Origin of the sequence: Pseudomonas sp. Sample_22 (assembly GCF_004307635.1) — a bacterium.
Taxonomy (GTDB): domain Bacteria; phylum Pseudomonadota; class Gammaproteobacteria; order Pseudomonadales; family Pseudomonadaceae; genus Aquipseudomonas.
This window is the reverse complement of sequence record NZ_RCNY01000056.1, coordinates 172749-213757: the sequence shown is the minus strand read 5'-3', so window position 1 is coordinate 213757 and position 41009 is coordinate 172749. Positions and strand designations below refer to the sequence as shown.

Annotated in this window: 33 protein-coding genes and 1 pseudogene; 14 read left to right on the top strand and 20 right to left on the bottom strand. The window is 52.3% G+C overall.

All coding sequences use genetic code 11. The annotated features are described in order from the left end of the window. The 4 genes and pseudogenes from D8U73_RS29515 to D8U73_RS14885 form a co-directional block, all read left to right on the top strand. Positions 1-1238 (top strand): annotated as a pseudogene (locus D8U73_RS29515) (hypothetical protein); the annotation flags it as partial. 298 nt (positions 1239-1536) lie between these two features. Then, complete coding sequence (locus tag D8U73_RS14895; RefSeq protein ID WP_130904920.1) at positions 1537-1905, top strand: DUF3302 domain-containing protein; 369 nt, start codon at positions 1537-1539, stop codon at positions 1903-1905. A 1-nt stretch (position 1906) separates the two neighbouring features. Next, the gene (locus tag D8U73_RS14890; RefSeq protein WP_130904919.1) at positions 1907-2866 is read left to right on the top strand and encodes an HlyD family secretion protein; all 960 of its coding nucleotides are present in this window, start codon (positions 1907-1909) and stop codon (positions 2864-2866) included. A gap of 480 nt (positions 2867-3346) precedes the next feature. Continuing rightward, a complete protein-coding gene (locus tag D8U73_RS14885) occupies positions 3347-3973 on the top strand; it encodes a response regulator transcription factor (protein ID WP_130904918.1) in 627 nt (208 codons plus the stop codon). Between the two features lie 142 nt (positions 3974-4115). On the opposite strand, the gene D8U73_RS14880 is transcribed toward D8U73_RS14885, so the two are convergent. Further along, on the bottom strand, positions 4116-5702 hold the full coding sequence (locus D8U73_RS14880) for a choline dehydrogenase (RefSeq protein ID WP_130904931.1): 1587 nt from the start codon (positions 5700-5702) through the stop codon (positions 4116-4118). 61 nt (positions 5703-5763) lie between these two features. Between D8U73_RS14880 and D8U73_RS14875 the strand changes: the two genes are divergently transcribed. Next, entirely contained in the window at positions 5764-6825 is a 1062-nt protein-coding gene (locus D8U73_RS14875; RefSeq protein WP_241667750.1) for an AraC family transcriptional regulator, read from the top strand. A 114-nt stretch (positions 6826-6939) separates the two neighbouring features. Here D8U73_RS14875 and D8U73_RS14870 read toward each other — a convergent pair whose 3' ends face one another. After that, positions 6940-8973 (bottom strand): alkyl sulfatase dimerization domain-containing protein, encoded by a 2034-nt coding sequence (locus D8U73_RS14870; RefSeq protein ID WP_130904917.1) that lies wholly within the window; start codon positions 8971-8973, stop codon positions 6940-6942. A 155-nt stretch (positions 8974-9128) separates the two neighbouring features. Here D8U73_RS14870 and D8U73_RS14865 point away from each other — a divergent pair, with 155 nt between their 5' ends. The 3 genes from D8U73_RS14865 to D8U73_RS14855 all read left to right on the top strand — a co-directional run bounded on the left by D8U73_RS14865 (position 9129) and on the right by D8U73_RS14855 (position 11097). Next, a complete protein-coding gene (locus tag D8U73_RS14865) occupies positions 9129-10103 on the top strand; it encodes a LysR family transcriptional regulator (protein WP_130904916.1) in 975 nt (324 codons plus the stop codon). 305 nt (positions 10104-10408) lie between these two features. Then, positions 10409-10813: a hypothetical protein gene (locus D8U73_RS14860; protein WP_130904915.1), complete on the top strand. Its 405-nt coding sequence runs from the start codon at positions 10409-10411 to the stop codon at positions 10811-10813. After that, a complete protein-coding gene (locus D8U73_RS14855) occupies positions 10813-11097 on the top strand; it encodes a hypothetical protein (protein ID WP_130904914.1) in 285 nt (94 codons plus the stop codon). The genes D8U73_RS14860 and D8U73_RS14855 overlap by 1 nt, the downstream gene beginning before the upstream one ends. Positions 11098-11532: 435 nt before the next feature. On the opposite strand, the gene D8U73_RS14850 is transcribed toward D8U73_RS14855, so the two are convergent. The 6 genes from D8U73_RS14850 to D8U73_RS14825 form a co-directional block, all read right to left on the bottom strand. Further along, positions 11533-11991, bottom strand: coding sequence for a glycine zipper 2TM domain-containing protein (locus D8U73_RS14850; protein ID WP_130904913.1), 459 nt, complete (start codon positions 11989-11991; stop codon positions 11533-11535). Positions 11992-12208: 217 nt separating this feature from the next. Continuing rightward, complete coding sequence (locus D8U73_RS14845) at positions 12209-13477, bottom strand: outer membrane protein transport protein (RefSeq protein ID WP_130904912.1); 1269 nt, start codon at positions 13475-13477, stop codon at positions 12209-12211. 43 nt (positions 13478-13520) lie between these two features. Then, complete coding sequence (locus D8U73_RS14840; protein ID WP_241667751.1) at positions 13521-14303, bottom strand: transporter; 783 nt, start codon at positions 14301-14303, stop codon at positions 13521-13523. A gap of 138 nt (positions 14304-14441) precedes the next feature. After that, positions 14442-15443, bottom strand: coding sequence for an HAD family hydrolase (locus tag D8U73_RS14835; RefSeq protein WP_130904910.1), 1002 nt, complete (start codon positions 15441-15443; stop codon positions 14442-14444). 119 nt (positions 15444-15562) lie between these two features. Then, positions 15563-16237, bottom strand: a complete 675-nt coding sequence (locus tag D8U73_RS14830; RefSeq protein ID WP_130904909.1) for a DUF3313 domain-containing protein — start codon at positions 16235-16237, stop codon at positions 15563-15565. 99 nt (positions 16238-16336) lie between these two features. After that, a complete protein-coding gene (locus D8U73_RS14825; RefSeq protein ID WP_130904908.1) occupies positions 16337-17995 on the bottom strand; it encodes an arylsulfatase in 1659 nt (552 codons plus the stop codon). 809 nt (positions 17996-18804) lie between these two features. Here D8U73_RS14825 and D8U73_RS14820 point away from each other — a divergent pair. Continuing rightward, positions 18805-19725 (top strand): M23 family metallopeptidase, encoded by a 921-nt coding sequence (locus D8U73_RS14820; protein WP_130904907.1) that lies wholly within the window; start codon positions 18805-18807, stop codon positions 19723-19725. Continuing rightward, positions 19722-20072: a polymer-forming cytoskeletal protein gene (locus tag D8U73_RS14815; RefSeq protein WP_177434311.1), complete on the top strand. Its 351-nt coding sequence runs from the start codon at positions 19722-19724 to the stop codon at positions 20070-20072. Before D8U73_RS14820 ends, D8U73_RS14815 begins: the two co-directional genes overlap by 4 nt. Before the next feature lie 347 nt (positions 20073-20419). Here D8U73_RS14815 and D8U73_RS14810 read toward each other — a convergent pair whose 3' ends face one another. Then, on the bottom strand, positions 20420-20674 hold the full coding sequence (locus D8U73_RS14810) for a hypothetical protein (protein ID WP_130904905.1): 255 nt from the start codon (positions 20672-20674) through the stop codon (positions 20420-20422). A gap of 57 nt (positions 20675-20731) precedes the next feature. Continuing rightward, positions 20732-20965, bottom strand: coding sequence for a hypothetical protein (locus D8U73_RS14805; RefSeq protein WP_130904904.1), 234 nt, complete (start codon positions 20963-20965; stop codon positions 20732-20734). A 213-nt stretch (positions 20966-21178) separates the two neighbouring features. Between D8U73_RS14805 and D8U73_RS14800 the strand changes: the two genes are divergently transcribed. After that, the gene (locus D8U73_RS14800; protein ID WP_130904903.1) at positions 21179-21394 is read left to right on the top strand and encodes a hypothetical protein; all 216 of its coding nucleotides are present in this window, start codon (positions 21179-21181) and stop codon (positions 21392-21394) included. Positions 21395-21589: 195 nt separating this feature from the next. Further along, complete coding sequence (locus tag D8U73_RS14795) at positions 21590-22216, top strand: DUF1120 domain-containing protein (RefSeq protein ID WP_177434308.1); 627 nt, start codon at positions 21590-21592, stop codon at positions 22214-22216. Between the two features lie 864 nt (positions 22217-23080). Here D8U73_RS14795 and D8U73_RS14790 read toward each other — a convergent pair. Together D8U73_RS14790 and D8U73_RS14785 are read right to left on the bottom strand one after the other, a co-directional pair. Next, complete coding sequence (locus tag D8U73_RS14790; protein ID WP_130904901.1) at positions 23081-23800, bottom strand: hypothetical protein; 720 nt, start codon at positions 23798-23800, stop codon at positions 23081-23083. A gap of 934 nt (positions 23801-24734) precedes the next feature. Continuing rightward, on the bottom strand, positions 24735-25223 hold the full coding sequence (locus D8U73_RS14785) for a sn-glycerol-3-phosphate transporter (protein WP_130904900.1): 489 nt from the start codon (positions 25221-25223) through the stop codon (positions 24735-24737). Positions 25224-26955: 1732 nt separating this feature from the next. Here D8U73_RS14785 and D8U73_RS14780 point away from each other — a divergent pair. After that, positions 26956-27654: a DUF1120 domain-containing protein gene (locus tag D8U73_RS14780; RefSeq protein WP_177434307.1), complete on the top strand. Its 699-nt coding sequence runs from the start codon at positions 26956-26958 to the stop codon at positions 27652-27654. Positions 27655-28534: 880 nt separating this feature from the next. Here the strand turns inward: D8U73_RS14780 and hdeA are convergent. Continuing rightward, positions 28535-28843, bottom strand: a complete 309-nt coding sequence (gene hdeA / locus D8U73_RS14775) for an acid-activated periplasmic chaperone HdeA (RefSeq protein ID WP_130904898.1) — start codon at positions 28841-28843, stop codon at positions 28535-28537. Between the two features lie 845 nt (positions 28844-29688). Here hdeA and D8U73_RS14770 point away from each other — a divergent pair. Then, positions 29689-30513 carry a lipopolysaccharide biosynthesis protein gene (locus tag D8U73_RS14770; protein ID WP_241668525.1) on the top strand — a complete coding sequence of 275 codons (825 nt, stop codon included), beginning with the start codon at positions 29689-29691 and terminating at the stop codon, positions 30511-30513. 612 nt (positions 30514-31125) lie between these two features. On the opposite strand, the gene D8U73_RS14765 is transcribed toward D8U73_RS14770, so the two are convergent. The 7 genes from D8U73_RS14765 to D8U73_RS14735 form a co-directional block, all read right to left on the bottom strand. Continuing rightward, on the bottom strand, positions 31126-31530 hold the full coding sequence (locus tag D8U73_RS14765; RefSeq protein ID WP_130904897.1) for a hypothetical protein: 405 nt from the start codon (positions 31528-31530) through the stop codon (positions 31126-31128). 251 nt (positions 31531-31781) lie between these two features. Further along, the gene (locus D8U73_RS14760) at positions 31782-32201 is read right to left on the bottom strand and encodes a hypothetical protein (protein WP_130904896.1); all 420 of its coding nucleotides are present in this window, start codon (positions 32199-32201) and stop codon (positions 31782-31784) included. A gap of 102 nt (positions 32202-32303) precedes the next feature. After that, positions 32304-34250, bottom strand: a complete 1947-nt coding sequence (locus tag D8U73_RS14755) for an LTA synthase family protein (RefSeq protein WP_130904895.1) — start codon at positions 34248-34250, stop codon at positions 32304-32306. A 516-nt stretch (positions 34251-34766) separates the two neighbouring features. Beyond that, positions 34767-35336, bottom strand: a complete 570-nt coding sequence (locus D8U73_RS14750; protein WP_130904894.1) for a hypothetical protein — start codon at positions 35334-35336, stop codon at positions 34767-34769. A gap of 66 nt (positions 35337-35402) precedes the next feature. Further along, entirely contained in the window at positions 35403-38120 is a 2718-nt protein-coding gene (locus D8U73_RS14745) for a fimbria/pilus outer membrane usher protein (protein ID WP_177435528.1), read from the bottom strand. A gap of 357 nt (positions 38121-38477) precedes the next feature. Further along, positions 38478-39200 carry a fimbria/pilus chaperone family protein gene (locus D8U73_RS14740; RefSeq protein ID WP_177434293.1) on the bottom strand — a complete coding sequence of 241 codons (723 nt, stop codon included), beginning with the start codon at positions 39198-39200 and terminating at the stop codon, positions 38478-38480. A 1327-nt stretch (positions 39201-40527) separates the two neighbouring features. Next, positions 40528-41009: hypothetical protein (locus D8U73_RS14735; protein ID WP_177434291.1), on the bottom strand; the 482-nt coding region annotated here is incomplete at its 5' end.

Genomic DNA, 41009 nt, shown 5'->3' with positions numbered 1-41009 from the left:
TGGTGAACCAGGATCAGAAGATCGCCGGCAACGACATCAAGCTGGGTATCCCGACTAAGATCCCGAGCGGCTCGGGTAACAAGGTTAAGCCGACAAGCCCTTTGCCTCAGGAGACACCACCGGTCGTAACAAAGACTCCTGTAGTAACGCCCAAGACCTATCCAAAAGGCATTGCGTGGGAAATTGATATGTCTCCCCCAAAACCACCCAAAACCTATCCAAAAGGTATTGCGTGGGAGATTGATATGAGCCCGCCTAAGCTGGAGGTCGTGGGGACGAAGATGAAACTTAACCCTCAACCAGTGAAGCCAACTGTAAAACCAGTAGTGAAGCCTGTGAAACCTGTGACACCGATAGATCTGGACGTCGTGGATTCGACGATCAAGCCGCCGGCTGTGCCAGCGAAGCCTGGTCCAAGCAGAGGTCGTAACTTTGACTCGGTAGAATTTAACGAAGTTAAAAAGGCGATGAGTGCCGTCAACGTCAACGATAAAGCGGGATTGGCTAAACTCCAGAAAAATCCAATCAAGATTAATCTAGACAATAAAGGTTATCTGGATGCCAATGGCAAGCCAAGGGCGCCAATCGTCATTAGCAAACCGAGCGATATGGAAAAATTGCATGGCCAGGTGATTTACACCGGTGCACGGAATAAAGGGCTCGAACTGCCGAAAGGCGTGGGTGAGTCGACAAAACTTTATCTGGACGTTAAAAAAGAAAACGGCAAATACTCTGTGAAATATCAATCGAAGCCGCCGTCGGGTCCGGTAGCCAACAACGACGCTCCGACTTTTAAAGCTTCACCAGCACCGAAATCCACGTATAAGACACCGGTGTTCGGATCTAACGCAAGTGGCAGCGCCGCCAAGCCGGGGACAGTAACAGCTAAGAATAACATTCAGGCTAAGCCTGCGAAAACCACTCCAAAGCGGACAGCGAAAGTGGCACCGTTGGCGGACAATAGTGGTTCTACACAGGCACCGCAGCCGTCTAAGGCGACGAATCCGAAGCGGACCGCTAAGGTAGCGCCGATGCCGGACAATAGCGTTGCGTCGCCGCATGATTCGGCTTCTATTGCAAAGAATGGCGGGATGAAAAATCACCCATCCAAGGGGGTATTTGATGATTTTGACGGAAAGTCAACAACCGGGGGCGTTCCCAAAAACTTTGTAGAAGCGGCACGTCAAGATACGGGGGAGCTCAATGGATTGACTTCCCAGAAAGCAACTATGTTATAAAACGTGAGGTAGCAGCTGGTCCGGTGTTTATACTAAACAAAAAATCTGCTGACTCTCCAGCAGAATCAGTGACAACACATACGGATCTATCTACAGCATCAAAAACAGACACATCCTAGATTCATTAGTGATGTGACAGCTTATTGATAAGCACCATTGCACGCGACAACTAGCGCGGTGAGTCTGTGGGGAGCTCACAGATTCGCCGCGTTTTAATTGGAATTTTAGTGCGCCATGTGCTTGCCTAATGCACAAGTGCGTACCGCACGGCTTTTCGTAACTTGCACTAGGATTTGTTATGCTCGACTATATTGCTTTAGGGTTGTTATGTTTTGTTGGCATAGTGTTGTTTTATGGGATAATCGTATTGCACGACATCCCCTACGACATTGCCAAACATCGTAATCACCCTCATCAAGATGCCATTCATGCTACCGGCTGGGTTAGCCTCTTCACCTTGCATGTGCTTTGGCCGTTTTTATGGATTTGGGCCACTCTCTACAGAGAGGATCGTGGGTGGGGTTTCAGTAATAATGCCTCCTTACAAAACCATGTTTTGAATTTAGAGCTTCAAGTCAACGCTCTCCATCAACGGCTTGCTCAACTTGAGGAGGTTTCACAACTGGAGACCACTCCAGCCGCTGTCAATTCGACCATGAGTGATTAACATGGATCTGCTGCTCGTTCTTATTTATTCGGCCTTTTGCGTGGCCGTGTTCAAGATTTTTCGCATTCCGCTGACCAAATGGACAGTACCCACCGCCGTTTTAGGCGGTATCGTCCTCATCGGTAGTTTGATTTTCACCATGAACTATAACCACCCTTATTCGGAAGTGACGCGCTCGTATTATGTCTCCATTCCGATCGTGCCCGTGGTTACGGGTCAAGTCATCGAAGTCCCCGTCCAGACCAACCGACCGCTAAAAAAAGGCGATGTGCTGTTTCGCCTTGACCCTGTGCCGTTCGCAAATCGACTCAAATCAATCAAGGCTCAATTAGTTTCGGCGCAAAGCGATCTTTATCGCATTAAAGCAATGACCAAACACGGCTTTAGCAATGAGCACGAATTGGATACGGCTACAGCGCGCGTTGAAGATTTGAGCGCACAGCTTGATACGGCGCAATATGAACTGGACCATACGATTATTCGCGCCCCGGCCAATGGGTTTGTTACCCAAATGTCACTGCGTCCCGGAATGATCGCCACGCGTGTTCCATTACGACCGTTGATGGTATTTATACCGGATGAAGATTATTTCCTCACGGCCTGGATGCGCCAAAATAGCCTGTTACGCTTGACCGTAGGCAGCGATGCGGAAGTCGCCTTTGATGGTCTACCAGGTAAGGTCTTTCAAGGTAAGGTCAAAAATGTGCTGACCGTCATTGGCGAAGGTCAAGTCCAAGCATCAAGTACCTTGGTTAGTTCTCCCGGGGCTACCCCACCGGGTCGCGTCCCGGTGGTTATCGAAATTACCGACCCTGCGTTCACCTCCTATCGCAAACAAATGCCAGGGGGCGCTTACGGTCAGGCCGCTTTATACAGCGAGCATTTCCATCATGTCGCAGTGATGCGTAAGATTCTTCTGAGAATGGCCTCTTGGATGAATTATCTTTTTCCTTTCCATTGATCTTGGCAGTAGCCTGCTTGGCAGCATAATTGTAGGGGGCCAAAGCCGGCCTTGGTTTTGGTGACGTGCACAGGCAGGGGTGAGCTCACTACGCATAATCGGCGTACGCTGCGCAAACGCCCTGTAGGAATGTGGTGCCGTAATACCCCCTTTGGTTAGAAACTAGGGTTGGTGAACATAAGGTCGCTAGCGTCACTTAGGTATTTGGATAGCAATAGGTGAAGGATTTCCCTACAGGCAGGCTCTTCGTAAAAAGGCCTAATTAAAACACGTCAACGACTCAGCTGTCGGGCGTATCGGCAGCCCCGTGCTCGTTATCTGAGTCAGATCACTTTTTCGTGTAGTTTTGGCACCCCATTTCGAAGAGTCTAAATAAGCGCCGGACCCGGTGCGGTGGAGCCATGTGTTTATGACCAATGCGAATTGGCCGGCGAGCACGGGTGCACCACACGGAGTGAATTCACGCAAAGGGAGTGTGATTTGGCCAGAATATTGATTGCAGACGATCATGCCGTGGTTCGAATGGCGGTACGCCTGTTACTTGAAAAGGGTGGACATGAAGTAGTGGCAGAAGCGTCGTGCGGACTGGAGACGGTTAGGCTCGCACGCCAATTGACACCGGACCTGGTGATCCTAGACATAGACCTGCCAAGGCTAGACGGCTTTGGTGTATTGCAGCGGCTACGTTCCGAATCCGATCGCATGAAGGTCATCGTATTTTCGTGCCTGGATTTGGGGCGATACGCCATTCGGTGCTCCAGAGCCGGCGCACACGCATTTGTGTCCAAGGACGGTGATTTACCCGAGTTGTTGAGCGCCGTTCAGATTGTTCTCGCTGGATATACCCTTTTTCCAACCACAGATTTTTCTTCGGTTGATACCTCTTCACGCTTGGCCTCCGAAGAGATGTTAATGAAGTCTCTGTCTGACCGAGAGTTGACGGTACTACGTCAATTGGCCAGTGGGCGGCGCGTCAAGGACATCGCCCAGGAGCTGATGCTCAGCGAAAAGACCGCCAGCACGTACAAAGCTCGGCTCATTATCAAATTGCAAGTCGCTAACTTTCTCGAGTTGGTTGACTTTGCTCGGCGTAATCGGGTGATTTGATTTTTGCTCACCCGATCACTGTGGCAACCTAGTAATTTTTTTGCTTGCAAATAGCGCCTTGCTGCAAACATTGCGGCACGGCGCTCCTCCCTTGCGTCGTGAGATAGCTTACGAGTGTCAGACAGGCGATCTACGGTAAGCTTCAAGCCACCTCCAGGACCCATTCGGCGGCTCGCTCAGCAATCATGATTGAAGCCGCATTGGTGTTGCCACCGATGAGCGTGGGCATGATAGAGGCATCCACAACCCTTAGCCCGTGAAGGCCATGAACACGCAATTGATGGTCCACCACTGCGTCCTCGCCTTGGCCCATGCGACAGGTGCCCACGGGGTGATAGATGGAATCGGTCCGCCGTCGGAGCAGATTGATTAATTGCTCGTCGCTGCCGGGATCAATGCGGTGCATATTCTGCAGACCAAAGCGGGCCAAGGCCGGCTGCTCAATGATTTCTCGCGCCATGCGATACCCCTTGAGCAATGTTTGCACATCGTCTTCGTGCCCCAAAAAGTTGGGATCAATACGGGGCGCAGCGCTCGGATCGGCCGATAACAGACCCACGCTACCGACACTCTTCGGCCGTAACACACAAACGTGGCAGCTAAAGCCATGCCCCCAATGCAGCTTACGGTTATGGTCGTCGAGCATGCTGACAACGGAATGCATCTGGATGTCAGGGCGGGCCAAAGCCGCGTCGGTTTTCAGGAAAGCGCCACCTTCAGCAAAATTGCTCGCCAGTGGACCACGCTGGTGCATCCAATACTGGGCCGCAGCCGCAGCTATTTTGACGCCACCTGCAACGGAATACCCGATCAGTGAGTTGTCAGTGGCTTTGTAGCAGAGCACCAGGTCCGGATGGTCTTGCAAATTCTGGCCGACACCGGGCAATTCGTGCAGCACCGGAATACCTTGTGGCTTAAGCTCGGCATGCGCACCAATGCCCGAGAGCATCAATAATTGCGGACTACCAAACGCACCGGCACTGAGCAACACCTCTTTGCGTGCCTTCAGGATATTGGTGCGATCTTTATAGCGGATCTGCACTCCGGTGGCCTGTTTGCCTTCCAGCACAATGCGCTCTGCGTGGGTACCGGTGAGCACGGTAAGGTTGTGACGTGAGTCGCGCACCGGTGCTAAGAAGGCGCTGGCCGTACTCCAACGTCGACCATCGCGGATGGTCACATCGTACGCGCCAATCCCTTCTTGGTTGAGTCCGTTGAAGTCGCTGTTGTAGCGATGGCCTGCCTGTTGTCCTGCTTCAATAAAGGCCTGTGTGGCCGGATGCACGTCGTTCTGGCCGACATGCAGCTCACCGTCCGCACCGTGAAAATTGCAGGCTCCGCGGTGATTCGCCTCACTTTTGCGAAAGTAGGGCAACACGTTAGCAAAGGACCAACCGGCATTGCCCAGCGCGCCCCAGTCGTCATAGTCACTGTGATGACCACGGATGTACACCATGCCGTTGATCGAACTACTACCGCCCAACACTTTGCCCCGTGGTTGATAGCCGATACGCCCGCCCAAACCGCGTTGTGGGACGGTGTCATACGCCCAGTTAACATGACGAGTGGGAAGAATGACCGCCACACCGGCGGGCATGTGGACCAAGGGTGAGCGGTCTTGGGGGCCCACTTCCAGCAGGCAAACGGAAATGCTGGGGTCAGCACTAAGACGGTTGGCCAGCACGCACCCGGCCGAACCGGCGCCAACGATGATGTAGTCAAATTCCATAAAATGGCTTCCAAGGAGTGGGTTGTCGCCCTGGATTTTTCGCGATGCCCATGACATAAGCTTGACCTTTGCCGACAGAAAATTGATCTTGGCCGACATGGACGCTTTTATTCGAACGACCTCCTTCTGCGGCTTTCATGAACTTGTGACCAAGCTGGGTGGTAACCCCGCGCAGATGCTGCAGCGCTTTCACATCCAATCCCAATTCCTTCAGGAAGCGGACGCCACAGTGCCCCTACGCTCATTGGTCGAACTATTGGAGTACGCGGCTCGTGAATTGAACTGCTCCGACTTCGGCCTGCGCATGGCGGAATATCAGAATTTACAAGTGCTTGGGCCGATTGCCGTGATGGCTCGCAATTCGGCGAGCGTAGAACATGCGTTAAGAGATATTGTGCGCTTTATTGGTTACCACAGTTCGGGCATTGAACTCGACCTGGATTTGAGTCTCGCTCAGTCTCCACGCCTTATCATTGGCCTTCGGTTGCCCAGTCTATTGCCACAACGGCAAATGCTGGAGTTGGCCATGGGGGTGGCATACAAGGCGATGAAACTGCTATGTGGCACCCACTTTAGGGCTCAGGCAGTCTTATTGTGCGCGGTCAGCGGACTGCCAACGGCGCACTACCGCCGCTATTTCAAGACCGAAGTGTGTACGGGACAAAGCTGCAATGCGCTGGTGATGACCCAGCAGCAGTTGAATCAGGGGATCGAAGCGCAGGACCCAAACGTACACCGAACACTGGTGCAATATTTTGAACACGTCCATGGCCACAGCACCGTTGATTTGATTGGTCGAGTGCACCGTGTGGTGTCGCGTCTGCTACCGACCCAACAGTGTCGCTTGCCCATTATTGCCCAGCACCTGGGTATTCACGAGCGCGCCCTGCAACGCCAACTTGCCGAGCGTCAGCAACGATTTGACCAGATACTCGATAAGATCCGGCGTGAGCGCGCCGATTACTATTTAAAGGAGCAGAGTATCCCGATCTCGCAAATTGCCGGAATGCTCGGCTATAGCGAGCAAAGCGTGTTCAATCGCGCTTCCCGCCGCTGGTTTGCGGCGACGCCTGGCGAACGGAGGCGTCAATTATTGGCATTGCCGCTTCTGTCCAATGACTGATCGAAAGGGACCTCAAGCGAGTGAGCCCCAGCGACGTCCTTGTGCGCTGGCGGCGCGGTTTCCCAGTGCGCCGCGACTCAGCCTGCAGCAGGCGGAATACGCGGCGTGCCTAGCTTATTGCTTAGTGCCAGGTACCAGTTCAAACGCCGGCGTAAACGGCGTGATGGCATCCATTATTTTCAGATGTTGCCGATCGCCTTCCACTTGCGCCTTGCCGTCTGCGACAAGCTGCTGAAAGCTGGACTTGTTGGCCATTAAGGCTTCGAGCGCCGATCGATCGACAGTAATGCTCAGGTCTGGATTTTTAGCTTGCTGCCCTTTGATGCTGGTTAAGGTCGAATTGCTCAACTCAACGACAAACTGCTCACCGTTGTCGGGCGTTTTAAGATTCAAAACAAAGTGTTTGTCTGCGACTTTACTGCCGTCCAAGCGGATACCTAGGTCTTCAAGCCACAACTCCGTGCTCATGGCGCGGATAATGTCAGGACCGGTGGAGTTTGGCGGTACCCCCTCAGGCATGCCGTGGCGTAATTCATAGGCCGCCGCAAGGAAGCTGTTGCGCACTCCGGCGCTTTCCTTCTGATAACCGACTTGTTCGTAGACGTCCGCCAACAAATCTTTGGCCTGGCTATTTTTCGGTTCGGCGTACACCAATTTATTCAAAATCTCATAGGCTTCGCGGTATTTACCCTGATCGAACAAGCTTTGGCCCTTGACCAGAATCTTTTGGGCGCCGCCCATCATCTCGACATACAGCGGCGCTGAATCCTTGGGGGACAGCGGCATCAGCGTCGCCGGATTGGCATCCCAGTAACCCAAGTAGCGATTGATCACAGCGCGACTGTTGTGTTCTTCCGAACCGTGGTAGCTATGGGTTGCCCAGTTGTTTTTCAAACTTTCCGGCAACTTGTAGACGTTGTGGATTTCATTGATGGTTACGCCCTGATTGGCGGCATGTAGCACGGCATTGTTCAGGTTGGCATACGCATCGCGCTGGGCGCGCATGACTTCCTGAATCCGTTCGCTGCCCCAGCGCGGCCAACTATGCGCGGCGAACATAACCTCAGCCTGTTGTCCGTAACGATACAAGGCATTGTTGATGTTCTTCGACCACACCAGTGGATCGCGAACCAAGGCGCCGCGAAGGGTGTAGATGTTGTGAATGGTGCCGGTAATATTCTCGGCGGCCCAGAATGCCTTAAATTGCGGGAACCAGGTGTTCATCTCGGCGGGCGCTTCGGTACCTGGCGTGTTTTGGAACTCCATTTGCACACCATCAATGGTCATATTCTCAAAATCTTTGTCGATATACCGGTTGGGTTCGATCAACCCCATATCGCCGATGGCGGTATTTTTACCAATTGCCATATCGACGTGCCCGTAAGGGCTATGCGGCAGCAACATGCCGTATTGGAAGAACGCACGTCGGTTCATGGCGGTGCCTGCATAGACGTTCTCGGCTACCGCATGCTCCATAAACCCTTTGGGGGCAATCACAGCCACTTTTCCACTGCGCACATCGGCCTCGTCGACCAAGCCGCGAATGCCACCGAAGTGATCAGCATGAGAATGGGAAAATACGACGGCAACCACTGGACGCTTGCCCAGCTGCTCATTAACGAAGGCCAAGGCGGCTCTGGCTGTTTCCTTCGACGTCAGGGTATCGAAAATGATCCAACCCGTATCGCCTTTGATAAAGGTGATGTTCGCCAAGTCAAAACCGCGGACTTGGTAGATTTTGCCGGGCACTACCTCATATAGCCCATAGGCCATATTGAGGACAGCTTGACGCTGAAGCGAAGGGTTGATGCTGTCGTAATCTTTTCCGTCTAGGAGAAAATCATAACTGCCCATATTCCAGGCAACGTTCCCGGCATCGGCCATGATCTGTTTATAAGGTGGAGCTGCAATAAACCCTTTTTTAGCCTCTGCCAGGTCTCTTTGGTCAGCAAAGGGCAGAGACTGTCGCGCTGCATTTTGCAATTCGATGGTGTAGGACGAAGGTGCTTTACCTTTGCTGTCGAAGTGCACATTCGGAGTCGAGGTCGAGTCACCACTACTAGCCGTGGTGTCGGCAGCGAAGACAGCAGGGCAGAGGCCACTGCCAAAAGTCATTACCAAAGCTATTTTGAGGGTCTTGCTAAACATGAGTTTTCCTTTGCCAAAAATCTGCTAGAAGCGTCAGCCTGCCGTTTGCGCGGGTATCAACATCGGCAACTTGACCTTGCAGCAGATTATTAACATACTCATTTTATAACGAGAAATTCTAAATTCCCCATAATGAATAACATAAAGGTTATGAGATGACGCCTTGGCGCCTCCGTCAATTTTTAGCGCTGATTGAATATGCCCATTTTGGCCGAGCCGCTAAGGCTTTGGGCGTTTCTCAGCCCGCGCTGAGTAAAAGCCTCCAATTACTCGAGCGTGAGCTTGGAGTCATCTTGTTCGACCGACGCCGGGAAGGCATTAGGTTGACTGCGTTTGGCGAACTACTTCGAGAGAAAAGCCAGCATCTCTTGATGGCAGAAGAAGATTTGCGACGTGATCTTGCCTTGCTCGCGCGGGGCGGAAATGGCTCGCTCAAGGTAGCGCTTGGTCCGTATTCAAGCATCACCAGTGGTTTTGCTAGCATTGCCCGATTGCATGCCTGCCATCCACAAATAAAAATCACCGCGCATGTGAGCGGCTGGGCCGATGTGGCGCATCAAGTTGCTACCGGAGAGGTTGATTTAGGAATTGCCGAGATCAGCGCATTACGCGGGAGAGAGGAGTTCGCCTGCGAACTGGTGGGTGAGCACGTGGGCCGATTATTTTGTCGCCCCGGGCATCCATTGCTTGCACAGCGCTTGTCTATGAACGTGGCGCAAACACTCGATTATCCTTGGGTAGCGTCGCGCATTCCGCTGCGACTAGCTTCGCATTTGTTGCCGGCTACCCTGGGCTGTGCCGGTGTTTACGATGTGGCAAATGGGGATTTCGTGCCGGCGATTGAGATCAACGTACCAATGCAAATGAAGGCCTTCGTCGAGAACAGCAATGCTTTGGCGTTGGGTTACCTGTCGACCTTTGAGCAGGAGTTAGTGGCCGGTGAAATCGTCGCCTTACCTCTTCAAGATCTGACGCTGAAGACTCATTATGGCTTCATCCATCTTAAAGAGCGGTCGTTGCCGCCTGCGGTCCACCTGTACATGAAGGAAGTGCGGACGATGGAAGAACAGATCGGTCAACGTGAGCGCCATTTGGCCCATTTAATGGGGCTGCCAAGTGATACTCCGTAACGCCCTTAGGCCAATAGCCAAATAGAAACGCCAGACATCGCTGCGGACCTCACCTGTTCCGTTCTCTGGATGACTATCGTCCTGCCCCTCCTGTAGTGAGCCATTGGCCGCGGAGGATGTCACTCATTGCGCAGGCGACAAACCAGCTAGCAACTTCAGTAATTCCTTACAGCTCCGCCAATGTCCTGACTCTTAGACTGACACATCTTGAGCCTCCCACCGGACTTGCAGCAGAGCCGAGGTTCCTTTGAACGACAATGGGACCACCTGGGCCTATTGCAGGATCCTTCTGCTGCTGGAGTAACATGATGCAGACCATTACTACCAGGCCAGTGCGCAAAACTGTTCGAGCCTTTCCCTCGCAAAAGACACTATCAGCGAGCACGAGTTTCCAGCAGGGCGTCTGCCCGCCTTATGAGGAGCGAATCGAATATTGGTTGGAATATTTCCAACAACTCCAACAAGGACCCGCTGTACTGTTAAAGATGGATTTGGACGGCCTTCTTGAACACGAAGTGCGAGCTCGCTACATCCGCAATGATGAGACTTCGCGTCACGCCCTCGAACGACAGGTCCGTAAATTGACTGCCATGCAGCGCGCACTTGTGGCCCTGGGCAACGACAAATTGGCGCCTTTTCTTAATGATGTACTCCGACAGCTCGTACAGATCGTAACTGATTCAACCCTGATGGCATTGAGGAATGACTAATGGCGATCAATCATTCAGTTGCACGCTCATACAACGAGCGGCCTGACTATTGGCAACAATGGTTCTCCACCCTGGCCAAGGATCCTAATGGGTTGGCCGTCTGGCGGGTCATTTTTGAAGACGTAGACGTCTGTGAGTATAAAGTTGAGCCTAACGAGAGCCAACGACATGCAAGACGGCGCCACCAACGCAAACTTAAAGCCATGCAAATCGCCTTGGCCGAGCTGCAAGCACCAGAATTTGAAAGCGTGATGAAAAACATACGCCACCATCTCTGGCAATAAACGTGGTATACAACATAAGCGCCAGGCGCATCTGCCTGCAGTATTGACATCAACGTTTGTCTTCAAGACTTGAGCATGCCGCCACTGAACTGGCGCTAACATGCAATTAGAAAGCCTATGTAGAAAATCGGTTCGCTGGTGAGCATCCCATCCTGCACACTCACTCCGACCGGTAAGTCTACTGCACTGACTTCTTCAGTTCGGTGTCAGGACCGCAGAGGGGAAGCACTTGACGTGTTATCCCCTCGAATTCTGCATGCTTCACCTTATCAAGAGATGCCCACGGCCGGTGATCTTCAACTGGAGGCCGACTTTCGTGAGCACTGGCTAACCGTATCAAAAATCTCAAATGCTGGCAGAGGGGCCTCCCACCGAGTAAAGATTTTCAACGGACAGTTGTTACGGCTGAAGTTGTCAAGATCGATGAAAAAAAGCTCATTGTCCTTGCGGTAGAACTCGAGCATTGTTGCCTGTGCCTTCGATGTACACGCTCATACCCTTACTCAATGCCGGATTGATCGGCTGAGTAATCGAAACCAACACACCGCTAGTAACCCGTACGATGATCTGCTGGGCCTCTTGTGGCTGATCGTACTTTTTCTTCTCGACATAGTTGCCGCCTGCTGCCCCCGCAAGTGCGCCGGCAACCATGGCGACATCCCGTCCGGTACCACGTCCAATCAGGCTGCCAATCCCAAGCCCGCCCAGACCACCGAGCACGGCACCAACGCCACTATCATGATTGGTCTGCATTTGGGTCAGCATTATTTGCTCGATCTTCCCTGAGCGTATTTGCACTTCACCCGCACCGCCTTCGGTGGAGCCTACGGTGGAACAGGCTGTGGTAAGGACGGTCAATGCAGTGATCATCAGCCAAGACAGAATCATTTTCATCATTACGCACCTCTTGCTAGGACGTCAGTGGTCATACCGGTTTGTTGCGTTCTTTCATGAATTTGCAGTTATGACGACAAAGCCTCCCCGTCACATGTCGATAACGGGGTCGCATGAGTGGTTGCGTCAGGCACGGTCCCGAAGGGACGTTCGATGCCCCCGGTTTACAGTACCTGCCGTGCGCGATGCGATCTGGAGCATCGTGCCCAACGGCACTTTAAAATCGCCAAGTCATGTTGGTGTTCAGGCTTTGAATCCAAGCTTTGTCAAATTGCCCGGAGATTTGATTGCCCGATATTGTTTTGCTCTGCTCCACCGGCATGTTACCGAGCCAAACCAAGGCCCAGCTCACGTTAACCTCAGTGTCCCGATTCAAGGCATAAGTGGCGCCTGTTCCAAGGCGCCAGGATTCACCCATGGGAACAATGACGCTACGATGGCTATCGGACACGGCACTGCTGTCGTAGGCCATACCGACATTCCATAACCATTGTTCGGTGGCTTGGTATTGCGCACCGAGGGACAGGTGCCAAGTGTCCTTAAAACCAGCGTCCACGGTCGTTGATTGTGAGCCTAACGCGCTCGTATCGACCTGCACGCCAATGTCGCCAAATTCCGACCAGTCCTGCCAGTTTGCCGAGGCCAATAAGGCCCATTGCCGGTTCAATTGCTGGAACAGGCTCAAGGTCAGCGTTTGAGGCACCTTCAAGTCGAGTTCCGTCTTGGTATTATTGATCCGATCAAGCACCGGCCCCTGGCCCTTGACGTCGAGCCGATCTTCGAAGTCCAGATCGATTTGACTGGTGTAAGCCAGACCAATGCGTGTGCCAGGTTGCGGGGCATAGATCACCCCGACGTTGGCGCCATAACCCCAAGTGCCATCCTGGTACTTGTATTGACCATCTGCGCGATCGCTGCCGCCCAAAGGAGAACGATCAATGGCCGTCTGCGCCTGCAGCATACCGTACATTGCCTTAACGCCTAGGCCCACCGACCACTGCTCGTTAAAGCGATAGGCCACGCTGGGCACCAGCGACAACCCGAGCAAACTTGAGTTTTGAGCAAAATAACGTCCGGACCAGTCGTTGTCATAATTGATTGCCAGGCCGAAGTCCCCGTAAGCTCCAAAGCCTACGCTCCAATGATCGTCAAGCTCATGACTGATGAAAAAGCTGCCGCTCGGCAGTGGGTCGAGCGCGTTACCACTGCCGCTGCCGGACACATTGCTACCAGAATCACGGTCAAAGGTCAGATCGCCGTAGATCACCTGCAAACCGCCGGAGATTTGCGTTCCGGATAAATAGCTCATGCCGGCCGGATTGCTCGCAATGGTTGACGGGCCTTGGGCACGAGCCGCAGCGCCGGCATTAGCCAATCCGGCGTTATCGGTACCGATTTCATATAACAAGATACCGCCGGCCCAAACGGGCGAACTGCATAGCGCAAGCCAAGCGAGAACAAGCAGAACTAAGGGTCTGATGTACATGGGTAAATTCCATTTTCAATAAAAAAGCAGGGGGTTATAGAGGTTACTTGGGAAACAACAGGGTTAACGCCACTCGAAATCCCCAACCTTGAGCACCATCTCGCGGACTCTCGACCCAGTATCGCGGCCCGACCTGTAGGCTCATGGGCTGCCGGCTCACCTTGAACAACTGGTTCACGAAAAGGTTGATGGGAACTGACCATTCACGGGCCTGCCAATCGTATGTAGATTCCGTATTGATGCCGTAGGTGGTGTAGGTCTTGGTGGTGTAACTAAAAAACGGTTGAGCAAACGTTTGATTGACCTTGTTTTTGTCATCTGGCGGACTGTTATCCAGTGTCCAGAGGTGATTGGCGAGAATACCCCGGGTCCAGCCATCGCTCTGTTTGAGAGCAACCGCTGTGGGGCCGGCCGCCCATTGCTCAGCGCTTAGCCGCTCATCACTGCCGGAGGGGAGTAACAGCGCGGGACCAGCCCCCCAAATCCATCCGTTTTCAGTCGGCTGCTTGGGCGAAAAAAACAAGCTCTGCGTAATATCCCCGACGCCGGATGAATCTTGGGCCCCACCCGGGCCCAAGCCATGCTGATCAACGATCGGTAAAATGGTGCGGGAAATGAGGCTCCACTCGTCATTGAGGCTAAAAGGCAAAACCGGCTGGATATTCGTGACGCTTTGATAACCATCACTTCCAGGCTCCAGTTTTTGATCCCAGTTGTACTGAATCGGCAGACTGTAAAGAGCGGCGACTGGATTAAGCGATTGCTTGGCCAATTCTGCCTGGTTGTCAGCAAGCCCGGTTTGCGACCAACTGATCGCCAGCATCATCAGCGACACACATGGATAGCCTTTGCGCATATGCAGCTCTCATCCCGATGGGAGATAGAGAAATCCAAGTAGGCCTAAGCGAAGCGGCCAAATCTGTCAGAGCCCGTGGGCTTCCGACAACGACGCGCCGCTCGGCGCTCAATGCGTTTGCGGCGGATAAATGACGCGCCACTCCTTAGCCATATCCACGACCGTCCAATGCCTGCTAAGCGCTTCGTCCAACGCCTTGTCAAGCTTGCCGACTTTCGAGTCCCGGTCGTAGGCCCATTCCCGCTGTGCATCCGTGTGATGCACTAAACCCATAAAGCGCTTGCCAGTACCCGCAGCGGTCCATTGCAACATTTGCTGGTCACCGTCAGAATTACCAAAGGCAAAAATCGGACGACGACCAATCACCGCTTCAATACTGACCGGCTTGCCAGGGCCATCGTCGTTTTGGGCGATTTTAGGTAGGCGCATGATCAGCGGCTTGCCACCGTTATATTTGTACTCGCCGTAGAAGGAAGTGCCGATCACTTGTTCGGGAGGAATGCCATAGACCTTATCTGTCCAAGCGCGCATAAAGGCCACTTCGCCCCCGGAGACGATATAGGTTTTAAAGCCGTTTCCTCGCAGATAAGCGAGTAACTCCAGCATGGGTTGGTAGACCATTTCGGTGTAAGGTCTATGAGTCTTGGGGTGAACTGCTTGGGCCATCCAGTTACGGACGTTAGTCAAAAATGCTTGTGTGCTAATGCCAGTGTGAGTGGCATAAATAATTTTCAACCACCCCTCGTTACCACTGTTAGCCAAGGTCTTAATGTCGTTCTCCAACACCGCCTTGAACGGTTGCTGAGTTTTCCATTCGGGATGCTGCGGCGCCAAACGTTTGACCTCAGCTAAAGCGAACAGCATTTGAAAATACACCGGCTGCTCGCTCCATAACGTTCCATCGTTATCAAACACGGCAATACGCGCCGCCGGGGCAACAAAGTCCTTGGAGCCTTTGGTCGTGACTGCATGGACAAATTCAATGATGGCGCGTCGGGAAGAGCCGTCTTGCCAAGAGGGCAATGGTTCGGCTGCTTGCAGTAGCAACGGCCACCATAAGATTAGCCAGAGCCAACGCAGGAATGGACGAGTTAATACAGTTCGGTTCATCACTTTATCCTTAAAACCGGGTGAGCCCGTGGGCCAGAAATCATCCACCGCTTATGGTCGGCGCTGAGCATCGACCAACCATTACGTGGGACGGAGGTCGGTGTCCTGCGCATCAGTTGTTATTTCAGGAACGTTTTCAGATCGCTCACCGTCTCGCTAATGGCTGCTTTGAAGTCATCAACGGTGATTTGTTGGGTGCTATTTTTCAGAGGCGTGCCAAATACCTTACGTACGACCTTGGCCAATGGCTTGCCCGTGGCCAGATCTATAAACTCCACCTCGATATACAGCTCAGTGTTTTGATCGCGGTAACCGGTGACGGCTTCTGTAGCACCGACCACGGCAGCGATCGGTACCACTTCATACCAACGCATGCCCTCATTGGTCGCAGCAACACCTGTCATGGCCGTGCGCATGAGCATGGCCTTTGCACCGAGTGGTACCGATTGAGTATCGGGAACGACGCGATAGGTCTGTTTGAGCACCTCTTTCACGCTGTCACTGCTGAATGATTGAATCTGCTGCAGCGTTTGCAGGTTGACCCGCTCAGTCGGCTTAATGGCTAAAAAGATTTGTAGACGGTCGAACACCACAGTGTCATAACCTGCCGGCTTGAAATCAGGCGAAACCCAGCGCAATACCGGGTGGCCGCTGGCCGACTTCACCGGCTGTAGATCGTCATAGTTGGTTAGAAAACCTGAAAACTGATCTCTTTCAGTTATTTTCGAAGTGCATCCTGTGACCAGCAAACTACTTACCAGCACACCGACAAACCATTGATAGGCAATCTTCATTTGATGCTCCCGGCAATAATTACTTCACGGGTTAACAGATATACGCCCACATCAAGTCGCGATGGCAGCCTCGCCGAGGCTGCCATTATCGTGGTTTGATTAATTGCCGGATGGCATTGGCAGGTTAATGCCGTCCTTTTTCAGAAGTTCACGGACCGATTGAAACTTCTGATACTGCGACAGTGTGATAGGGCCGTCATATCCCATGCTTTGCATTTTGCGCGGAGGATAATCCACGTAGGTTTTCATCAGTTTCATGATGGCGCTGGAGATCGGCACCATGGTCCAGGTGTGTTCGGTAAAATTATTCATAAAGATGTCATAACGCTCTTGCGGATCTTGCAGTAAGTCAAATACTTGCGGCACGATAGCTACGTATTTTTCCGCACCCTTCCATCCTAGGTTGGTGTCTACCGCCAACCCTCCGGTTTGTGCGCCATCGTCACCCCGCAAGTTGAACACCGCCTTGAAGTTGCCGACGCGAGCTGCGCCCGGTGACAGTTCGTTTTCGGTGAAATAAAACCACTCTTTACGCGGCGAAGGGCTCCGGCCAGTGAGCATCGGGAGCATGTCGTAACTGTCGAAAATAATCGGCTGACCTTCACGATCTTTTTCAGGCAATTTCACCCCGGCCACAGAAGCAAATGTTGCCATCAAATCCAGGCCGCCGAGGATTTCATGGTTTTTTGTATTGGGCTTAATTTTGCCTGGCCAGACAGCGATCGCCGGTACACGATTGCCCCCTTCACGAACCGTGCCCTTGGTGCCGCGAAATGGTGTGTAACCGGCGTCTGGATAAACGTCTTGCCAAGCGCCATTATCGGTGGTGTAAACCACCAAGGTATTTTTATCCAAACCCAGCGCTTTGAGCTTTTGCATGATGCGGCCAATGCGGGTGTCCAGTTCGACCACCGAATCGGCATATTTGGATTTGGAAATCGACTTGTGCACAAACTCCGGTGCTGGCAGGTTGGGCTGGTGCACCTTCATAAAATTGACGTTGATAAAAAACGGTTTGTTCGATTTGGCTGCTGTGTCGAGGAACTCCAAAGCGGCTTTTTCTACATAGTTGTCAAAGAAGGGAATGCCTACCACACCGGGCTTGCCATCGATCACCGGTTTGTCCACGTACTGGCCGTTGATCTTGAACTCTTCGATCGGTTTTTCACCTGCCTTGCCCGAGAGCGCGCCCTTGGTCACCCGTTGAAACATCGCCCGAGTTTCGGGATCCATGTCTGGGAACCATTCAGGATCAGCATAGGTGTAGGCATTGAGGTGATACAGGCCGACGTATTTCATAACGTCGTATCCCTGAGCGTTGGGTAGCGCGTAGTCGGCCTCGCCCAAATGCCACTTGCCAGTAAAGTAAGTGTCGTAGCCACCGGTTTTAAGCACTGAGCCGAGCGTCCATTCGGCCGCTGGCAACCCGCCGCCTTGCCCTTGGAAAGCCACGGTAGTCATACCGCTGCGATTGGGAATGCGCCCGGTCTGCATCGCCGCACGGCCTGGCGTGCAGCTGGGCTGGGCATAAAAGGAATAAAACGTGGTGCCATCCGCAGCCAATTGATCGATGCTGGGGGTAGGCATGCCTCGCCCGACGCCGCCTCCGTAAGGACCCAGATCGCCATAGCCAGTATCATCGGAGACGATGAACAGGATGTTCGTTTTTTCCGTCTGCGCGGCCTGAGCCCATCCAGTCAATGATAAAAGTGCAGCAAACACGATAGAAAGCTTAAAGCGATCCGATAACGATTCCATACCAGAGTTCCTCATTGTTTCATGGTGTTGGCAACCGAGTGATGAGTGCACAGCAACATTGACCCTTGGTGCATTGACCACCGCGTTATTAGCCTAGGCATGTGCAGGGAAGGAGTGCTGTAGGTAAAACCTGAATATTGCGCTCGCAAGTGCATGGTCAGGGCGCTGATGGAAAAACACGTCACTATCCGGTGCGCCGTATTGGCTACCGAAAAAAGCTGGACAAATATAAAGAGCGATTGCAAAAGAGCCTTTCCATCGCCCACAGACAGCGCTCACTCTCAGTGAAGGAGTGGTCGATTTTCGCTCGGCGCAGGCACACCGCTGCGCTCATCGGTTGTATTGCCTGTGAACAGCCTTTGGGGCTTGTCTAGATCATTGATGGTGACAAGGCCCCCCTCGCAATCTCTCGACAAGGCAAGGCAGTATTTCCCTACGCACTCTGAAGGATCCGATGATCCTTTCTGCGCGCCATGATCGCGATAATCGCCCCATCATCCAGCGTCGTCTTAAGACGTACGTCGCCGACGATTCATCCCGCAATGCGACCTGACAAGGCTCGAAAGGTGCTGCGCATAGCGCCCTCGGGGCTGTACCAATCGGATGCGCAAACATGTTGGCCCGTTGCCAGGCCCGCAAACCGCCCCTTCCCAGGAGTCAGCCCCGGAAGGCTTTCTGCGGTGGACTCAAGCTTCGCATGTACCTGCTTATGAGTCAGGCGCCAACCTACATACACGTGGCGATCTGTGTGAGAGTTCAATTCTTACTGACCAGGTCAGCTCTCGTTTTTACAGAGGCTGTCGGGCACGATGAAACATGAACTGGTGGTAACTTTTTCAACCCTTGGCGGCTCACGAGATATTGTCATTTCGTCAAAAGCCAAAATTGCCTTTTGCGTCACCTGCGTCGGGCTGGTGGGCGTCATCACGGTTATGGGCGTCGCTCTCGTATCGACCTTATCGGCATTAGCCGAAGCCAAGACCCAACTGTCGACCCTGCATAAAGAACCGGTAGTGCAGCAGCAGAAAAGCGACCTCATACCCCCTTTACAGACTGAAAGGGTCATCGCGTCGAATGCGGTGCAACCGCTACAAGTGCTGCGTATTAAGGTCGCTGAAAACAACATTTCGGCGCCTCGGCCTGTGAGCGCTCCTGCCCCGGCGGTGACCCCCGCACCCCGACAACCGGCAGAACGCACACTCCTGTTCAACTTAATCCCTAATGGTTCGCCCCTTAAAAAGGCGAGCCGGATCAGCTCTTACTTTGGTAGGCGCATGCACCCTATCTTGCACCGTATACGCAATCATCGAGGTATCGATTTCGGGGCAAGAACGGGGACACCCGTTTATGCGACAGCAAGCGGCATTGTTGGCGAAGCCAAGAAAAATAGCAGGGGTTATGGTCAACAGATTGTCGTTCAGCATGGCCTGGGATTTTCCAGTCGCTACGCTCACCTGAGTCACTTGTCTGTAAAGGCAGGTGATTATGTCGCCAAGGGAACTCTACTCGGGCAGAGCGGTAATTCGGGGCGTAGTACCGGCCCTCACTTGCACTACGAAGTTTTGTATCGAGGGAAAAACCTTGACCCACTCAATTTTGTCCGCTGGTCAAATACTAACTTCCAAGCCATTTTTACTGAAGAAAAGGGGGTCCCGTGGGCGTCTTTAATAAAACAAAGTCAATGGTCTCAAATAGCCAGCTTACCATTCTGGCCGAAGGTTGTTCAGTGAAGGGTGAGCTGTGTGTGACAGGAAATATATTGGTCGCGGGTTTTATGGAGGGCAAAATTGCCTGCCAGAACAGCATCTCCATTGGCATTTCCGGGGCTGTACGCGGCACGGTGCGAGGGCGGGAATTGGTCGTGTCAGGCATGATGGAAGGCGATGTCTATGCCGAGGTTGTGGAGATTCTGGCCGGCGGCCGAATCCAGGGGACTATTCAAGCCGAGCAACTAATTATTGAGCGTGGCGGCTTTTTTTCTGGCGCTTCTTCAGCTACCACAAAAAACCAGGAAAAAAGCATGGCACCATTGCCCGAGGTTAGCCAAGCGGTACTGTTGGAGACCGATAATCCTTAATGGCCGCGGCCGACGGGTGAAGGCGCGCCAGCTGTTACCGGCTTGGCGCTGCCTGGAGCCCTGCGGCGTAAAAGGCTGCTTTAGGAGTGAGCTCGCTCATGAGCACCGCAAGCGGTAGAGGAGGGAATGGAGCGACCAAGGCGAGTTCACATGTCTAGGCTAAGTATTGAGCGTCTCACCCTAACTTATGTTTACCATTGAGCGGAGTCAGTCAGAGCTCAGGTTGAGGATTGCCCCTAAACTTGAGGTAACGCGCAAACGGCTCGCGCTGTTCTGGCGCTCGATCGCTAATTCATTAACCAGACGAGTTCTTGAGTTAGCCCAATCAGGTCAGCATGTCGACTCCCTCACCTGGGCAGGTTGCTATTAGCCTCCACGATGCCATCTTCCCGTTCAGCTTCTTCGATCAACCGAGCGACACCCCGGCTCAGCGGCAGTAGCGATTCATCTAACATCGCCAGTGCCTCCTGCACGTTTTTGCTTACTTCTAAAGAGCCGCGTTGCGCTACCCACTTGTTCAACTCGGCGATGGCTGCGGCTAAAGCCCATTGGTTTCGACCCTGCAAAATCAGCAAGTCGGCGATTAAGGTCAATTTATTCATGACATCCTCCGGCAGCGGAAGGTAATTCCGTATAATTACCTAAAGGGAAAAAACCCGTCAGAGTTGATACTCATCGAATACCTCAACCCATTCGCGATAGTGCTCATGAAGCATCGATTGTGCGGGCTGCGTATTAACCATGAGCCTGTGGTCGTTAGAGGGCCAAGAAGCCAAATATGCTTCCAACCATTGCATCAACGCTAAGCGAGAGTAGGGACAAGGCATCCATGCGTCCAAGGCACCAGCGAGACGTTCGATCTCTACAGGAGCGATCCAGGGTGCCGAGGTCATGGGCAGGCTCCTTGCTTCATACCAGCAGAACGAAGATCGAATGAAATGGCCGGGGCCCGTTCACGGCTTACATATCAAGATACTTCACGCTTATACACGGCTCTGGAGTCGAACCAGAACCGAGGAAGCATCACGCCGCCACTGCAGCACTCCTTATGTCGATCGTCCACTCAGGGCGCTGGATGCCTTTTGACTGGGGGGAGTGTTCGCGAGATGGCTTTGATGGTAGTGATGGTCGCCACTATCGCTCTGTCAGTATTCCTTGATTATGCCGTAGGAAAAATCTGCCTGATCTGCCGCTATGCCTCGCAGGCAGGCGATAGCATCAACCCAGAAAAGGCTTCCCGGACAATGCACCACCATCGTTTTTTATCAGTGCGCCGACTTGATGAAGCGCATCCATGGCTCAACAAACGCAGTTTTAGATAGTGCAAGTTTAAGGGTTCCCTTACAGCGAAGAGGGCGTGACAAGCGCTCAATAGGTAATGCCAGCACAGAATCACTACTGTGCTTGAATGTTCCAGTAGCCTGACACCGAAGTTAGGGCATTAGGGTGAAAAGCACGGTTTACAAAGGAATAAATTAATAGGTAACGGTCAAGCTTTAAATATCGAGGGAATGGCGATGAAAAAATGTTCCTTGCTGCTGATTCTATTAACGACACAGACTGCCATGGCCGCAACCTCAACGAATCTAGCGGTGACGGGGCTCATTGAGCCGCCGTCATGCGACATTGCCGTAGGGGCAAGCGACTTTGATGTTGGCGACATTTCCGTAGGCATGTTAAGCCGGAATGCAGAAGTGCGATTGCCCGATCAGACTACACCGCTCACGATTGTTTGTGCAGGCCCCACGCTAGTTGGTATCAGAGGGACTGATAATCGGGCTGGAACCGCTTCCTCGGTTAAAGATGTTCGTTTCGGATTGGGCCTTGACATCTCGGGTAATAAAATTGGCTGGTACGAGTTTGAGGTGCCTGTTAGCGGCCTCGCCATCGATGGTCAGGCAGGCTTTGTCGCCTCTAGCGATACCAATGGCACTACGTGGGCTAGCCCATTTCCTCGCTACGTAGGAACTCAAGCCAACTACATCCTCTCATTCAGTACAGTATCGTCGTCAGCCCCCAGCCCTTTCAGCACGATGAGCGGCACGATGAGATTGGCGACGGCTATTGCGCCATACTCGACACTGAATACCAGTGCCGAAATACACCTGGATGGCTCGGCTACGCTGACATTGATATACCTTTGACCTCATAGCGAATGCTAACGAGCAAGCGCGAATATGCTTTTGGGCTCGAGGCGGCTTGGCTTGCTCTATTAAACTTTGACCATGAACCTGAGCCGCACTTAGGATGTGGCGCGGCACTGCCAAATACTGTCGTTAACGCTGGAGGCGTTTAAGCACAAAGCCGACCATCTTCTTCGCGGCGCGCGATATCGCTGTCAGGAAGTGAGCTTAAATAGGTGGGCGCACAGGAAGTCGCCTGATTTGTTGTGCCCCCGGTCGGGCTGCTAGTTGCTTCAGGTTTCCCCTGTGACCCGCTGATAGTGTATGAAGTAAGTCTCACGCACCGCAAGTGTTTATTTGCCAAGTGTGGTGAATAGTTTTTCTCTGTCTAAAAATCAGATCCAAACTTAGTCATACAACTTGCAATCCCTTGGAACCAGCTTAAATAGCGTCATACGCCGAAGCCAGGATAATAAATCCTTAAAGAAAAGCTTCACTTCCCTGCAACCCCCAATGGGTTGCATCGCTCAAGAAGTAATCCTGGCGTCTAAAACTCTGAACGTCAGATTGAATGCTAGAGCGATGCTGCGCCCCGCTGCATACGCCACGCGCCTCGATGTATCAGGCGCTGGTAAGACGCGAGTCGTGGCGCACATAGTTAACGACCATGTATTTTATACTCGCTAATACGTCGCTCACTGCCCGCTGTCCATTTACATCACATACCGGCAGGACAGCTGGGCGGCATCTCCTTTAACGGCGAGGCTTCGCGGTGGCGAAGCGCATGTCGATTGCTTAACAGGCCCGACGTAGGCCGCTTTAGATCGTTGGCGATCGGAGACGGCAAATACTTCAAGCCCCCCTCACGCCTGGATCGTCCACGGTTTATTCACCCAGCGTTACTTCTCGGCCATCCGCAAAACGATAAGTGCGTGGCTGCCATCCAAAAACAAGTTTAGAAGCGTCAGCGTCCTTCAAGACCTTGTCACCCTCCACCTGGGCGTTGTAATCCAGGCGCCAGACTTGGTTAAGAACCTCTCCAGGCGGCACGGCGCTATCGGTCGAAACAAAGGCATGTTTCAGGTCTGTGCCGGCCTGATCGCGAATAAGAATGTCACCGGTAATGCCAACAATCTTTGTCTTGCTGTTATTGGCAAAGGTCATCCCGATGTTAAAGTGACCTTGTTTTTTTTCTTCAACATACTCAAATGACTCCACAGCTGGTGAGAGCGCGGTCTGCATTTCCTCGAGCACCTTAGCGTTGACGGCATCGGCTTTTTGTTGCATATCGGCATCAACCTTTGCTTTTAATGCAGCGGCGGCCTGCTGCTCTTCCTGCACACTGTTCCATTGCGCTTGGTTTTCAATAGCCTGGCCGATGCTAATAGATTCCGGTACTGCGCCTCCTGTAGCGCGAATCTCTTCAGCTCGCAGCAGATATTCACCGATTAGTTTTCTGTCCGGGTCGGTTAACTGTTGGATATTTCGTTGAAGCTGCGGGTCTTGTTTCCAGTCCCCGGTTCGTGAAAGTTTATAATCCTTCGGATCTGAGCACGCGGCGAGCAATAGGCAAACTGCCACGGTGCCAAGTAGTTTAAATTGCATTGATATCCCCTACGCTCATGTGGGCGGACGCGGAACTGCGAACGCGAGAGGCCTCAATTTGCAGTTTTGCACGCAATGTTGTCTGTAGGGTTTTCCCGATTTGAGGTGGCGGAGCGGGAGGGGCTTGCATGAAGAGTGCACAGCCAGACACAAAAGCGTTTGGTTAGCCCCTTCTGCGGGCGACCCGATGATATTCGGGTTGTCTCGTTAGTCAGCCTGCCATCCCTTAATCGTTCAGGTCTGCGCAAAGACTTCAAAGTGAGCAGGAATTCCAGCAGTGCGCCGTAGGATATCCCTTCAAGAAATAGCTAATCCCGCCGTTATGGTTAATGTGCTTGGCCTTTCTGGCCACGCCTCTACTGGCGAGGTTTACCCCGATGAAATATGGATGTTTGTACTCTTGCCTGTTCTTGCTCAGTCCACTCGTTTATGCACTCGAGCCCACCAATGCAGGCGCCATTCGTTTTGAAGGGCTTGTGACAGACCCATCGTGTCAGATCACGCCGGCCGCGCTTCAGGCAGATGGGCGAAAACCTTATATAGCCGTTCAATTATTGGAGTGTCGCACGTCGGTCCAGGCCTCGTTAGGAACCTCCGTGAATGCAACGGGTTATCTGAAAAACCACGTGCTCCGAGCAGACAGGCTCACCAACTTGCCACATCCGCAGGTCGCTGGTGAAAGCATGATGCTGACCCTGGATTATTTTTGAGGTTTTAGCAGGCAAAGTCACGGGATGCCAGCCACGCCAATCGGCGTGATTGCGCGCACGTTTCGGCCATTGGGAAGGGGGAGGCGGCCTCTGAAAGGCGGTCAGGTAAAGTTCAACGTCTCCAGGAAACTGCTGCGAGCGCTTGTCGCTCAAGGGCGATTGCTCATTACCCCGGGAGCAGAAATTGCATTACTGCTCCCCCATGACATCGGTTAATTCTACTGCTAAAGACGGACGCCGGCGGTAATCATGGCCGCACTGGTGCCCAGCAATACGAGCTCGGTGGCTACTGAGCCGAAATGCGCTCCTAACGATGGAATAATCGCCGGCGCGACACCAAAACGGTTCAACGGAATCTTATCTTTGTAGTCGCCGTGGTACCCTTGAATCAACCCACCGCTTAATTTCAAGTACACCGGATAGGTGGGATTATCAAAACGCTTTCCAGCATACAAGTAGAACGACCGTTGACTGAATGAATTTTTGAACGTGGACGCCCCGAACAATAGGCCGGAGTCTTCGTTGCGCTCCAGCCCCAACAATTCCTGGGTGTTATTATGATCGGGATCTGCGGAATAGTGACGGGTGTAAAGACTGGTTTGTAGGTACCAAAAACCCTTGCTTTGTTGTTGCAACGGCTCCTGCGCAAACGCCGGCAGATATAGCCCGCAAAGCAATAGACCCCAAACCTGTCGCCGATAAATTTTAGACATTTTTCGAATCACTCTGCAGGCATGCACCCACGCTTAAAAAGGATTTCATAGGTGAGCGTGCAATGAAAATATTAGGGACGACGCCTGGCGTCTCGCCGAAAATTTTAAGCAGAATGCTGCCGACGCCCAAAAACAATAATCATCAATTTGCGGCATTAATTATCAAACGCCACTCAGGGTTTCCTGTCGGTGTGTTAGAGCTGTCCTGCTATCTAAAAATGCGCACGCTCGTCGTCCAGCTGGACGTCGCTGGAAGCAGATGGCCGCGAGTTTATAATTGCCGTGAGCCCGCAGACCCGGACGGTCTATCGGGCTCATCCCCGGAATACGACGCTCCAGCTGGAGCGTCGGCGCCACTCCTAATATGTAAGCTTGGTTGATTACATCACCTCCGCTCACCCACCGACACGTTACCAACGTGTCAACGGTTTCGGCGGGGGTCCTGTCCGCCGTTTCCGAGTCATAGCGTTTAGCAGGGCAAGTGCCTGCTTGGTGTCAAGCCAATCCAACTCCGACAATGCATCGCAAGAAGATGAACGAACCACCTTGCGGTCAGAGTCACTCCGCGTTTGCGGCGCAGCCTGGCTGTCAGCCGCGCCTGTTTTATCATCGATGGTCACTGGCTCGATCTCTCAACGTGGACATGGCTTCAAAATGCATCCGAAAACCGATAGCGCATGTCATCGCAAGCACATCAGCAAAACTCGGCTCAGTAGACATCGAGAGCCTACGTAAAAGATTTGCGCGTCGATTGCTGGGGGGGCTGGCGGGCTGCGTTAAATCTTTGCACCGAGCAAGGTGACTCAATACACTATGCAAAAGGCCCGGATCATTTGCACGAAGGCAGTTTTGTAAATGTATCGCCAGCTCTTCATCTGAAATGACCCGAGGGATTGGACTGGCTTCAACTTCCCCAATTTCTTGTATTTGATTCATAGCGACCTCCTAAGAAGCGCGAACACCTAAGGAGCTGGCTTTTCGCGCATTTCCGATGTAGACCATCAATCAAAAACTCGATGCTTCCAACGAACTCTTTAGCGTTTGCTACACTTTCTCCCAGCCTAAGAATCTATACGCCACCCATGCCTGTCATTCGACAGTACACCGGCTCCGAATATCATCTTCTCAAGTTAACCCGCCCCAGGCCGACGCTTTGAGAACGGGGCGTTTGATAGCAATTTCAATGCTTGGTTGTTTTTCGTCTGTAGGGAATTCCTTCTTTCTTGTGGCGACAGCAGGAAGGATAAGTGCGGTAGATCATTGCACAGGAAAAAACAAGGCAACCGAATAGTCCAACGCGATGCAGCTGGTATCCAAATTACTGGAGGTCAGCAGCACTGCAGTGCTATCGAGCAGAACCAGCGTGCTTATCGAGCCCTATGCTATGTTCCAAACTCTTGAGCAGTCTTGTTCTAAGCCTGAGCGCTATTTAAAAGCGCTCAATGAGGCGAGCATCTTGTCGACACGTTGATGGAGGTGATGGAAACCGTCGAAGGATTCGCAGAGTTTGCAGGTTTTCCCTACAGTCGCCTCCTCGAATGTTGACATTAAATACGCCTAGACAAGGCCCGGCGAATTGTCCTATGCCAAAATTAGTCATCCTCGATGAATGTTAGAGTTTCCTATCGCCATACTGTCGCGCTGCAATGGCTTGCATCGCCATCAGCCAGATACCGCCCTCGGTATGAATGTGAGTGCGTGTAATTTTCCTTTTGAGTCCCTGGAGCAAACAATGAAAATCTCGCCCAGTCTCACTCTCGCCGCGGTTTTTTTTGCTCCTTTTTCCGTCATATCTCAAGCGGCTCAAATTGTTGATCTAACCCTAATTGGCCAGTTGGTACCTGTTGCATGTGATATCAACCTGGTGGGTGGAGCGGAGGTTAACTACAACGTGATTCCTATGTCCTCGCTCAGCAGCACCAAAGCCACCCCCATCACCCCCAATATGGGCGGATCGGACCCGATAAAAACCATGACGGTAATCTGTGATGCGCCGGCGCAGTTTGCGGTCAAGCTTTTGGATAACCGCGCCTCGTCGGTTAACCCTCTTGTGCTTACAGGCGGCCTTCCCGCCGGCACCTCAGCCGACCAACTCTTTGGTCTGGGCCAAGATTCCACATCCACCAACATTGGTGCTTATATCGTAACGGCCAGAAGCGCCGACCTTAGCGTGGATGGCGCAGCAGGTAAGATGATCGTGAGCTCGGATGCCGGTACCTCTTGGGTCGACTCAACCGCAGGCCAACTGCTCAACACGAGCGCGTGGCGTATGTCCTGGACGCCAGCGGGAGCCCCCTCAGCGCCCGCGCCGGTGGCGACTGTGAGCCAGGGGCTGGGTATTTCAGCGGGCATTATTCCAACTGCCACCCTCAATACCGGCAACGCAATTCCTCTCAATGGCTTGCTGACCTTGGAAGTGATTTACCTCTAAGGCAGCTCGAGTTGACGACACTCAGGATTTCCTGACAGTAACTGCGCAACATTTACGCTCTAATGCGTTGGAGGTTGCTGGTAATGCAACGCCCTCACAAGTCCCCCCTCCCCAGTGGGGGCGCCAGCAACCTCATTAGACAACCCGGCGCACTGACGCTTAGGTCCGACATCCCAACGGCATAACCCATTGAGCGCCTGCCCCATGGTGACCAAACGCAATATCGCAGTCGTGGCTGCCTCGCCTAATATTTAACCCAGCCTTGCGCTGCCCAGCTAAGAATTATGATTGCCAGCAAAACCGCACACCCTGGTATTCAGCTGGTTTTTCTCATCCCTTAGGTTTATATCCTGCCGCGCCTAAATAGCGCGTATCGGTCAACTACACCTAAGCGCACAACGGTTGAAACTGAAGGATTATCCTACATAAAGAAACTGGTTTCTGGTATTTAATGTTAATCAGAGGCGGATTGGCAGAGCGCTATGAACGGAAGCGCTTCATGGGGATGATGCTGCCTGCAGTACTGCCAATTCGTCTCGCTTCTTGGCACCACCGGTTCGCTCAAGACGGTTCGAGCTCGATAACATCCTTGCACATCCGCAGCGCTGAAAATTAGCCTACTTACGGATGTATCCTCTTTGGATAACGGTCTTCCTCCTGCCCAGTATCAAACAGCCAAAAATCTCAGCCTGAATTTAAGTGAATTCAGGCGTCACTGCGAATGTCGACTGGTGAACAGGTCATTAGCGTATTCCGACTAGTTAAATCGATAGAAGCGTTGGGCATTGGTAAAATAGGCAGCTTGAGTAAAATGCCAAATCGGCCTGAAGAAATAGCATGAGCCGCGAACGACCGTATTTCTCCAGGCCTGCTCACTGCATTAGGGCTGTTTGCCCTTTGTCGATTTGATGGTGTTTACGAAAGAAGCCTGCGGGTTCTCAGTGCACGCGTCGACAACTCGCGGGGTTTGTGTAAGCGTGCCATCGACGTCCATGACGGCATCAACAGGCGTACCCGACTTAGTAAAACCCTCAACAAAAAAGACCGCACTGGGCTGATATTCTTCATCCATCTCCAAGAAGTCTGAACATGTCCACTTATCCACTGGAGTTTTGGGTGCCTTCGCCGCCAAAACACTGGAGCTAACCAGAATCGCTAGAGTCGCAATAAACGCTTGCTTGGCTTGCATTTTATGACCTCGGGATTAGGGAGTGATATTGATAAGTGCACGCCTGTACCAGGCGCTCACTCACATTAATATAGGTGAGTAATGACCATTGCGCGCAGCGAGACGGGCCATTTTATGCACTTTCCGCGAAATAATTCGTAATTGAAGCAGGTGGCAAATAATCCGAAAACATACAGTTGTTTTTGCGGCTTTCCCTACAGGTATTGGGTGTGATTTTTGATAACGCGCACCACCTTATTTTTGGGAGGTAATCACCCACAACTTCGTATTGCCGCGGCCGATACAAGTTGAACTATCCTAATTAACTGGTCGGAAAGTAGTTTAGAGCTCCTCATTAGTTTAAAAAGCTGACGCGCTGACCAAGAGCCCGACCAGGTACTCACCGTATTGACGGGATCCTGATCCTGCTTCATGCAGGAGGAATGAATGCGACGATCAATAAATCTGCCTGACCCAAACCCAGTGCCTGCGCTCTGGGCGCAGCACTGGAGATGGTCGATGTTGATACACCCCTCGATGAAACCACATAGCTAAACAGCTAAGCGCGATACACAGTTTGGTGCCTGCCGACCAGGTGTACTCGACCACGGCTAGCACGAGGCTCTGGGCGGGTCATGCTTTTTCGCGCATCCGGCTAAAGCTCTCTTACATTTGAGCCCGCACAAGCACTATGAAGGTTTTCCCTACAGACCCCTTGCAAAAACGCATGAACAATCAATGCGAAATTGGAAGTGTATAGGCGTGCAGTAGCCAGGATGAAAAATTGAGAATCGCCAATACCGTCCTCGTGCGCAATGACTGCTTGTTCAGCATAGCTTTCTGAACATGAAAAAGAGGGTACCTATATGTTGCTTGTCGACAGCGGTGATGTGATTAGTGACAACGCTCCTTTTGAAGAAGGAAGCGCCGACCGCCATCTGGACGCGCTAAACATACATAGTTTTGACGATTGCCGAAATATTGGAAGCGGACCGATTTTTATCATTGCTTCCGGGCCCTCCGCTAAAAATTTCCCGATTGAACAATTTTCACACATCCCCATGATCACCGTGAATGGCGCGATTTCTGCCTTTTTGGGCACTGTGGTTCGCCCATATTTTTATGTCTGCTCAGATAAGAAATTTTCCACTCAACAGCCAGCGCTGTTTAATATTGCGATGCGCTTGAGTCAGCGGACAGCGTTATGGCAAGAACATGTCGAGGGTGAGTACATTCAACCGAGGGGTGAGCTTTATTTTTTATCCAAACCTGGAAAATCATCACTTCGAAACTATATATTTCGCAACAAGGATTTGGTCAGGAACTACTCGCTACTAAGCGCCCGAAAAAATTCTCTGGGATTCAGTAAAAATATGAGCGCTGGTTTTTTTGATGCGAGAACCGTTGCCTATGTAGCGCTTCAGCTTTGCTATCATCTTGGATTTAATGAGGTGTACTTAGTGGGCGTAGATCTTGATCAGCAGTCCGGGCGCTTTTATGAGCACACCAACTCATTTGTTTCGCCTTGTGATATCCAGCGACACCTCCAATCCAGGATTTTACCTTCGCTACGCTTCATGGCAAAAAAAATCATCAGCAAAAACTTCAAAGTCTACAATCTTTCCCGCAGCTCGTGCATTTCAAGCGACATCATACCTTATAAAGATATCGCAACGATTAGAGCTCGCTGATGTCACGGCCAAGCAATGCCGCTAGCAGTTTACAGTTCGTTACCCGTTTTGATCCTATCAGAGTAGGAACTATGGAACAGGACCTGAATAAACACCTGAACGAGTTATTAAGGTCGCTGTTATGGTCAGGTATTGTTCTGACGGTTTCAGCAATGGCCGGACTCGTTTGGATTTGCGTATGAGGCTTTTGCCATGCTGCAGGACTGTCTGCGAGTTAACCGCCCCTTGTCATGTCGCAAATGTGGCTGGCTCCCGCTCGAAAGGGGGCAAGATTTATTTCGAGTGCGCAGCAGGATTTTTTGCTTGGCCAAATTTCAGCCAGAGTTCAATCGCCCTGTGTTAGTCGCGGCTACTTCAGAAGGCCAACACGGTAGCGCCGTTTGGCCGGGATTTATTAGGGGGCGTTCAATGCTGGAACTTGCAGTTTGTTGGGGTGGAGTTGCTATCACTGCTATCGGCTTCTGCGCCTATTCAAATGGCCATACCTCGCTCGGCTCGACGCTGTGGATCATTTCCGCTGATCTGTACATGGCCCTGGAGCTGTTCCAAAACTGGGCTAGATCGTAGGCTGTTGTTCCGCCGCGCATTCAAATCTCTATGCGCTCGGCCCAGCTACTCGGGGGCTTGAAAGTGCAGCTCAAACACCTGCCACGAAAAACAGGTCTCCGTTGTCTGTCGAACAGGTGTCGCTTCTTCATCGGTTAGCAATATTTGATCCAGCTCATCGCGAAGAAGGAGGAAGACATCACTGCTTTTGTTTGAACGAACAGTCTCCAGTGTCCAATGATGCTTGTTCACCAAATACAGGTTGAGTAACTCTCGATAAGGTAGGGGGTTGTCTTGCTCCCAGATCGAGTGCTGCCCCCTGAGGCGCTCGGCAAAACATATTAATTTATATTCGCCCAGGGCGAGTTGCGCAGCCTTAGGATAAACGCCGTCACGCCGCAAACTGGGGTCCTTATCGAGACGATATTGATGTTTGGTAATAAGCTTGGTCCACACCGAGCGATAGTTCATTTGCACACACCCCGGACTGACGTGATGGGGAACTCATCGATATCATGGGCGCTCACCAGCGAGCATCAAAAACCTCTTAAGGCCCGGTTATGCTGCAGCGATTCGGGTTCGACCATCGCGCGGCAACTAGAAGCGTCTATGACAACGCTTACGGACTCAATTCTCCTAAGCGCTCGAGAGGCCCTGTTTATGGCGGAGCCTGACCTTCGGTGCGCTTTCTCTCTACTTCATCGCGGCGCAATTTCAAACCTTTAGGCAATTTTCTGCTTCGGATCACGCTCGTCAAAATGCAGCGCAAAAGCCCCTCGCTGCTCGTGATTTTTCACCTGTAAACGAACAGGGTAAGCTTCCACTCGATCCAGCTTGAGGTGAGCAATCTCCTCGCGAAGCAACAGCAGATAATCTTTTTCGTGCCGGAAGGTACGCGCATAATTCAGCGTCCAGTGATGCTTGTTGATCAGATAGAGCTGCAAGGCTTCCAACGGTTTTAGCGGCTCCCAGGGCGCGAGGAAATTATTACCGAGGCGTTGAGCGAAACATTTGAGCTTGTAGGGACCTAACGCCAATAAGGCGGCACTGACTTCGAAATTGATGTCCATGCTGTGCGAGGCTCGATGAAGAATATCGATGTGTTTTTTATAGAGTGCCGACCATTCTTGTTGATAGTCCATTTATATCGCCTCCTTGGGCCGTGATGGTGTGGAACCGATGGGTACGTTGGACCAAGCCAACAATCTGGTCCTTGTTTGAATGCCACGTCCCATCCATCTCTATTAACGCTCGCTGACCTGCTCAGCCCCTTGGGATGCCCGCCAACTCAGCAACTGTTGCTTAAAGCCATAACTGGCAGTTTGGTAATAGGTAATGGCGCGGCTGATTAAAGGATCACTGACAATGGCTTGGGACTCGTGACTTTCGGTCAGCGCGGCATCGTGTCGGCGTAGTCCGTGGCGGGGGCTGAGAATGGCCAGATCCTGGCCATCAAACAGGCCCAAATGCTGGTAGTTGCCCACCAATACTCGCGGCGGCAACGGATTGTCTTGCAGCAGATTACGCCCGAAAAACGTAGACACATAATCCAGGTTCAGTAACCCCAGCAGCGTCGGGGCGAGATCAATCTGGCTTGCCAATTGAGGTGTTTCTCGGGCTTCAATCAGCTTCGGGGCATAGATGAAGAGGGGAATGTGATAGTTGCTAATCGGCAAATCTTCTTTACCGGCACTACCGGCCGTATGGTCCGCGACAAAAACGAAAATTGTATTGTCGAACCAAGGCTTTTTACGTGCCTGCTGCAGAAACTGGCCGATGGCGTAATCGGTATATTTCACCGCCCCATCACGACCATTACCAGACTTGATGTCGATGCGGTGGTCGGGATAGGTATAAGGGCGGTGATTGGACGTTGTCATTAGTTGCAGCAGAAATGGTTGCTGCTTGGCATAGTCGGCATCAGCCAGGCTCAGCGCTTGCTGGTAGAGATCCTCGTCTGCCATGCCCCAGGCGTTCTTGAAGTGAATCTCAGACTCTTCAACATTGCTTTGATCAACCACGCGATATCCATTGCCACTGAAGAAAGCATTCATGTTGTCAAAGTAACCGCGTCCGCCATAAACAAATACGCTGTCATATCCCACAGCCTTGAGCTGCTGTCCCAAGCTAGCAAAGCCGCTCTCGCGCCCCACTCGTTTAACGATCGATCGACCCGGTGTGGGAGGGATCGCTAACGTAATGGCTTCCAGCCCGCGATCAGTGCGAGTGCCGGTAGCGTAGAAATTGCTGAAGTACAGGCTCTCTTTGCGCAGGGCGTCGAGGTTTGGCGTTAAGTTACGCTGGTCGCCGTTGCTGCCCATGTATTTGGCGCTGAAGCTTTCAATCGTAACCAGGATGATGTTGGGTTTACGTTCGACCCCAGGATTATCGATTGCTCGGCGAATATCCTGCGGATCCTCGCCGATGAAGCGAGCATTGGGCTCGCTTAGCTCGCTGCGAATCTGTTGCCCAACCACCTCAGGCGCTAGCGTGCTGTAAAACTGGGGATAATCCAGTTCGTTGTTGCGAAATGCGGCGAAGAATTGATACGGACCATTGCTTGCCAGTTCGTTGTGATAGGTATTGCCACCCTGGGCACGAGGGGCGGCCTGGCTGAGCAGTTGCGCGCTGGCTACGGCAGCGATCAGCAGTCCAAGCGTAATCCAAAGACGCCCACGCACAGTGGGCAAGGGGGCTTGCACGGCGGCGATGAATGGTTGGCGTAATGCGACACTCAAAATCACCGCCAACACCGCAAGAAGACTCAGCAGCGAGCCGATCGGATACGACTCGAACAGATTATTCAGCACCTCGTCGGAGTAAACCAAATAGTCGACGGCGATGAAATTGAAGCGCACCCCGAACTCATGCCAGAAGAGCCACTCAGCGATCGAAGTGAATAACATTGCGAACAGACTGCCCCCCAGCAGTGCCTGCAAAAACCACCGATGGCCACGACGTCGCCATAAGGCTGGAGGGCAAAGCACCAGATAAAGCCCCATTGGCAATGCCGCATAGGCGATGAAGCCCAAGTCGTAGAGCAAACCAATACCGAAGATCGCAAGCAATGCGCTCCCGGCCTCACTCCAGTGAGTCAGCACTAACCACAGGCGGGTCGCGAAAAAGATGCTCAGCCAAGCGCTGCTTACTAGCAACAAAAAACGCATTGGTGCTGTCTTGATATGCCCCACCGTTTTCTCCTTATGTTGTGTGAAGCTCCGTGACCGTGACGGCAGTGCGGAGCCTGGACCCAGGCAGCAGCCAATCTGCCAGCATGCACAAAGCAGCACTTATTAAACGTGGGAGTTCGGCAGGCGAATGTAGGGAAATACCCCAAAACAAGGCGAAAACGTTTAGCCATTGCAACTTGGTAACGCGTGAGGTCTAACAAAGCTCACGCAACTACCAAGCCGGTTAACGCCTTCCCACTAGCAACTGCAGCCTAAATATCGACGATCTTTGAATGAGGCGCGAAGAGCTAAGGAGGAGGGGTTAGGTTCTATTGCGGCGCGGATGAAGTTGTCGGTGAGTGATGAGGTGGGCTCATCCGCGCATCGACAATCAGCCCTATGCGCTACTCGACCCAAACGCTTATGGGAGCGGAGTGATACCGATGGTAGGTACAGTGTTGCAACAGACCATGCAGGTCTGGCTCGGCTGCCTTCCCCCAGCGCTTATCATTGAGATATCGGCTCGTACTTCACACCTTAAGGAACAGCTATACCGGTATCCAACTCGAAGAACGCCTGCCCCTGAAACGGTGTGACATCTCGAATCTTTAACTGATCACTTTTTAAGTAAGCATTGATTTCGACCCGAATCGAGAACGCCTGGCCTTCAAGGCGGGTGCCGTTCTGGGCCAGCGGCACCACGTAGTAGCCAGGAGCCATTTTCACGCTGCTGGTGCCATGATCCACCATCGCCGCGCCGCTTAACACGCGGCCCAGGTTTACCGGTCGACCATCTACCAAGGCATCCTTAGCGATTAAATTAAAACTTCCGTTTTCGCCCATTTTGAAACTTTCAGGATCGACTGCAGTACCTCGAAACAAGATCGCCATACGGGTGGGTTGCGGACACGTGACGTTCAGTTGAATGAAACGTTGACCGACTGACGCGCGGCCCGATTCGGAGGTGGTCGCCAACTCATAGGGATTGAATTGTCCAAAATCTTGCACCAACTGACTGCTTTGTAGCTGGCACTCCGAGGCGAAGACCGGCGAAAGCGAGCCCATCAGAACAATGAAATTCAGTGCCAGTAAAGGTCGACATTGCACGTTAAATACTCCATTAGACTGATCATCACGGACGCCTCAGGGTGATTCACCGGCTTCACCGAAAGGCTAGGGGCTGGCCGGTGAGGTTTTGGGCGAGGAGTGTGCGCGCTCTGGTGCGGTACACACGGCCGGTACCTGCTCGAATAAGCCTTCAGTATTATCCTGAGCTCCCAAATTGAAACTCAAGTAGCAATCCCCACCTCGCAAGCTGACGCGCAAGTCACTCTGGCTAGTGTCATTCAAATAAATCTTGCCTTCATCTAATACCACGGTGACAAATCGTTCAGCACCATCAAACACCGCTGCACCTTTAGGTAATGGCTTACCGTTGCTGTCGGTCACCGTTAGCAGTACGCGCCGTACCTTGGAAACATTAAATTTCAAGTAATTCACCGAGCCTCGACCTGCCGCCACACGCTTATAGCCATTATCAATATCGGCATTGCGCGGTAGGGTATAACTCACGACCTCGACTTGACTGTCGCTGAACGCCGGAAGTCGAGCTAACACTGCTTGGCCGCGACTGTCAGTCCAGACCGGACCACTGTTAGTGATCAGTTTGACGCCCGCTTCCTCGCCCGCCGAGACAATCCCGAAGGTGTCTTGAATTTGATAAGGTGAAGCGGTCAAACCATTGGCATGCAGCACCAAGGCGCCGCTGCCGCCGACGTTATAGTTATTGCTGTGAGCGCCATTATCGGTATAGCCCGCACTGACTTGTGCATAGCGTGGCAAGGCGGATACGTTGCCCCCCCAAGTCATCTCCCGATCACTGCCGCGACCTAGCTGCTGGCCCATTGTCAGGCTGTAATTGAGCATGTCGTTAACCGTCTCGCTGTAGGTGGTTCCTATCTGCTGCTGCTCGGCGCTGGTACGACTGGCGTAGGTGCGTAGGCTACGGCTTGCTCCTAAAGGAATGCTGAAACTCAGATAAGCAGAATTGGGAATATCTCCACTGATGTCATGCTGCACGCTGGCATTGATGGAAATGCCAGCAATCGTATGGCCCCAAGATAACGACAGGGTTCGGTCCCACGCATTATCGTTATTGAGCGACTGCATAAAATTCATGCCGAAACCGCCATAAGTTGGTGAGCTCCAACTCGCGCCGACATTGAATTGGGTGCGTTCATCGCCTGCAAAGTCTTCTTCCTCCTGGGCGGATTGCACCGCATCCATCAAAGAGCGATAGCCAGACGTTTGGCGGGTCATGGAGCCATTGACGGCGAATCTTTCGGTCAAGCGCGAACTGAGCGCCAAACTGCTTTCCACACCGCTTTTGCTTAATGTTTGAGCTTGCGATACGGTCGTGCTTAAGCTCAAGCGGGTGTCCTGAGTGAGCAAATGATCGGTGATTACACCGATGGAGTTATAGTCTTGGGCGATCATGACTCCAGCTGAGAGCTTGTCGCGAGCACTGAGTAACCAGTCATCGCCCGCCGACACGACCATCGGTTCCTCAAGCCCAGAGGTGTCATTGATATTGCGCACTTTGCCCACTGCTACCGATAAGCCATTGGTGGTTAATTCAACCTGGCGCAAAGACGCAGCGGGTAAACTGAAGGTGTTTTGCGAATTATCTGATTCAAATACCGTGACATCAACATTCGCGTTACTTCGTAGCAGAGGCACGTTGGTCAATTGAAAAGGGCCGGCGGGAACCACCGTAGAATAAATCAAGATGCCATCTTGCTTCACTTCCACCCGAGCTTGGGGGGTGGTCGCGATACCCTCAATGGTTACCCCACCTGATGCTTGAGCGCGTAACGCACTATCGGGCACGACTTGCACACCGGTAATGGACGCACCGGGCAACACCGGATTGAACAAATTGAGTTGTCCGACTTGAAGCACCGATTTGAAGGGCACGAAACTGTGTTCGGCGTAAGTGTACAGCTGATCGGTATTGCGCTTACCGTTTTGATCGGTGAAAGTTTGTCGGCTACGCACGCTCCAGTCGCCCAAGTTCAATCCGGCCTCGGTATTGATCGAGGTAAAGTCACTGGTGGTGCCAGAAAACTGCGATTGGGTTTTTAGAGCGTCGTAGTTGAGGATCGCTGCCATACCGCCGGAACTGTATCCCGAAAAATTTTGCTCCAATGGCTTGAGGGCATTCGAGGGAACGGCGAGACGAACTTCGTCTTTGTTCGGTCGCAAATCCACATCTGTTTGTGGGTATAACGCCATAAAATCGACACAAGGGCTTGCCCCAGAAGGACCTGGACTGCTCGAAGCTGTACTCTCAGGGGTGTCAGCCCAAGAAGAAAACTCTCCAGTGGAGGCCTCCAGCGCTGTATCTAGCGAAGCAACAAGCGTCGCTCCAGCATCTGCCGTGGGGAGTACCGCCGTTGCCTGGGGAGGGCGGTCAACGGTGCTTGGAAGAAGCGGTGCCCCATCTGATGGCAAAAGCAAGCCAGCCTTATCCGCGAGACGCTGGTCAAAACACAGTTGGCCTTGCGTATCAAAATGAACTGCAACCGAGCCGAGATTATCACCGTTCACAAACAGGGTGACTTTGTGCAGTCCCGGTAAAAAACGGGCTTTATCATTAAACATCGCGGCCAGCTTGGGGTCGATCCCGCGGCTGATCAGGGTATCAATGTCAAATACCACACCTGTATCGGAGGTTGGCACAGCCGTTTTGGTTGACTGGTGTTCAAACGTTGAGGTGACCGTTACCTCAGGGGATGTGGCCGATCCTGAGGGGGAAGACGCGTTGGGCACAACCTCGATGGCGCTGTTTGTTGGAGCTGCAGGCACCGTTCCCTCTGTACTCGTGGTCATTTTTGTCACGGCGAGGATTTCGGTTTGATTGGGGGGCGGCGTCACAGCCAAAACGTGCGAGCTCGAAGGGATGCGGGATAATCCCACATTGTCGGCGCTCGACGAGTCAGTTATGGCTCTGGGAGAAGCTAAGGTCGCCGCTGGCGATAGGGGCAATTCGGGGGCTAAAGACTCCTTCAGAGGCGAGCCATCAGGACGGGGAGCAGGAGCAGAACTTAAGCCCGGCTCGCCCATGGCCAATGAATTGGCGAGCATCAGCGGGATAAACAATCCAGGAACGATCGGATGGAACAACCGCGTAGCGCACATAGAAGTAGTCCATCACAGTGGGTTAATGGATACCACAGGGACGGTGGCTTACTGTGAGGTACAGGCACTCAACGGTGTGTCGAACTGATTTAAGGCATACCCATATACACTGGCAGGGTGAATGCGCATCGACGTCGCACCGGTAATTACACGGCCTATTTGGAACTCATGGTGCGTACTGGGCAAAATATAAGCTTTGCTAAATTTGACCTCTTCGGCTACTGGCTGCAGCGAACCAGAAAGGGCCAAGCGTACAACATAAGGACTGTCGTTAGTGACGTGTAACGTGTCACCACATAAAGACCACTTTAAAAACTTCCAGGGCGCCGCCTCTATTTTCAAACCCTTCGGTGAAATAATGACGGGCAGGTTCTGGCGAAAGGTGACGCCCACGCTGTTAGGTACTTTATATTGCACCGTGGGAATGCCTTCAAAGGTCACTCGCATCAAGCGCTGCACGGTGAATGGCTTTTTGTTTTGCAGGATAAACCGCACGGCTTGGCTGTCCCCGCCTTCGACGCGAGCAACGGGGGGCGACACGACAAGTAACAGCTCAGGGTCTTCTGGAATGGTTTCCAACGAGGTATACAGCAACGCGGCGTATTTATCGGTATTAGTCACATTCATGGTGGTTTCACCTTGGTCTTCGCTAATCAACACGACCGAAGAGGCAGGTTTCATACCCGAAGAAAACGAGGGGCCAGCAAATAACAAACCAAACATGAGTATTGCACACGCTGCATCAGTTTTATAGTTGGCACCCATCACCATAATAGAAGTCCTCACATGATAAAAATAAACACCTTGATATGATGTCGTGAGGTAAACCTGAAGGCGTACCCGAGACGTATTTGTCATTTATTGGCCCGGCGTAAGATTTAAACCTATGCCGTTATAAGTGCCCCGTTGTCACTTGTGTGATGCGTTATTCATCGAACAGCACTGGCTTAATCATCAGGGTCTGTCCATATCTCATTCATTGCCGCTACGCCTCAGGTTGCGTAAGGTTTTCCCTCTTTTAGAAATGCTGAATGGACATTTTGTTATGGAGGGCAGTAACAGAGAGTCTCAGAACAGCGACCCAATGCGGAGTACGACCTCATGAATACGCATCAAAGGCTGCTCAGACCATTGAGGAGCATTGTCTGAGAGATTATTTAGCCGGGAGGCGACGACGAACCTCTTCCGACTCCTTGTTAGGAGGGCTCATGGGTGGACGAAAACCGCTTTTGCGGCGCAGGACGGCAGTGACCGCTGGGAAAGCAGGTCATTGAACGACGCGGAGCGCGCCAATCGGCGAATGACCGCGTTAAGCCATAATAGTTTTATTTTTTGTAGGAAAAAGCTGACGAACGGCGCTATTTTTTGGGACGTACGTCCTTGTTCATTTGACTAAGTGACGCTTCTATAGGAGGGCAACAGGACAAACTTATCGAGGACGTACGATGAGTCAAAAAATAAAAATATTCAGAGGGAAGGCTTTGACCGCGCTCATCACCGAGAAGGAACTAGCGATGCAATTGGAAGCTTGTCTTCGCCGCAGTGATCCGCAGTTAATGAGCCGAGTGGCTCGATCCATCGTGCAGTCGCATTTTCCAGAAATATATGGAGAAGCGATTATGCAGAGACATGCCCCTAACCGCTTACGGCTTAAGCGCGTTGCATGGCGATACTCGCCGCGTCTCACTTTACGGGTTCCCCCGCAATTGAGGTGCGTGGCAATAGTCTGGGCTATTGGTGTGTCTGTCTGTTCCGCGAGTGGTCAGCATTTCGCCCCCCGAGTGGCGGAATACCGCTACCAAGCGTCATTGACGCCCGCGCCATGGGTGCCCGCTGTGCTTGATTCTAAATAATTTTAGGTTGCCTATCACGGCGTGTACGGAGCTTCACAAAACGTCGATTGGGTTGATGCGTATGTAAATGGCATCCCTAAAATCGGCGTTTTTCCGCTTCCACCAGTCCGCTGGTAGCACCCATGGCTCGGCCCGCGTCGAAAAAACAAGGTATCGAGTTGTTGTAAGTACAGCGGTCCCAATGGTGCCCATCAAATACAGCTCGCCTGGAGCCAGTTCCCCAGAGCGAGGACGACCTTGTTGGGTTACCGATTCTTATCCGATCTGATTTCTCGGATTTTCACTGGCTTCTCGCTAGCTAACGCTTCACCGTATACCTTGCGCAGCAAAGGACTGTTATCGATAAAATCAGCAGGATCGATATTTTTGCGCCGAGCAATCATTGCGGCATACACCAAGCGTTCACGCTCTCGGCTGAGCTGCTGATTAAGTGTTGCCACCTGAGCTTTCAGTGACTCGATCTGCTGATCTTTATCCCGTTCCTTCGCCGCTTTTAGCGAGCTGATTTGGTCGAAGGTTCGCTTACCTTGTGTATAGGCTTTGACGAGGTCCTTAACCCGCTGAAATTCTTGCTCAAATGCTTTGTTTCGCCATAACGTGACCCTTGACACGCCGAGCTGACTCGTGAAGTAAGTCCAGCAAAATTCAGTTGGTTCAATCATCTGGCGCTCGAAGTGATTGAGCAGCATAAACGCCTGCTTCCATTGCTCTTGCGTAGTGGCCATTC

Coding starts and splice junctions, on each gene's coding strand:
- D8U73_RS14895 (WP_130904920.1), top strand. CDS start 1,537: ATGCTCGACTATATTGCTTTAGGGTTGTTATGTTTTGTTGGCATAGTG.
- D8U73_RS14890 (WP_130904919.1), top strand. CDS start 1,907: ATGGATCTGCTGCTCGTTCTTATTTATTCGGCCTTTTGCGTGGCCGTG.
- D8U73_RS14880 (WP_130904931.1), bottom strand. CDS start 5,702: ATGGAATTTGACTACATCATCGTTGGCGCCGGTTCGGCCGGGTGCGTG.
- D8U73_RS14870 (WP_130904917.1), bottom strand. CDS start 8,973: ATGTTTAGCAAGACCCTCAAAATAGCTTTGGTAATGACTTTTGGCAGT.
- D8U73_RS14865 (WP_130904916.1), top strand. CDS start 9,129: ATGACGCCTTGGCGCCTCCGTCAATTTTTAGCGCTGATTGAATATGCC.
- D8U73_RS14860 (WP_130904915.1), top strand. CDS start 10,409: ATGATGCAGACCATTACTACCAGGCCAGTGCGCAAAACTGTTCGAGCC.
- D8U73_RS14855 (WP_130904914.1), top strand. CDS start 10,813: ATGGCGATCAATCATTCAGTTGCACGCTCATACAACGAGCGGCCTGAC.
- D8U73_RS14850 (WP_130904913.1), bottom strand. CDS start 11,991: ATGAAAATGATTCTGTCTTGGCTGATGATCACTGCATTGACCGTCCTT.
- D8U73_RS14845 (WP_130904912.1), bottom strand. CDS start 13,477: ATGTACATCAGACCCTTAGTTCTGCTTGTTCTCGCTTGGCTTGCGCTA.
- D8U73_RS14840 (WP_241667751.1), bottom strand. CDS start 14,303: ATGATGCTGGCGATCAGTTGGTCGCAAACCGGGCTTGCTGACAACCAG.
- D8U73_RS14835 (WP_130904910.1), bottom strand. CDS start 15,443: ATGAACCGAACTGTATTAACTCGTCCATTCCTGCGTTGGCTCTGGCTA.
- D8U73_RS14830 (WP_130904909.1), bottom strand. CDS start 16,237: ATGAAGATTGCCTATCAATGGTTTGTCGGTGTGCTGGTAAGTAGTTTG.
- D8U73_RS14825 (WP_130904908.1), bottom strand. CDS start 17,995: ATGGAATCGTTATCGGATCGCTTTAAGCTTTCTATCGTGTTTGCTGCA.
- D8U73_RS14820 (WP_130904907.1), top strand. CDS start 18,805: ATGAAACATGAACTGGTGGTAACTTTTTCAACCCTTGGCGGCTCACGA.
- D8U73_RS14810 (WP_130904905.1), bottom strand. CDS start 20,674: ATGAATAAATTGACCTTAATCGCCGACTTGCTGATTTTGCAGGGTCGA.
- D8U73_RS14805 (WP_130904904.1), bottom strand. CDS start 20,965: ATGACCTCGGCACCCTGGATCGCTCCTGTAGAGATCGAACGTCTCGCT.
- D8U73_RS14800 (WP_130904903.1), top strand. CDS start 21,179: ATGGCTTTGATGGTAGTGATGGTCGCCACTATCGCTCTGTCAGTATTC.
- D8U73_RS14795 (WP_177434308.1), top strand. CDS start 21,590: ATGAAAAAATGTTCCTTGCTGCTGATTCTATTAACGACACAGACTGCC.
- D8U73_RS14790 (WP_130904901.1), bottom strand. CDS start 23,800: ATGCAATTTAAACTACTTGGCACCGTGGCAGTTTGCCTATTGCTCGCC.
- D8U73_RS14785 (WP_130904900.1), bottom strand. CDS start 25,223: ATGTCTAAAATTTATCGGCGACAGGTTTGGGGTCTATTGCTTTGCGGG.
- D8U73_RS14780 (WP_177434307.1), top strand. CDS start 26,956: ATGAAAATCTCGCCCAGTCTCACTCTCGCCGCGGTTTTTTTTGCTCCT.
- hdeA (WP_130904898.1), bottom strand. CDS start 28,843: ATGCAAGCCAAGCAAGCGTTTATTGCGACTCTAGCGATTCTGGTTAGC.
- D8U73_RS14770 (WP_241668525.1), top strand. CDS start 29,689: ATGTTGCTTGTCGACAGCGGTGATGTGATTAGTGACAACGCTCCTTTT.
- D8U73_RS14765 (WP_130904897.1), bottom strand. CDS start 31,530: ATGAACTATCGCTCGGTGTGGACCAAGCTTATTACCAAACATCAATAT.
- D8U73_RS14760 (WP_130904896.1), bottom strand. CDS start 32,201: ATGGACTATCAACAAGAATGGTCGGCACTCTATAAAAAACACATCGAT.
- D8U73_RS14745 (WP_177435528.1), bottom strand. CDS start 38,120: ATGACCACGAGTACAGAGGGAACGGTGCCTGCAGCTCCAACAAACAGC.
- D8U73_RS14740 (WP_177434293.1), bottom strand. CDS start 39,200: ATGGTGATGGGTGCCAACTATAAAACTGATGCAGCGTGTGCAATACTC.